Source organism: Kumtagia sp., assembly GCF_059502445.1.
Window position 1 is genome coordinate 1 of sequence record NZ_JCACER010000054.1, and the last position, 44,857, is coordinate 44,857.

The 44,857-nt window shown below is 63.5% G+C and carries 42 protein-coding genes and 2 tRNA genes; 14 read left to right on the top strand and 30 right to left on the bottom strand.

Translation table 11 applies throughout. The annotated features are described in order from the left end of the window. Positions 1–69: 69 nt before the first annotated feature. Both AC5JDC_RS16930 and AC5JDC_RS16935 read right to left on the bottom strand, forming a co-directional pair. Positions 70–1,089, bottom strand: a complete 1,020-nt coding sequence (locus AC5JDC_RS16930; RefSeq protein WP_495842955.1) for a quaternary amine ABC transporter ATP-binding protein — start codon at positions 1,087–1,089, stop codon at positions 70–72. A 242-nt stretch (positions 1,090–1,331) separates the two neighbouring features. Next, on the bottom strand, positions 1,332–2,306 hold the full coding sequence (locus tag AC5JDC_RS16935) for an ABC transporter substrate-binding protein (RefSeq protein ID WP_495842957.1): 975 nt from the start codon (positions 2,304–2,306) through the stop codon (positions 1,332–1,334). Positions 2,307–2,724: 418 nt separating this feature from the next. On the opposite strand from AC5JDC_RS16935, the gene AC5JDC_RS16940 reads away from it, so the two are divergent. Together AC5JDC_RS16940 and AC5JDC_RS16945 are read left to right on the top strand one after the other, a co-directional pair. Continuing rightward, the gene (locus tag AC5JDC_RS16940) at positions 2,725–5,598 is read left to right on the top strand and encodes a KpsE/RkpR family capsule polysaccharide export protein (RefSeq protein WP_495842958.1); all 2,874 of its coding nucleotides are present in this window, start codon (positions 2,725–2,727) and stop codon (positions 5,596–5,598) included. Positions 5,599–5,678: 80 nt separating this feature from the next. Beyond that, a complete protein-coding gene (locus AC5JDC_RS16945) occupies positions 5,679–6,338 on the top strand; it encodes an ABC transporter ATP-binding protein (RefSeq protein ID WP_106775346.1) in 660 nt (219 codons plus the stop codon). Positions 6,339–6,386: 48 nt separating this feature from the next. Here the strand turns inward: AC5JDC_RS16945 and AC5JDC_RS16950 are convergent, their stop codons facing one another. Beyond that, on the bottom strand, positions 6,387–8,537 hold the full coding sequence (locus tag AC5JDC_RS16950) for a capsule polysaccharide biogenesis protein (RefSeq protein ID WP_495842960.1): 2,151 nt from the start codon (positions 8,535–8,537) through the stop codon (positions 6,387–6,389). 18 nt (positions 8,538–8,555) lie between these two features. Next, a complete protein-coding gene (locus tag AC5JDC_RS16955) occupies positions 8,556–11,681 on the bottom strand; it encodes a hypothetical protein (RefSeq protein WP_495842962.1) in 3,126 nt (1,041 codons plus the stop codon). Between the two features lie 520 nt (positions 11,682–12,201). Here AC5JDC_RS16955 and AC5JDC_RS16960 point away from each other — a divergent pair. The 4 genes from AC5JDC_RS16960 to pseI all read left to right on the top strand — a co-directional run bounded on the left by AC5JDC_RS16960 (position 12,202) and on the right by pseI (position 16,502). Then, positions 12,202–13,254 carry a PseG/SpsG family protein gene (locus AC5JDC_RS16960; protein ID WP_495842963.1) on the top strand — a complete coding sequence of 351 codons (1,053 nt, stop codon included), beginning with the start codon at positions 12,202–12,204 and terminating at the stop codon, positions 13,252–13,254. Then, complete coding sequence (locus AC5JDC_RS16965; protein ID WP_495842965.1) at positions 13,251–14,375, top strand: ATP-grasp domain-containing protein; 1,125 nt, start codon at positions 13,251–13,253, stop codon at positions 14,373–14,375. The genes AC5JDC_RS16960 and AC5JDC_RS16965 overlap by 4 nt, the downstream gene beginning before the upstream one ends. Before the next feature lie 79 nt (positions 14,376–14,454). Beyond that, positions 14,455–15,357: an NAD-dependent epimerase/dehydratase family protein gene (locus AC5JDC_RS16970; RefSeq protein WP_495842968.1), complete on the top strand. Its 903-nt coding sequence runs from the start codon at positions 14,455–14,457 to the stop codon at positions 15,355–15,357. Between the two features lie 83 nt (positions 15,358–15,440). Further along, on the top strand, positions 15,441–16,502 hold the full coding sequence (gene pseI / locus AC5JDC_RS16975; RefSeq protein ID WP_495842969.1) for a pseudaminic acid synthase: 1,062 nt from the start codon (positions 15,441–15,443) through the stop codon (positions 16,500–16,502). 186 nt (positions 16,503–16,688) lie between these two features. Here pseI and pseB read toward each other — a convergent pair whose 3' ends face one another. Beyond that, positions 16,689–17,711, bottom strand: coding sequence for a UDP-N-acetylglucosamine 4,6-dehydratase (inverting) (gene pseB / locus AC5JDC_RS16980; protein WP_495842971.1), 1,023 nt, complete (start codon positions 17,709–17,711; stop codon positions 16,689–16,691). Between the two features lie 374 nt (positions 17,712–18,085). Here pseB and pseC point away from each other — a divergent pair, with 374 nt between their 5' ends. From pseC to AC5JDC_RS17000, 4 genes are all read left to right on the top strand, one after another. Continuing rightward, positions 18,086–19,279 carry a UDP-4-amino-4,6-dideoxy-N-acetyl-beta-L-altrosamine transaminase gene (gene pseC / locus AC5JDC_RS16985; RefSeq protein WP_495842973.1) on the top strand — a complete coding sequence of 398 codons (1,194 nt, stop codon included), beginning with the start codon at positions 18,086–18,088 and terminating at the stop codon, positions 19,277–19,279. A gap of 241 nt (positions 19,280–19,520) precedes the next feature. Further along, entirely contained in the window at positions 19,521–20,183 is a 663-nt protein-coding gene (locus tag AC5JDC_RS16990; protein ID WP_495842975.1) for a GntR family transcriptional regulator, read from the top strand. A 49-nt stretch (positions 20,184–20,232) separates the two neighbouring features. Then, the gene (locus AC5JDC_RS16995) at positions 20,233–21,129 is read left to right on the top strand and encodes an NAD-dependent epimerase/dehydratase family protein (RefSeq protein WP_495842977.1); all 897 of its coding nucleotides are present in this window, start codon (positions 20,233–20,235) and stop codon (positions 21,127–21,129) included. A gap of 77 nt (positions 21,130–21,206) precedes the next feature. Further along, on the top strand, positions 21,207–22,133 hold the full coding sequence (locus AC5JDC_RS17000; RefSeq protein WP_495842979.1) for an NAD(P)-dependent oxidoreductase: 927 nt from the start codon (positions 21,207–21,209) through the stop codon (positions 22,131–22,133). A 268-nt stretch (positions 22,134–22,401) separates the two neighbouring features. Here AC5JDC_RS17000 and AC5JDC_RS17005 read toward each other — a convergent pair whose 3' ends face one another. The 25 genes from AC5JDC_RS17005 to AC5JDC_RS17125 all read right to left on the bottom strand — a co-directional run bounded on the left by AC5JDC_RS17005 (position 22,402) and on the right by AC5JDC_RS17125 (position 42,103). Then, entirely contained in the window at positions 22,402–23,019 is a 618-nt protein-coding gene (locus AC5JDC_RS17005; RefSeq protein WP_106775335.1) for a pseudaminic acid biosynthesis-associated methylase, read from the bottom strand. A gap of 94 nt (positions 23,020–23,113) precedes the next feature. Beyond that, positions 23,114–23,869, bottom strand: coding sequence for a pseudaminic acid cytidylyltransferase (gene pseF / locus AC5JDC_RS17010; RefSeq protein WP_245428631.1), 756 nt, complete (start codon positions 23,867–23,869; stop codon positions 23,114–23,116). A 20-nt stretch (positions 23,870–23,889) separates the two neighbouring features. After that, positions 23,890–24,897: a hypothetical protein gene (locus AC5JDC_RS17015; protein ID WP_133170172.1), complete on the bottom strand. Its 1,008-nt coding sequence runs from the start codon at positions 24,895–24,897 to the stop codon at positions 23,890–23,892. Between the two features lie 62 nt (positions 24,898–24,959). Next, the gene (locus tag AC5JDC_RS17020) at positions 24,960–28,088 is read right to left on the bottom strand and encodes a hypothetical protein (RefSeq protein WP_495842983.1); all 3,129 of its coding nucleotides are present in this window, start codon (positions 28,086–28,088) and stop codon (positions 24,960–24,962) included. Between the two features lie 468 nt (positions 28,089–28,556). Then, positions 28,557–28,970 (bottom strand): hypothetical protein, encoded by a 414-nt coding sequence (locus AC5JDC_RS17025; protein ID WP_495842985.1) that lies wholly within the window; start codon positions 28,968–28,970, stop codon positions 28,557–28,559. A gap of 328 nt (positions 28,971–29,298) precedes the next feature. Beyond that, positions 29,299–29,374 (bottom strand) — tRNA-Phe (locus tag AC5JDC_RS17030). 223 nt (positions 29,375–29,597) lie between these two features. Next, positions 29,598–29,804 carry a DNA gyrase inhibitor YacG gene (gene yacG, locus AC5JDC_RS17035; protein WP_106775353.1) on the bottom strand — a complete coding sequence of 69 codons (207 nt, stop codon included), beginning with the start codon at positions 29,802–29,804 and terminating at the stop codon, positions 29,598–29,600. Positions 29,805–29,818: 14 nt separating this feature from the next. Beyond that, positions 29,819–30,445, bottom strand: a complete 627-nt coding sequence (locus AC5JDC_RS17040; protein ID WP_106775331.1) for a Maf-like protein — start codon at positions 30,443–30,445, stop codon at positions 29,819–29,821. Positions 30,446–30,472: 27 nt separating this feature from the next. Further along, entirely contained in the window at positions 30,473–30,691 is a 219-nt protein-coding gene (infA, locus tag AC5JDC_RS17045) for a translation initiation factor IF-1 (protein ID WP_006200926.1), read from the bottom strand. Between the two features lie 105 nt (positions 30,692–30,796). Further along, the gene (locus AC5JDC_RS17050) at positions 30,797–31,192 is read right to left on the bottom strand and encodes an arsenate-mycothiol transferase ArsC (protein ID WP_106775352.1); all 396 of its coding nucleotides are present in this window, start codon (positions 31,190–31,192) and stop codon (positions 30,797–30,799) included. Between the two features lie 37 nt (positions 31,193–31,229). Beyond that, positions 31,230–31,715, bottom strand: coding sequence for a UPF0262 family protein (locus AC5JDC_RS17055; RefSeq protein WP_106775351.1), 486 nt, complete (start codon positions 31,713–31,715; stop codon positions 31,230–31,232). A gap of 2 nt (positions 31,716–31,717) precedes the next feature. Further along, positions 31,718–33,013 carry a histidinol dehydrogenase gene (gene hisD / locus AC5JDC_RS17060; RefSeq protein WP_495842988.1) on the bottom strand — a complete coding sequence of 432 codons (1,296 nt, stop codon included), beginning with the start codon at positions 33,011–33,013 and terminating at the stop codon, positions 31,718–31,720. Between the two features lie 10 nt (positions 33,014–33,023). After that, complete coding sequence (locus tag AC5JDC_RS17065; protein ID WP_106775329.1) at positions 33,024–33,458, bottom strand: DUF2948 family protein; 435 nt, start codon at positions 33,456–33,458, stop codon at positions 33,024–33,026. 91 nt (positions 33,459–33,549) lie between these two features. Then, positions 33,550–34,839, bottom strand: a complete 1,290-nt coding sequence (gene murA / locus AC5JDC_RS17070) for a UDP-N-acetylglucosamine 1-carboxyvinyltransferase (protein WP_106775328.1) — start codon at positions 34,837–34,839, stop codon at positions 33,550–33,552. Positions 34,840–34,981: 142 nt separating this feature from the next. Then, positions 34,982–35,179, bottom strand: coding sequence for a hypothetical protein (locus AC5JDC_RS17075; protein WP_106775327.1), 198 nt, complete (start codon positions 35,177–35,179; stop codon positions 34,982–34,984). Between the two features lie 373 nt (positions 35,180–35,552). Beyond that, positions 35,553–35,627, bottom strand: a tRNA-Thr gene (locus AC5JDC_RS17080). A 74-nt stretch (positions 35,628–35,701) separates the two neighbouring features. Next, entirely contained in the window at positions 35,702–36,856 is a 1,155-nt protein-coding gene (locus AC5JDC_RS17085; protein ID WP_495842991.1) for a tyrosine-type recombinase/integrase, read from the bottom strand. Positions 36,857–37,031: 175 nt separating this feature from the next. Beyond that, positions 37,032–37,256, bottom strand: coding sequence for a hypothetical protein (locus AC5JDC_RS17090; RefSeq protein WP_495842992.1), 225 nt, complete (start codon positions 37,254–37,256; stop codon positions 37,032–37,034). Continuing rightward, positions 37,253–37,798, bottom strand: a complete 546-nt coding sequence (locus AC5JDC_RS17095) for a hypothetical protein (RefSeq protein ID WP_495842994.1) — start codon at positions 37,796–37,798, stop codon at positions 37,253–37,255. Before AC5JDC_RS17095 ends, AC5JDC_RS17090 begins: the two co-directional genes overlap by 4 nt. After that, entirely contained in the window at positions 37,791–38,207 is a 417-nt protein-coding gene (locus AC5JDC_RS17100; RefSeq protein WP_495842996.1) for a hypothetical protein, read from the bottom strand. The genes AC5JDC_RS17095 and AC5JDC_RS17100 overlap by 8 nt, the downstream gene beginning before the upstream one ends. Then, the gene (locus tag AC5JDC_RS17105; protein ID WP_495842998.1) at positions 38,194–38,898 is read right to left on the bottom strand and encodes a hypothetical protein; all 705 of its coding nucleotides are present in this window, start codon (positions 38,896–38,898) and stop codon (positions 38,194–38,196) included. The genes AC5JDC_RS17100 and AC5JDC_RS17105 overlap by 14 nt, the downstream gene beginning before the upstream one ends. After that, positions 38,898–39,161, bottom strand: a complete 264-nt coding sequence (locus tag AC5JDC_RS17110) for a hypothetical protein (RefSeq protein WP_495843000.1) — start codon at positions 39,159–39,161, stop codon at positions 38,898–38,900. Before AC5JDC_RS17110 ends, AC5JDC_RS17105 begins: the two co-directional genes overlap by 1 nt. After that, a complete protein-coding gene (locus tag AC5JDC_RS17115; RefSeq protein WP_495843002.1) occupies positions 39,158–40,402 on the bottom strand; it encodes an RNA ligase in 1,245 nt (414 codons plus the stop codon). Before AC5JDC_RS17115 ends, AC5JDC_RS17110 begins: the two co-directional genes overlap by 4 nt. A gap of 7 nt (positions 40,403–40,409) precedes the next feature. Beyond that, positions 40,410–41,348, bottom strand: coding sequence for a phosphatase domain-containing protein (locus AC5JDC_RS17120; protein WP_495843004.1), 939 nt, complete (start codon positions 41,346–41,348; stop codon positions 40,410–40,412). 86 nt (positions 41,349–41,434) lie between these two features. Then, positions 41,435–42,103, bottom strand: a complete 669-nt coding sequence (locus tag AC5JDC_RS17125; protein WP_495843006.1) for a LexA family protein — start codon at positions 42,101–42,103, stop codon at positions 41,435–41,437. Positions 42,104–42,575: 472 nt separating this feature from the next. Here AC5JDC_RS17125 and AC5JDC_RS17130 point away from each other — a divergent pair, with 472 nt between their 5' ends. The 4 genes from AC5JDC_RS17130 to AC5JDC_RS17145 form a co-directional block, all read left to right on the top strand. Beyond that, positions 42,576–42,749 carry a hypothetical protein gene (locus AC5JDC_RS17130; protein ID WP_495843008.1) on the top strand — a complete coding sequence of 58 codons (174 nt, stop codon included), beginning with the start codon at positions 42,576–42,578 and terminating at the stop codon, positions 42,747–42,749. Next, on the top strand, positions 42,746–43,057 hold the full coding sequence (locus AC5JDC_RS17135; protein WP_495843010.1) for a hypothetical protein: 312 nt from the start codon (positions 42,746–42,748) through the stop codon (positions 43,055–43,057). The genes AC5JDC_RS17130 and AC5JDC_RS17135 overlap by 4 nt, the downstream gene beginning before the upstream one ends. Continuing rightward, positions 43,057–44,193, top strand: a complete 1,137-nt coding sequence (locus AC5JDC_RS17140; protein ID WP_495843012.1) for a hypothetical protein — start codon at positions 43,057–43,059, stop codon at positions 44,191–44,193. The genes AC5JDC_RS17135 and AC5JDC_RS17140 overlap by 1 nt, the downstream gene beginning before the upstream one ends. 225 nt (positions 44,194–44,418) lie before the next feature. Next, a partial coding sequence (locus AC5JDC_RS17145; RefSeq protein WP_495843014.1) for a hypothetical protein occupies positions 44,419–44,857 on the top strand: 439 nt, incomplete at its 3' end.

Below are 44,857 nucleotides of genomic sequence, written 5' to 3' on the forward strand. Positions count from 1 at the left end.
TGCGGGGGAGATGTCCGGCCCATTCGACAAGCTCAGGACAGAGGGGGGTGCGAAGGAGCGAAAACATCCTCACCCCCGCATCATCAGCTCGACGACGTCGGCGCGGTGCAGCGCGCCGGCGGTGCGGCCCTCGCCGTCCTCGACGCGCAGCAGCTCGGCGCCGGCGGAAAAGCGCGGCGCGGCCTCGGCAACCGTCGCGCGGACCGGCACGGCGGCGCCGTTCAGGCCGGCCGGCGCCGGCTTCATGATCGAACCGACCTTGACCACCTTTGCCTTCGGCACGGCCCGGGTGAATTCGGCGACATAGGGCGTGGCAGGGTTGAGCACGAGGTCCTCCGGCGTGCCGGCCTGGACGATGGCGCCATCCTTCATGATGGCGATACGGTCGGCCAGCCGGATCGCCTCGTCGAAATCATGGGTGATGAAGACGATCGTCTTCTTGAGCACCGCCTGCAGCCGCAAGAACTCGTCCTGCATCTCGCGGCGGATCAGCGGGTCGAGCGCCGAGAACGGCTCGTCGAGGAACCACAGCTCTGGCTCCACCGCCAGCGAGCGGGCAATGCCGACGCGCTGCTGCTGGCCGCCGGAGAGCTCGCGCGGGAAGAAGCTTTCCTTGCCGGCGAGCCCGACCAACTCGATCATCTTCTTCGCCCGCGCCTCCCGGGCCGGTCGCTCGAGGCCCTGCACCTCCAGCGGGAAGGCGACGTTGGCAAGCACGCTGAGATGCGGCAGAAGGGCGAAATTCTGGAACACCATGCCCATCTGGTGGCGCCGGATCTCGATCATGCGCTTTTCGCCGGCGGCGAGCAGGTTCTCGCCGTTGAACAGGATTTCGCCCGCGGTCGGCTCGACCAGCCGCGACAGGCAGCGCACCAGCGTCGACTTGCCCGACCCGGACAGCCCCATGATGACGAAAATCTCGCCCTCGTTGACCGCGAGATCGACGGCGCGGACGGCGGCGATCAGCTTGGCCGCGGCGATCTCCTCAGGTGTCGCCGATGTCCTGCCGCCGGCAAAAAACTCCACGGCCCCGGAGCCGAACAGCTTCCAGACGTTGCGGCAGACGAGCTTGGGTTGATTCTTGCTCATTGGTAGGAGCGCCGGCGTTCCTTCGCACCCCCCTCTGGCCTTCCGGCCATCTCCCCCGCAAGGGGGGAGATTGGCAGTTGCATCCTAGGCGCTCCTTCTGCCTCCTCGGTGATTGGCAGGCACCAGGCGGCCGGCTGATCTCCCCCCTTGCGGGGGAGATGGCCGGAAGGCCAGAGGGGGGTGCGAAGGATCACGGCTTCTGCCACGCTAGCGACCGAACCTCGATCTGACGGACAACCACCCTACTTCTTGATCCACTCCGACCAGCGCGGCTCGTTCTTGCCCATCCACTCGGCCACGACGTGGCTCACCTTCTTGCCGTTGAGGTCGACCTCGGTGATCATGGCGCCCATCTCGTCATTGTCGATGGAGAAGGCCTTGATCACCTTGTAGGCGCCGGGCCATTTTTCCTTCACGCCGGCCCAGCCGACCTTCCAGATCTCGCCATGCGGCTTGCCGCAGTCATAGGCCATGTCGGGATTGGAGCCCCATTTGGGATCGCCGTAGCATTCCTTGGTGTATTCGGGGAACGCCACCCACTCGCCCTTGTATTTGGCCGGCGCCCAGTGCGGCGCGTAGATCCACAGAAGGATCGGCGCCTTGCGCTGATAGGCCGATTCCAGCTCGGCGAAGAGAGCGGCGTCGGTGCCGGCATGCACCACCTCGAAAGGCAGGTCCAGCGCCTCGACACGCTCGTCGTCGAAGCCGCCCCAGGTCACCGGTCCGCCGAGATAGCGGCCTTTCGGCGCGGTCTCGGCGGTGGAGAAGGCCTCGGCGCAAGCCTCGTCCTTCAGGGCCTCCCAATTCGGCAGCCCCGGGCATTTCTCCTTCATGTATTCGGGATACCACCACTCTTCCTTGGCTTTCATGCCGGTCGGGCCGAAAACCTCGGTCTTGCCGGTGGCGGTGGAGGCGTCCATGGCGTCGCGGCCCGTGGTCTCCCACATCTCCATCGCCACATGCAGGTCGCCCGTCTCGAGCCCGGCGAACTGGGCGAGATAGTCGGCCTGCACGTATTCGACGCTGTAGCCCGCCTTCTTCAGCACCTCGCCCATGATCTCGGTGGTGATGAGCTGGCCTGTCCAGTCGTGCAGCGCCAGCTTGATCGGATCGGTGGATTCCTGGCCGGCCGACGGTCCGGCGGAGGCGAGGAAGGCGGTCGCGCAAAGCGCAAGGGCGCTTGCCGCCCACCTGGTCATGCGTATGTCGTGAGGCATCTGAAGTCTCCTGCTCACCCTCTGGCTTGTTCTTTTTGATGCGGAGGCGCGAAATCGCGGCTTTCAGCGAGATGCCGGCGCCGTCCTGCGCAGCACTTTCCGTCACGGCATGTCGGATTGTCAATGAAGCGCTGTGGCTTTTTCTGCCGTTTTGCCCGGATTGCTCCGTGCATCATCGACAGGTGAGGAAAATACGGTCACGGCCTTCCAGGCTGGTTGTCTGTCCCACAGGAGTTGCAAATCGGCTCCGCCTGCGCTCCAATGAGCTGGGGAGGAAAATGCACGGCTGCGCGGCCGTAACGGTCGAGCGGGTGCCTCGGTGAGGCCGGTGCGAAAGGATAGGGGTGCATTGCGACCCGTTTCGCCCTATAAGATGGAACTGTGATTTGCGACGCTGCCGACGAGCGGCGACGGTGTCTTGTCGGGCTTGCGCTTGTACTGTCGAGATTTTGACAAACTCGACAGGCATTTGCGGCGGGTCGAAGGGGAGGTTCCCTGTGGTCAACAACCGGACGGCTCACACGTGAACGAAACCGACACCATAGACGCGATTGTCGAAGCCCTGCGCTCCGACCCCACCTTCGGCGATGCATTCGCCCAACCTAAGGCCGCAGCCGGCGATTCAGCCGGCCGGGCCGTCGGCACCGAACAGCCGGACGCCCGACCGGTGCCGCCAGCCCAAGCGGCAGCCGCGGCGCCGAGCGCGCTGGAGATGCTCCGATCGACCCTGTCCGAGCGCAGGCCGGCACCGCAGCCGGCGCCGCCGGTCGTGGCGGCGACGCCTCAACCGGCGCCGCCTGCCGACAGAACCGTTGCGGCGCCCGCCATCGCGACGGATGCGCGGTCGCTGCAATCGCTGCAGAAGCCGCTTTTCGGCCTGGCCACGCCCACGCTGCCGGAGCCGAGCCGGGGCACGGCGTCTCCCGCCGTTGCACCCGTGGCCGCAAATATCCGCCCCGCCGCGCCCGTGACGGCGGCGCTTTCGGCCTCAACCGCCGTCAGGCCGGTAACGCCCATGCCGGCAAAGCCGCTGCCGGGGCTTTCGCCCGTGCCGGCGGCAAGCCTGCCAGCCGCCCGTCCGGTCACGGCTCCCCCGCCATCTCCTCCCATCGCCGGCGGTCCCGCTCCTGCGCCCAGGCCCGTGACGCAGGCGCCGCCCATCCCGGCCGCTCCGCGCGCCGATGCGGCCGCGCCGAATGCCGGCACGGCTGGCAGTCCGGCGCCGTCCCCGCAGGCGGCCAGGCCGGCGATGCCGGTGGCCAAGCTGGAAGTGGTGGCCCGCAACGACAGTGCTCCGGCGCCGAGGCCGGTCGCTCCGAGCAGCCCGGCTCAACAGTCGGAGAAGCGCGAGGCCGCGCCGGCTCCGTCCACCGCCGTTCGTCCCTCGGGGGATGCGATTTCCAAGCCGGCCGAGGCGAAACCATCGCAGGCGCAAGACGGCGCGCCGGCGAAAGCCGCCGAGGCTGCCGGCCCCGTTCGGGCCGTCGCGCCGGACAGCGCGCCGGCGCAGAAGGTTGAACCCGCCAAGCCGCAGCAGGCGCCGGCCGCAGTCACGCCTGCCCCGCCGAGGCTGCAGGTGGTCAAGCCGGCTGACGCCGCCGCGCCGGCCGAAGTGAAGCCTACCCCGCCCGGCAACGATGGCAAGGCGGCAACGGCAGCGCCGGCTGTGGTGCCGGCCAAGGCGGCAGCCGCCGCACCGGCCGCCGAAGCCAAGCCTGCCGCCCCCGTAGCGCCGGAAAATCCGGTGGAGACGAAGTTCAAGGGTGCGGAAGCCGCATGGCGGCGGGCCGGAAACGATGCCGCCCGTGTGCTGTCGGCCAGGAGCGACGGGGACTCGGCAGACCCGACCGATCGTCTGGCGCAGGAGAACCTCGAAGCCGCTCTGATCAAAGCCGAAGAAGGCTGGAAAAAGGCCGAGATCCATCAGGCGGCCGCGGAAAGGGCGCTGGAGGCGGCTGGAGCCAAGCCGGCACCCCAGGCGCAGGCGCGAATGGTGGCCGCGCGAAAGAAGACGGAACTCGCCTTCAAGAAGGCCGGTATGGATATGATGCCGGCGCCGGTGGTTGCGAAAGCGCCGGCTGTCGGGAAAGCACCCGTCGCGCCCAAGCCCGTCACTCCGGCGGAGGCGCCGCCGCTTCAACCCGCGCTCGACAAGCTGTTGCCGGTCGCCGGGTCGAAGAAGGCCAGGCGCAGCCTGAGCCCCACCCGTCTGTCCTTCCTGCTCGCGGTGATCCTGCCTGTCTTCCTGGTCGGTCTCTACTATCTTTTCATGTCGTCCGATCAGTACCGTTCCGAGATGCGTTTCGCCGTGCGCGGCACCGAAACGTCGTCGCTCGAGAATCTGGGGCTCAACGCTCTGACCGGCTCCACCACGCAGGCGGCGGACGCCTATATCGTCATCGACTACATCCACTCCAAGCAGGTGCTGCTCGACATCCAGCAGAAGCTCGGAATCGATGTGCGAAAGTTCTTTGCCAGGCCGGAGATCGACTTCGCCTATCGCATCGATCCGAACATGCCTCTGGAGGAGTTCATAAAATACTGGCGGTGGATGGTCGATGCCAGCTACAACTCGACCACGGCCATCACCACGTTTCAGGTTACGGCTTTCAACGGCGACGACGCTGCCGAGATCGCCCAGGCCGTGCTCAAAGTGTCCGACGAGTTGGTCAATGAGCTGTCCACCAAGGCTCGCCTCAAGCTGATCTCGAATGCCCAGGCGGAGGTGACGCGGACTGAAGATCGTCTCGTCCTGGCGCGGCAGGCGGTCGCCGTGTTCCGCGATCGCGAGCAGACAGCGAACCCGACCATGATCGCGGAATCGGACCAGGCTATCCTGCAGGGCATCGAAAAGACGATCATCGAACTCAAGTCGCGGCGGGCATCGCTGCTGTCGTCGGTCGATTCGAACTCACCGTCGGTGCGCGTGCTCGACCGCCAAATCGCCTCCTACACGGCGGAACTGGAGGAGAAGCGCCGCGGCATCGGTTCCGGAGGGCAGGGGACCGGCGATCGCACGCTGACGACGCAGTTGACGGAATACAACGCGCTGTCCCTGGAACAGGAGTTCGCCGAGAAGGCCTACACCACCGCGCTCGCTTCCCTGGAGACCTCGCAGGCGGAAGCCCGCAAGCAGGATCGCTATTTCGCCATCGCGGTGGAGCCGAACGTCCCGGAGGTCGCACTGTATCCGTTGCGGCTGGTCAACACGTTCATCTGCCTCTGCATCCTGTCGATCGTCTGGCTGATCGGCTACCTGATCGTGCAGGCGGTCCGCGATCATACGGTGTAGACGAGAGCGACATCGATGCGGGCCGGCTGCGACGGCCCGCATCGCATCGCTGGAATATCGAGTACCGGCACGCTGAAGCCATGATCCATCTTGAAAACGTCTGCAAATCCTATCCGGCCCGGATGGGCCGCAAATCCGTCATCAACGATGTCTCCATCGATTTCGTGCCGGGTCGAAACACCGCGATCATGGGCGGCAACGGTGCGGGGAAATCGACCCTGATGCGGCTGATCTCCGGAGCGGAGGTCCCCGACAGCGGCAAGGTCGAGCGCAGGGCCTCGGTCTCCTGGCCGCTCGGCTTCAGGGGCGGCCTGCACGGCTCGCTGACGGGCCGTGAGAACCTGGCCTTCATCGCGCGCATCTACGGCCGCAACTATCCCGACCTGCTCGATTTCGTCGAGGATTTCGCCGAGATCGGGAACTACATGCAGCAGCCGGTGCGCACCTATTCCAGCGGCATGAAGGCACGCCTGTCCTTCGGCGTGTCGATGGCGATCCAGTTCGACTACTATCTGATCGACGAAGTGATCGCCGTCGGCGACGTCTCCTTCAAGCGCAAATGCAAGATCGTGCTGTCGGACAGGCTGAAGGACTCCACGGTCCTGCTGATATCCCACAGCACCTCCATCATGAAGGAATTCTGCCAGCACGGCGTCGTCATGGAGAATGGCAGGCTGCTGGAGTTCGGTTCGCTCAACAAGGCGATCAAATACTACGAGGCCTCACAGGGCGGCGCCTGAGCCGAAATTGCCCGCGTCGTCGACCGCCGCTCGCCGTCGTTGCCGGGCTTATCGACCTGCGCGCAGCCAGGCGAGCGGCGAAAGGAACAGCCGCTCGATGCGCGCGCCCAGCCGCAGCGCCTTGTGGGAGGGCGAGATGGCGCCATCGCCGCTCTCGCGCCACCTGACGAGGCTGTCCACCGCCTGCTCCGGCGTTATGAAGCGCCCGCTGGTCCGGCTGACATAGGTCGGATAGAGGATCAGGCAGCCGGCCACCAGTTCGTCGAGGCAAAGCCGCCGGGTGCGCCGCTCGACCGGCACGACATCGCTGGTCAGTCCCCACCCGGAATAGAAAGGCTGCCCGTAGCAGGTGACGCTCCTGCCGCGGATCAGCGCCTCGAATCCGGTCAGCGAGGTCAGAAGGTGCACCTCGTCGACATGGTCGAGCATCTGCACGACCGAGCCGTTCATGACGATTTCGTCGCATTCCTGCGCGGCGCGGGCCTCGTCCTCGCCCTCGGCGCGCAGTCCGGCGACGACGTCGGGATGCGGCTTGTAGACGATATGGGCCTCCGGCCGGTCCTTCCGGACGGCCCGCAGCAGGTCGATATTACGGCGGATTTCGGGCGCGCCGAAGCGGATCGAGGCGTCGCTCTCGACCTGCCCGGGTACCAGGATGACGGGCCCCCGCGTGTCGGGACGCTTCCAGGGCTGGGCATCGAGATTGTACTTGCTGAGCCGTTCGGCGACGAGCCGTTCGCGCAGCGCCCTTGCCCGGCTCAGCAGAGCGGGGTCGAAATCCGTCGACATCAGGATGTTCTCCAGCGCCGACGGCCTGCTGGAATCATAGTAGATGCCGACCGGGTCCAGGGCCAACGACAGCGATCGGCGCAACTCCGCCCCGAGGCCGACGGAGCGGAGAAAACCGTCCTCAACCCGGATCAGCGTCGCGTCGTCGGGAACAGAGGCATCAGGGACGTTCCCCCAGATTGCGACTGTGGCGCCACTCGGGATCTTGTGGCGGCGTTTCGGAAAATCGAGGCGGGTGCCCGCCATGAAGTCCCGAATCATCGGCCGCTTCCATGCCGAGAACCCTGCTGCATGGAGTGTTTCGGGAAAGCGCGAGCGCATTTTTCGCTGTTGCGCCAGGTGCTCGATGACGGCTTCGACTTCGCACCGCTTGCCGCTCTCTGGATCTATGTAGCGCGGATACGAGACCAGCGAGGCGTGTACAAGTTGCTCCAAGCTCGCCTTGCCGCGGCGGTCGGGCGACGGGATCGTGTCGACAGTAAGGCCCCAACCGGCGTAAAACGGCATTCCGAAGCAGCGGACCGGCTTTCCCCAGATCAAGGCTTCGAAGCCCACCTGCGACGTGACCGTGTAGACGGTTTCGGCCCTTTCGATCAGGCCCGCTGGATGGCAGTCGGCTGCGAGAACCTCAAGCCGAGGAAGCTGTTTGATCGACCTCAGGTTGAAATGCCCCCGCTTCGTGCCGGCCCAAACGTCGGGATGGGTTTTCACGAGTATCGTGCTGTCCGGATTTTCGCGGATTGCCGCCTCAAGCATGCGCTCAAAGCTGGAGGCGTCGGCCAGGCCGAACTGGATGGAATGGTCGTTAAAGGTCTGATCTATGACAAGAACGAAACGTTGCGGCAGGATGCCATCATAGTCGCGCGCCTTGTTGTATTTGGAAACGCGTCCATCGCGCCATGCGTTCATGATCCGCTTGGCCCGTTCGGTTTGGGCTGGGGACAGTGGCGTTGCGATCAGTCTTTCGAGCGTGGAGGGCGCGGTCGCGTCATAGTAGATACCGATCTCGTCGACTACGATGGACAGCGGCGAATCCTCGCTTCCAGACCCGACCGAGCGCAGGAATCCGTCCTCGAGTGCCACAAACGGCAGGCCAAACTTCCCGGCGATCTGCTGCGCCCTTTTCGACGTAGGCTTCTTCCCCCATCCAGCAAGCTGGTCGCAACTCCCGACGTCATCGCGCCAGAAGGAACTTATCCGGCGCTTGAGATAAACCGTGTCCGCGTCAAGAAATTCCGAGATTCGCTCGACTTTCGTCAGCCCACGAGAGGTCAGCCCGATTGTACGACGCGGGTGACCGCTGACCAATCCGGGCATAGCAGCGGCGGGCTCGTCCTGGACCTGTCCCGCGCGAGGGCTGGGGGCCGACTCACCCGCCGAATCCGGCAACATCGATACGCGCGAATGCATAAGCCGGCTCAATTTCTCCTACTGCGCGGCCTGCAGGTTGGGCGCGGCAGAACTGGCGTCAGTCGCAAGGATTTCCTCCGCCAGCAGTTCGATGTTGCGGTCCCCTTCCGCCAGATAACGCTCGATGTCCTCGCGAAACCACCAGGGCGGAAGCAACCTTTTGTTGGTGATCTGCCTAGCATGATAGCGATAGTCCCGTGCGACACCATCGCCGCTCATGAAGCTGAGCCACGCTGCCGCTCGTCCCTTCAAGTCCGGCGCGACGATTGCCTTCTCCTCAAAACGCAGCAGTCGCCTGAAATGGTCTCGGCTTTGCGGCACCGCATGGCCTATCGGATGGTCGATCGGTGCAAAGTGTCCACTTAGCACGCACGGTATGTCGAGCACGCCGAGTTCGACGGCGCTGGTCCCGTTGTAGACGACGCCGAGATCGATCAGGCCGACGAGATCGTGGACATCGAACCAGCGATGGCCGAGCAGGATGACATTGTCCGGAAGGTCGCAGTCTATGAGATCGGGAAAGTGCTCGGTCATGAACAGACCTATCTCATTGCGGATCTCATGGGGATGCGGCTTGATCAGAAGCAGCGTGTTGCTGTCGCGTACCGACTCGATCGCGTGGTTCAGCCAGTCCTTCATGTTTGCATGCGCCGGACCGCCGTCGAATGGAACGGAGGAATCGCAGACGACCTTGCCGAACAGGCAGGCGACCTTGCCTCCGCGCTGGCGCCACTCAAGGATTCGGTTGACGCATGCCGTGGCCTCCGGCAGTCGTTCCGACAATCCCGCCGTCGCGCGCCGCGCACGGATTATTTCCTGCACGGCCTGGAGCAGTTCGCCGCCACGTGCCTGGTTTTTCTGGTAGAACGCTTCGAATTCACCGGGTTCGGGAGCGCTGGCGGTGCGCAGGGTCTGATGACGGGTCATGTTGCGCAGTGCCATTCTCGTCGAAACGGGTTCGTTGAAGTTGGCAAAATAGTTCTGGTATCCATTGGTCGCGTGGATGCAGAAATAATCGTCCGGACTACCGAACTCCTCCAGGTAGAACCGCACCATCGCCTCAGGTAGCCGGGCCTGCTGCAGCACGAGGAAACCGCAACGTGCGCCGTCGGAGACGAGAGTGTCCCTGATCTCTGACAGCAGGATGGCATGGATCTTGGTCCAGTGGACAAGCCGGTCCAGGAAAGGTTTGAGTGCAGGGCAGGTGAAGACGGCGTGATAGCGCCTTCGGTTGATTGCCGCTTCCTCCCACAATATGTGATCCAGGCTGATCGCATTCCAACGTAGGCGACCCTGTTCGACGTCCGCCTCGAATCCCGAAATGTCGGGGAACGTCTCGGCGACGCGGGGATCGAAGCGTCCGTCTGCCGTAAGACATCCTAGAAAGCGGTCGATCTTGGCGTTGCCGGTCGGCTCCAGCGGCAGCACCCCCTTGGTCAGCGGGACGATCGCCCATCCGTGTCGTTTCATCTCCATGAGCACGACCAGCGGATACTGTCGCATCTGTGAAACGTTGCGCGGCGCGAGAAAGATCACGCCGCGTGGTTCGGATGGCTGGGGAAAGGCGGCAAAATATTCGGCGGTTTCGGCGGCGAACTGCAGCTCTCCGGCGCGGCGGATCTGCGACCAGCTGAAATTGGGATCGATCGATCCTGGGTGCCGCAACGCCTCTTCATGGATGGCGCGCACCAGTTCGGCCGCACGTGCGAACTGTCCCTCTTGTTGGAGGACATGCGCATATTGCAAGCTCGCTTTGCTGAGCTTGAGCCGCTCCGGCAGACGGTCGAAGAGGGCATGGGCCAGATCGTAGCGCCGGACATGCCGCGTCCAGATGAAATATTCCCGTATGTCCGATACGGCCTGAGGGGCTCGGCGCGCCTTCGCGACAAGCGCGATCGTTGTCCCGATATAAGCATCGGTCTTGTCGTCCACGAGCGCATTGCAGGCGGACCACAGCGCAGTTACGGCGGCAGGTTTCCCGGCAAGATAAAGCAAGGAGCGTTCCAGCCGTTCAACATCCGCTTCCAACTGCAATTGCCTGGCGATCCGCAACGCCTCGGCAAGCTGACGTGCGTTTGCGCGCATTGCGCTCGAACCTGCCCGGCTATCGATATAGGAGAATTCGGCCAATCGCTCCCATCGCGGCCTGAGTTCTTCGAAAGAGGCTCGCGCGGCATCATAGGCGGCGCGATAGCTGACGATGGGACGCCGGGCTTCGCGCATCATGTCCCGCACGACCTTGAACTTGGCGAATATCCCGTCCGCATCGTCGAAATCGCGTTTGCAGGCTTCCAGGTAGCGCTCGTGCTGGCGGCCCTGAATCAATTGCTCGGAAAAAACGAGCATCTGCTCGGGATCGGGAGACTGTCCGTCGGGATAAGCATCGCTCGTGGAAGCTCTGTTGTGCGCCGCCGCGAATGGAGCGAGACCGTCATACCTCACCCATTCGGGCGTGCCGATGCTGCCGTCGGACCAAGTCGCCTCGTCACGCGATATCCAATCAACGACACGCCAGGCACTCTCAAGCCTCTTGTAGCGGCGGTCGATCCGTTCAGTGAGGATGCCTGACGCCGTCGCTTCCTGACATCGCCGGATCGCCGCCGTGACCAGATCATGGGCGTTGGAGAGATCGCCGCCTTTCGCCAGCGAGGCGCTCCGCAGATAGATCAGAAACGGGCTATCGGGATGTTTGTCGAGCGCTTTTCCCGCGGCCAGGGCGAGTTCGTTCCTGCCTTCGTCCGTAGACAGCAGCTCACGAACTCTGCGTGCTGCGGAAAGGGGTGCGGCGCGGCTGAAGCGCTCGAACTCGGCCATCGCCTCCAGCAATTGCGGCAAAGCGTCGTGGTGAGCGCCCTGACGGCTACGCAGCGTCATCAGGCCGGCCTGGTAGAGCTTTTGGGTTCTCCGTAGCCCGAGCGCCTTCAGGCCAAAACCGACGGTCGCTTCGGTTTTCGGGCGCGCATTGGCAAACTCAGCCAAGCTCTGCACGATGCGCTCGTGCGAGGCGGTCCAGGCGCCATAGAGTTCCAAGGCGTAGTGCTCGATGCCGAGTTCGGTCAATAGCCGATCGCGGCCGGCGACAAAACGGTAGCGCCAATCATGCCGAAGCCTGCCACGTTTCGGCTTCGCATTAACAACCGTCATGAAACGCTCCACTCCCGCGACCGAATTTCGTGGGTAGCACGATATTTTTCGGCTAGCCGGCCACTTTCGCAGGGCGGACAAGCGATAGCAATCGGGTCACGATCAACGCCTTCATTCATTTACCGCAACCTCGCCCGGACCGTTCCGGTCATGCCACTCTGCCGATCCTGCGCTCCAGCGAGAGTGCTTAGTCATATCCCTCCGAAAGTCAAACGATGCAATCATCTGCGTTCACCAGCCGGACATGAAGTGACATGGTCATCCTGGACACGGTTTCACCCATATTTGCATGCTACGTGGACCTTGACTGCCCGATTATACGCAGACTATGACAGCCACGCTGCCGCTCGACGACTTCCGAGGGCTGCGCCGCCAACTTTCGATGACCTCTGGCGTTCGCCTGCAGGCAGGAGATAGTGTTCCCGGTGAGAATTGCTGTCACTCGAGCATCCGGTCGCGGCGGCTGGCGAATCGCGCGGACAAGGACGATCGTCTCGCCCGCTTGGTGGACGGTGCCTGCGTGAGCGGCGAGCCGTCGGTCATCTTCCGCTGCGACGTGAGCCCGAAGATCGGCATCGGGCATCTCATGCGCTCGCGTACCTTCGCCGCGGAACTCCGGCGCGCCGGCCAGCGCTGCGTCATGGTCGGCCCGTCCGTCGATTATCGCTCCGACGTCGACGCCGCGCTGTTCGATGCCTGGATCCCGGTGCCTGAATGGGAATCCGGGGAGAGCGACGCGGAGACTTTCGTCTCCCTGGCGCGTGCCCATGGCGCGCGGCGCGCGGTGATCGACGACTACCGCGCCGACGAGACCTTCCAGGAGGTGCTGCGGGACGCGGGCCTCGTCTGGATGCAGCATTTCGATTCCAGCAAGCCGTACCGCTTCTGGGCCGACATGATCGTGCACGGCAGCCCCTCCGAGACGGCCGAGCGCTGGCGCCCCTGTCTGCTCAACCCCGAGACCGAGATGCTGTTCGGTCCGGCCTATGCGGTGCTCAGGTCGGAGTTTCCGCCGCCGCATCTGCGGCCGAACGGGCGCGCAGTCGACAGGGTCCTGGTGTCGTTCGGCGGCGGCAACGATCAGGGCGCGGTCCTGCTGACGCTCGAGGCGCTGCTGGGGCGGACCGCCGACACGGTTCGCCTTGCCGTCATGTCGGGGTCACGAAACCCCAACAATCAGGCGATACAGGCATGGATCGACCGGAATGCCGGGAATCGCGTGACGCTGCATGTCGAGCCGAAGGACATTGCGGGGCTGTTCGCAAGCTGCGATCTTGCGGTGCTGGGCGGCGGCATCAGCATCTATGAGGCGGCTTCCTGCGGCCTGCCGATGCTGGTGATGGCGCTCGCCGACAACCAGCTTCGCCAATGCGACGCCTGGGAAAAGCTGGGCGCCGCGGTGTTTCTGGGACCGCGTGCCGAAGTCACCACCGGCCTGCTGGCGGATCGGGCGCTCGAACTCATCGCCGACCGCGAGCGTCGCGCTTCCATGTCGGCGGCCGGCCGTGATGCGGTGGACGGCCGCGGTGCGAGCCGGCTTGCCGAGCATTTGCTGAGGGAAAGACGGAAATGAAGAACGGCACTGCCATCGTGCTCGGCGCCAATGCGGGCCAGGCCGACCTGATCCGCTATCTCAAGGAGCGCGACTGGACCGTCACGGCGGTGTCCGGGCGGCAGGTCGGCGACCCCGGCGAGACGCTCGCCGACGATTTCGAGAAGCTCGACATCCGCGACATCGACGCCGTCTGCGGGCTGGCGCGCGCGCGCCAGGCGGAAATAATCTACTCGATCTCCTCCGACGTGGCGATCACCGCCGCGACCGAGGCGTCCGAAAAGCTCGGCCTGCCGCATTTCTTCGACAGCGGCCTGGTCGACGTCTTCAACAAGAAGCCGCTGCTGCGCGAGTTCCTGAACAGCCGCGGCCTCAGCCCCGTGGCCTTCGCGGAAGTGGCTTCAGCCGACGAGGCGCGCGGCTGGAACGTGTTTCCCTGCGTGGTCAAGCCGACCGACGCGCAAGGCCAGCGCGGCGTCACCAAGGTCCTGGAGAAAGGCGATCTCGCCGCGGCGGTGGACGAGGCGATCGCCGCCTGCAAGGAACCGCGCCGCGCCATACTGGAAGCCTTCCTCGAAGGTGTCGAGATTTCCTGCAACGTGCTGGTCAGCGACGGCGAGCTCGTGGTCTCCGAGCTGTCGGAGCGCCTGGTCCACACCGGTCCGAATTTCGGCATCCCGGTCGGCCACCTGATCCCGATCGTCAACGTCCCGGAACACCATGTGAAGGCCGCGGCCAAGCTGGTCGAGGAGGTCACGCGCGCGCTTCGAATCGAGAACGGCACGCTCTACTATCAGATGATCGTCACGCCGGACGGTCCGCGCATCGTCGAGATCGCGCCGCGTCTGGACGGCTGCCATGTGTGGCGGCTGATCAAGGCGGCGCGCGGTATCGACTTCCTCGACGGAGCGGTGCGGCGGCTTCTCGGAGAATCCGTACCGAGGCAGCAGGGACGCGAGGAGCCCGGCGCCGTCTACGAGCTGATGTTCCAGCAGATGCCGCCCGGGCAGGCGTTCGACAAAAGCCGGTTCCCGGTGCCGGCGGACGCGCTCTACCATGAATACCGCTACGCGGACGGACAGCAGGTGGTGCCGGTCAACGGCCGGCTCGAAGTGGTTGGATATTACGTGCGGAAGCGCTGAAGAGGCTGCTTCGGCCAGCTGAAGCATGTCGATCCCGCGGTTCTCGGATCGCGACATCGCGCGAATTGAGGAGGCGACCATGAAAATTGTGGTGACGGGCGCATCCGGCTTCATCGGCCGCTATCTGGTGGAGACGCTGCTGCAAGCCGGCCATGACGTTGTCGCGCTCGGGCGCGGGGGACCGTCTCGCGCCGCAGAAGACAGCCGGCTCACGATTCGCGCGACTGACTATTCCGAGGAGGACCTGAAGGCCCGGCTCGACGGCGCGGCGGCAGTGGTGCACCTCGCCGGCCGGCGCATGACCCGGGAGGACGATCCGAACCTGCTGGCGCCGTTCGTAGAGCCGAACGTGCTCGCGGTGGAGCGGCTGATGCGCGCCGCCAGGGCGGCCGCGGTTCCGAGCGTCATGCTTGCGTCGACCATCGCCGTCTATTCGGCGGGCAACGAGGTGCCTTTCCGCGAGACCGAGGTGCCGCAGCCGCTCAACGCCTACGGCCTGTCGAAGCTGATGGGCGAGCAGGTCGCCAATCTCCATGCGCGCGACGGCAAGCCGCGGCTTACCAGCCTGCGCTTCGCCGCCGTATACGGTCATGGCGAGAAGGGCACGCCGGCGCTGATGCGCTTCGTCAACGAGGCGCGCGACAAGCGCACGCTGACGCTGCAGGGCAACCGGCTGGTGAGCGTCGACCAGCTCTATGTGCGCGACGCCGTCGGCGCGATCCTAGCGGCGCTCGACGAGCGCAACCCCGGCGGCACCTTCAACATAGGCTGTGGCGAGGCTTACACGGTCGCCGAAATGGCCGAGACCGTGAATGCGGTGTTCGGCAATGCCGGCAACCTCGACCTCGGCACCTCGCACGAGGCACCGGCGCGCAAGCTGCGCGTGGACATTGCGCATGCTGGCGCGGTCCTTGGCTGGCGGCCGCGCTACAACCTTGCCCAGGGATTGGCCGATTTCCTTGCCACATGGGATAAAGCCTGAAATGGGTGACGCCGATCCGGAACGGGCGGCCGGTCGGCGCCAGCACCTTGGAAAGACTCCACAGCCCCCGAGAGACAAAGCTCATGGTCCGTCTGAAACAGATCCTTTTCGCTGGCACCGAGCGGGCCAACGACCCGTCGCCCTTCATCATCGCGGAGATGTCCGGTAATCATAACGCCTCGCTCGACAAGGCGCTGGCAATCGTCGATGCCGCCGCGGCATCCGGCGCCGATGCGTTGAAGCTGCAGACCTACACGCCCGACACGATGACGCTCGACGTCAAGGAGGGCGAGTTCGTCATCACCAATCCGTCCTCGCTGTGGGCCGGCCGCGACCTCTACAATCTCTACAAGGAGGCGCATACGCCCTGGGAATGGCACAAGCCGATCTTCGACCGCGCCAAAAGCCACGGCATGCTGGCCTTCAGCTCGGCCTTCGACGATACCTCGGTCGACTTCCTCGAGACGCTCGACGTGCCGGCCTACAAGGTGGCCTCGTTCGAGTGCGTCGACATTCCGCTGATCCGCAAGGTCGCCTCGACCGGCAAGCCGATGATCATCTCGACCGGCATGGCCACCATCGCCGAGATCGACGACGCGGTGACGGCGGCGCGCGAGGCCGGCTGCAAGCACCTCGTCCTGCTCAAATGCACCAGCTCCTATCCGGCCTCGCCGGAGAACTCGAACCTGCTGACCATCCCGCATCTGGCGAAGCTGTTCGACTGCGAGGCGGGCCTCTCCGACCACACCCTCGGCATCGGCGCGGCGGTCGCCGCGACGGCGCTGGGCGCCGGCGTGATCGAGAAGCACTTCATCATGGCGCGCTCCGAAGGCGGCGTCGATTCGGCCTTCTCGCTCGAGCCGCACGAGTTCAAGAGCCTGGTCGACGAGGTGAAGACGGCGCAGGCGGCGCTGGGCTCGATCTTCTACGGGGCGACGGAGTCCGAGCAGAAGGGACGCACCCGCAGGCGCTCCCTCTATGTGACCAGGGACATAGAGGCGGGCGGCGAGATGACGGCCGACAACATCCGCAGCATCAGGCCGGGCCTCGGCCTGCCGCCGAAATTCTATGATGCGCTGATCGGCCGGCGTGTCAGCAAGGCGGTCAAGAAGGGCACGCCGGTGAGCTGGGATCTTCTGGGGTAAGCGCCCCGCTCCAGGTCGATGAGCGGCGGGTCACTGCCGCTCATTAGCCGGCTGCCTGTGGTCGGGCGGACTCCGCCGTCGTCTCGGTTGACGACCGCGCATCCACCAGGCCCCCCGAGCGGAGACGCAAAAAAAAGGGCCGCCCGTCGACCGGGCGGCCTTTCTTTATTTCGACGGCGTGTGGAATCAGAAGCCGGCTTCGGCCAGCAGTCGGCGCAGGCCGTCGGCGTCGAGCACGTCGTGGTTGGTGTCGCTGGAATAGGAGAAGCGGTCCGGCACCCGGGTCGCGCCTATCGTCTCGGTGAGCGATTTGCGGGCAAAGTCGTCGAAGGCCGGCTCGATCGCGTAGCGGCTGCCCAGATCGACGGTGATGTAGGCGTCGTCGACCGAGATCATCACCTCGTGCAGCTTTTCGCCAGGGCGGATGCCGACGTTGTAGGTCTTGCAGTTCGGAGCGAGCACCTGCGCGAGCAGCATGATGTTCACGCTCGGGATCTTGGGCACGAAGACCTCGCCGCCCTGCATGATCGGGAAGCTGGACAGCACGAAATCGACGCCCTGCTCGAGCGTGATCCAGAAGCGGGTCATGCGCTCGTCGGTGATCGGAATGTCGGCGTTCTGCTTGGCGAGCGCGGCGAAGAACGGCACCACGGATCCGCGCGAGCCGATGACGTTGCCGTAGCGGACCACCGAAAAACGGGTCCTGCGGTTGCGGCCGACGAGATTGTTGGCGGCCACGAACGACTTGTCCGACGCGAGCTTGGTCGCGCCGTAGAGATTGATCGGATTGCAGGCCTTGTCGGTGGAGAGGGCGACGACTTTTTCCACATCATTGTCGAGCGCGGCGGCGATCACGTTCTCGGCGCCCATGATGTTGGTCTTGATGCATTCCATCGGGTTGTATTCGGCCGCCGGAACCTGCTTCAGGGCGGCCGCGTGAACGACGAAATCCATGCCGCGCATGGCCATGCGCAGGCGGTCCTGGTCGCGCACGTCGCCGATGAAGAAACGCAGCGCGTGCAGCTTCTCCTTCGGGAACTTCTGCCGCAGGGCCTGCTGCATCTCGTATTGCTTGAGCTCGTCACGAGAGTAGACGACGATCCGGTCTGGCGTGCTGGTCGTCAGCACCCGTTCGATGAAGGCTTTGCCGAACGAGCCGGTGCCGCCGGTGACGAGAATGTTCCGGTTGTTCAGGTCGATAAGCTGCATTATCTTTCCCATCTTTTTGGCAGCCTCTGCACTCAGAAGCATCGACTGCCCGGGTTATGGACATGGGTCGCGGGTGCCCCAACCCCGACGTGATCAACGGGGGACGTTCAACAGCGGCTCGCTGCCAAAGTCAATATGCGGCATAGCCGAAGATAAAGATTTGTATCGACAATCCGGTTTTCGTTCAGTTGCGTCGTTAGGGCACGAGAAACCCTTGACCTTCCGAAATGCTGTGGCAATAGTCCGGCCGGTTTTCTTGCGTTGTGTCATATTTCTGACGAAACGCGTGGTTCAAAAGCGAATCGCATTGGCGCTGCACCCGGCGTTGCCAGATCATCGTAGAGTTTGTCCCAAACAAGGCGGAGCCCGACGGAATGATACCCTATGGCCGGCAATCGATCAGCGAAGACGACATCAAAGCGGTCGTCGACGTCCTGCGCGGCGACTATCTGACCACCGGACCGGCAGTAGGGGCCTTCGAGGCGGCACTTGCTGAAAGTGTAGGCGCAAGACACGCCATTGCCTGTTCCAACGGCACGGCGGCGCTGCATCTGGCCAGTCTGGCCATCGGGCTCGAGCCCGGCGATCAGGTGATCGTCCCGTCGATATCCTTCGTGGCGACCGCCAACGGGCCGCGGCTCGTCGGTGCCGAAATCGTCTTTGCCGACGTCGACCCGGATAGCGCGCTGCTGACCCCCGCGGCGCTCGAGGACGCCATCTCCCGGGCCGATCCGCAGCGGCTGAAAGCCGTCTTTGTCGTCCACATGGGCGGCAACCCGGCCCCCATGGCGGAAATTTCCGCGATTGCGCGGGCCCGCGGGCTGAAGGTGATCGAGGACGCCTGCCATGCGCTCGGCACCGAGGCGGAGGACGGGCGCCCCTGGCGCGTCGGCGACTGCGCCTTCTCCGACTGCGCGGTGTTCTCGTTCCATCCGGTCAAGACGATCACCACCGGGGAGGGCGGTGCGATCACCACGAACGACGACGGACTGGCGCGCCGCATGCGGCTCGAGCGCAACCACGGACTGGAGCGCGAGCGCGAGGGTTTCGGCAACGAAGCGCTGGCTTTCGACACCGACGGCGCCACAAACCCGTGGTACTACGAACTGACGAGGCTCGGGCTGAACTATCGCCTCACCGATTTCCAGGCGGCGCTCGGGACGACGCAATTGTCGCGGCTGCCGGACTTCCTGCGGCGCCGGCGCGCGCTGACGGCGCGCTACCGCGAGGCGTTCGCCCGGCTGAACGACGATTCGCTGAGCCTGGTGCCGGCCCCGGCCAGCAGCGATCCGGCACTGCACCTGATGGTGGCGCTGGTGGATTTCGAAAGGCTGGGGATCAGCCGGGCGAAGTTCATGAACCGGCTGCGCGACAAGGGCGTGGGCACGCAGGTGCACTACATCCCCATCCACCGGCAGCCCTATTATGTGAAGGCGTCGCCTTCGCCCGACCTGCCCGGCGCCGACCGCTATTATTCGCGCTGCCTGTCCCTGCCGCTTTACCCGGACATGACCGAGGCGGACGTGGACAAGGTAGTGGAAGCGGTGCGGGCCGTGGCGCAGGGCTGACGGCCGCGCCCTTCCAGGGGCTGCGCGACGTTCGTGAGTTGCCGCCGGCGCGCCGGCGGCAATTTCGAAGCTGCCGCGCAGCCGATTGTCGAGAATCCTGTCCTGATTCCTGGTTTTCTCCGGCGTTTCCACGGAGATAGAGCGCATTCCTGCTCTCATTATCGATGAGTCTTGCAGGTACCGGATTGCAGTCCGCCCGCCAAGGCGTCTAGAGTGCGGTTCGGGACAAGGAGCGGCCTGCGTGCTGAACAGGGCGGAGCTTGGCAAGGAAGCCGACGTCGTGCGGGCGCTCGAGGAGGACATCATCTTCGGGCGGCTGGCGCCGGGCACCCGTCTGGTGGAGGACGTGCTGCTGGCGCGCTTCCCGGTTTCTCGCCACGCCATCCGCCAGGCGCTCTACCAGCTTGAGCGGCTGGGCATCGTCACGCGCGAGCGCAACAAGGGTGCGACGGTGCGGCGGCTTGCACCCGACGAGGTGCTCCAGATCTATGCCGTGCGCGAGATGCTGCAGCGCCAGGCGGCCCTGATGATCCCGCTGCCGGCGCCGGTCTCGCTGATCGACGAGCTGACGGAGCTGGACCGGGTTCACGGCGAACATGTCGAAAACGGCAGCCTGCGCGGCATCCACGAGGCCAACGACCGCTTCCACCTCGCTTTGTTCTCCGCCTGCGGCAACAAGTACCTGGTCGAATCGATCGAGCACTACATGGAGCTCAGCCTTCCGGTTCGGGCCAAGTCCCTCGCCGACCGGGAGCAGCTGGAAATATCGCGCCGGCATCACCGCATGATGATCGAGGCGCTGGCGGGCAGGGACAGCTGGGTGCTGGCGCAACTCTGCGTCGACCACCTGCAGCCGAGCAAGCAGCTCTATCTGGAAGGCATCGGCAGGGCCGGCGAGACGTAGCCGGCATTCGGGATCGATGGCCGGCGGTCTGCAATCAAGGGAGACAGGAATGGGCAAGCGGATCATGTTCACGGGCGGCAGCGGCAAGGCCGGCCGGCATGTGGTGAACTATCTGGTCGAGCGCGGCCACCAGGTGCTTAATCTCGATGCGAAGCCGCTGGACCATCCGGATGTGCGGACCCTGATCACCGACATCACCGACAGCGGCCAGGTCTTCAACGCGCTGTCGAGCTATATGGGCAGGCACGAGTTCGATCCGTCGCTGCGACCGCAGCCGGTCGATGCCCTCGTCCATTTCGCCGCCATCCCGCGCATCATGATCACGCCCGACAACGAGGTTTTCCGCATCAACGCGCTCGGCACCTACAACGTCGTCGAGGCGGCGGTGAAGCTCGGCATCCGCAAGATCGTCATCGCCTCCAGCGAGACGACCTACGGCCTGGTCTTCGCCAACGAGCCGCGCGATCCCGGCTATTTTCCGCTCGACGAGGATTACGACGTCGATCCCATGGACAGCTACGCGCTCTCCAAGATCGTCAACGAGCAGACGGCGCGGGCGTTCGCGGCGCGCAGCGGCTTCGACATCTATGCGCTGCGCATCGGCAACGTCATCGAGCCGCACGAATACAAGTTGTTCCCGAAGTGGTTCGCCGACCCGGGTTTCCGCAAGCGCATCGCCTGGAGCTACATCGACGCGCGTGATCTCGGCCAGATCGTCGACCTGGCGGTGGCGAAGGACGGCCTCGGCTACCAGGTGTTCAATGCCGCCAATGACGACTGCTCGTCCGACCTGCCGACCAGGGAACTGCTCGCCCGCTTCTATCCCGGCGTGCCGCTGAAGCGCGAGCTGGGTGAATACGAGACGCTGCTGTCGAACCGCAAGGCCAGGGAGGTGCTCGGCTTCCGCGAGGCGCACAACTGGCGCAAATATGTCCGGCCGGCCTGACCCGGCCTGCCATCGAGCGAGACAGCGCATAACGGCGGGACGCCACGGAGGCGGCGCCGATTTCAGGAGGAAACGACATGAGCAGCGACACCGGCGAACGGATCGGCTTCATCGGCATCGGCCTGATGGGCCACGGCATCGCCAGGAACATCGTCGACAAGGGCTATCCGGTGACCTTTCTCGGCCGCAGCAAGCGCGCGCCGGCCGACGACCTCGTGTCGCGCGGCGCAGTCGAGGTCCGCTCGGTGGAAGAGGTGGCGGCGGCCTCCACCGTCGTCTTCCTGTGCGTGACCGGCTCGCGCGAGGTCGAGGCGATCGTGCGCGGCCCGGGCGGCCTGAAGGGCGCTTTGAAGCCGGGCTCGGTCATCGTCGACTGCTCCACTTCCGATCCGACCTCGACGGCCGCGCTGGCGGCGGAACTGGCTCCGCTCGGCATCGAGCTTGCCGACGCGCCGCTCGGCGGCACGCCCAAGGAGGCCGCGGAAGGCAAGCTCAGCGCCATGGTCGGCGCCGGCGACGCGGTGTTCGCCAGGCTGCGTCCGGTGATCGAGACCTGGGCGGCCAAGGTGGTGCATATCGGCGTCACCGGCGACGGCCACCGCATGAAGCTGCTCAACAACTTCCTGTCGCTCGGCTATGCGGCAATCTATTCGGAGGCGCTGGCGCTGGCGCAGAAGGTGGGCATCTCGCCGGCGCGCTTCGACGCGGTGATCCGCGGCGGCCGCATGGATTGCGGCTTCTACCAGACCTTCATGCGCTGGACCCTCGAAGGCGACCGCGACGCGCACAAATTCACCATCGCCAACGCCTTCAAGGATCTGAAATATCTGGAATCGATGGCGGACGCCGCCGGGCTGATCAACCCGCTCGGCAACGCTGCGAAGAACGCCTTTGCCGTGGCCGTCGCCGCAGGCGCCGCCGACGAGTTCGTGCCGATGCTGCCGACCCATGTCGGCCGCCTCAACGGCGTCGACCTGGCACCGCCTTCCAGCGAAGGCCCATAAGCCGATCGATCCCGGGCGGGCTGCTTGGGATCGTCATCGAGTGCGGGCGCGGGTTTCGCCGCCTGCATCGTCAGTCGTTCAGGCGGCGCCCCGGTGACTTCATCACCGGAGGCGCCTTTGCTTGGTCGCGAGTAGCCTTGGACGACGGTCCACCGGCCACAGCCAACTGCCGCCGGAGAGCATCGCGCGCCTGACGCTCCCCCTTGTCGAGGGAGTGCCGGGCTCGGGGAGGGGAGGAAACGACGGCCGGGGACGGCCGCCGATCGGGTTACTTCCGTTCCATCAGGAACCAGGTCGCGTCGTCGCGCGGGAAGACCGGATCCCGCCGGTAAACGAAGCCGTAGTCCGCCAGGCGGAAGTTGGGGTGCCTGTCCATGAATTCGCCGGCGAAATCGCGCTTGAACAGGCGCTGGTCGTGCCCGCGATAGTCGATCGTGACCGGCACCGGGTTATAGTATTCCGAGATCAGCACATATTTCCTGCCGATCGCCGCCATCTTGTCGTAGACTTCCGGAAGCCGCTCAGGGTTGATGTGGATCAGCACGCCCTTGGTGAAGACCAGGTCGACATCGCCGACGCTCGCCGGATCGATCTCGAGAATGGACCCGTTGATGACGCCGGGAAAATCCTTCACGGCGTTGGCATGGGCGGTCTTGTTGATTTCCACGCCGCTGATCGTGCTTCCCGGCTTCAGCAGTTTGAGCGCGCGAAGATTCTGGCCGATATTGCATCCGAGCTCGAATATCGATGAAACATCGTATGCCTTTGACAGGATACGCGAGAACATCGCCAGTGTCGCGCTGATGTCGTAGCGGTTACGGTTGACATACTCGTCACCGAACTCGCCGGCCCAAAACTGTTCCTGTTCCGTCGCGAATTGTGTCACTGGGAAATCCTCAAGCGTTGATGATAGGACTTTTTTGCGTCAGCAAGGGTATCTATCGCTAACGGGCGACGCCCGGCAGCCACATAACCCAAGATCAGAGGTTTGTCATCCTCAAGTTCGGCGTAGACGAGATTTCCTCGTTGTTGGCCGAGAGGCGATGAAAGTTCAATAACAGCTCGGCTTCTGCCCAATCCTCCAGAGTATCGATGTCACGAGCCCTGTTCTGCGGAATCATAATCGGCACGGAGCGATGCCCATACATCAATCCGTCATCCATGAAGGGCGCGCGAGCACCCCAATAAAACTGGCCAACGTCATAGAAGCATTCTTCGAGGTCCTGTGATCGTGTAAACCGATGCTCGGGATTGAGCATTTCCACTCCGCCCGCGGCGCTGCGGCGGAGCGCACGCTGGATGGGCGATGGAAAGTGCGTGGCGGCGAAGGCGAAATCCGTTTCCGGCCGCGACAGCGCGTCGAAACCGGCCCGTAAATCGTCGACGGCCAGGAAGGCGGCCGTCGCGAGAATACAACAAGCGAAAGCGACCGGTCTGTCATAATGCTCTTCCGCGGCGGCGATCGCATGCTTGATCACGGGACGCAGCGGTGTGTGATCATCGCTCAGACTGGCCGGCCGCACGAACGGTCGGAGCGCTCCGGCTTCTGCCGCAACGGCTGCGATCTCGTCGTCGTCCGTCGATACGACGACGTGGTCGAACAGGCCGCTCTTCAACGCTGCGGCTACCGGCCAATGGATCATTGGCCGGCCGCCGAAAGGCCGAATGTTCTTGCGCGGAATCCGCTTGCTGCCGCCGCGCGCGGGAATGATGGCCAGTATCTGTCCTTGTGGCACGCGACGGCTCGTCCCTGCTGTCAACGCACGAAGTCGTAATGGATAAGCGACGAGGGATTGAGCACGTTGGCCTGGCCGTTGAAATCGTACTCCATTCGCCTGACGCGGATCGAGCCCTCCTTCTCAAGGCCCTTTACGATGCGAAGCAGATTCGTGTTGTAGTTGAGCCGCCAGGACCACCAGGCGGCATTTTCGGCGACCGACTCGATGTTGCCGGCCAGCGCCTTCTCGCCGATGCTCTCGAAGAACGCATCGTCATGATTTTCGCGCTTGTTCAGCAGCTCCGGCTCGCGCTGCCAGCCAACGGGCTCGAAATGCACCACGGTGACCTCGTTGGCGATTTCCTTTAGTTGGCTGAACAGAATCGGATTGATGGCGTCGACCTGCTCGATCGAGTGGGACGTGAACAGCAGGATATGGCCCTTCTGCCGCTTCAGGAAGGTCACGTCCGGGTCGCGGAAATCGAAGTTGAACGCGCGATAGGCCATGTTGGGTTCGGTGCCCGCGATGTACCGTGCGCAGATCTGGCCTTCCCGCGTGTATTCGCCGCCGTAGTAGATCAGCTTTTTCGATCTGGTGGCGCCATGCGCGATGAACAGCTGGAAGAGGTTCGACGACCAGCCGCTGCCAAGCTCCATGATACCGGTCGTGTCGCGCCGTATCAGCTGGGAGAGATAACGGATCTGGCTGATGTGACCCAGCGCATATTTTCCATTGCGGACGTCCGGATAATAGAAGCCGTCGCCCAGGTCCTTGCCCTCGTTGCCGAGAATTTCGCCGCCGATGTTTTTGACGATGTCCTTGACGACGTAGTAGCGACCCGGATCCTTTCGCGAGATATTCAGCTCCCGCAGCTCCACGAGCAGGGATGACAGGTGGTCGTTGGGACGGTCCTTCAAGAAGCGCTTGGCGACCGTGAGTACGCTCTTCCAGCCCTTCTCCTGGCTTGCCTTGCTCCGGGCAGTGCCTTTTGTTGCGACTTTTTCCGCGAGGGCGTCTTCTTTTTCAACCACGGATGCTTGCGACATCATATGCTCCTGACAGACAGATCATGAATTGCGGATGCCGGCAGTGCGCCGGTTGGCGAAGATCAAATTCGGGGTTCGTCGAGGATGCCGATCGCGCGCTTGGCCAGGATCGACGCCTGCGCATCGCCATGCTTCACATACGACTGCATATCCTCGTCTATCCAATAGGGTGGATAGACGACTTTGTTCGTCATCGGCCGGGCATGATAGCGGTAGTCGAGAATGAATCCCGACGTGCTCATATAGTGCAGCCAGATCGCCGCCCGCGCCCGCATGTCGGGCGCGGCTTTCGCGCGTGACTTGAACCGGAGCATGTTTTCGTATTGCCGGCGGCCTGTCGGAACCAGATGGCCGAGCGGATAGTCGATCGGTCCGAAATGGCCGCAAAGGACGGTCGGTATCTCCAGCAGCGCCATTTCTACCGCAGCCGTTCCATTGTAGAGCAGCCCGAGGTCGACAAACCGCTTGAGCGACTGGATGTCGAACCATCTGTGGCCCAGGATGATGACATTATCCGGGATGTCGACCTTGATGAGGTCGACGAAATACTCGTTGAGGTAGGTGCCGATCGACTCGTTCAGTTCGTGCGGGTGCGGCTTGATCAGAAGCAGGGTGTCGGTGTCGCGCACCGCCTCGATGCTGTGATTGAGCCAGTCCGAGAGGTCTTTGTGGGCGGGACCGCCGTCGAAGGGCACGGCCGAATCGCACACCACCCGGCCCAACAGGCAAACGACCTTGCCGCCCTTGGCCCGCCATTCCATGATCCGTTTCTCGCAAGCCTCGACGGCCGGATCCGGATTCGATTGACCGGCCGTCGTCCGGCGGATGCTCGCCACGGCTTCAATCCGGGTAAGGACATCGGCGATGTTCTTCTTGTGGAGCTGGTAATAGCTTTCGAAGAACTCCGGTATGGGCATGCTCGATGCCCGCACATGCCGGTGTTTCGTCACGTTGCGGATAACGCAGCGCGTCGAGATCGATGTCTGGAAGTTCTTGAAGTAGTTCTCGTAGCCGTTCGCGGTATGCAGGCAGAAGAAGGTGTCCGGATCGCCGAATTCGTCGCAGTACGAACGAAACAGCGACTCCGGCAGCCGTGAATTGAAGAGCGTCATGAAGCCGCAGCGCAGGCCCATGGTCGAAAAATGCGCCCGCGCATAGGCCGCGGCCTTGGCGTAGCGTTGGGTCCACAGGCACAGGCCGTCCAGATAAGTCGAGAGTGACGGGCAGGTCAGGTCGACATTGAAGGCCCGGCGGCCAATTCGGGCATCCTCCATCATGGAGTGCGACAGGTCGATGTTGCCCCAGCGCAGGATACCCTTCTGGGGTTCGGCCTTGAAACCCTCGAGAGCGGGAAGCTGCCACTCGGCCTCGGGCCTGAAACTGTTCTCCAGGGTAATGCAGCCGTGCAGCACGTCGATGCGCGGATTGCCGGTGAGCTCTCGCGGCAGCAGTCCCTCGACCAGCGGAATGACGGCCCAGCCCCGCCGCTTCAGCATCATCAGCACGACCAGCGGGTATTTCCGCAACTGGTCGATGTTGCGGGCGGCAAGCAGCATCACCCCGACAGGATTTTTGGGCTGCTTTTCCTTCAGGTAGAAATTCGACGTCTTGCGCAGGAAGTCGAGCTCGCCGTAACGGCGCACCAGGTTCCAATGGTTGAACGGGGTCAAGCTCGACGGTTTCGCCAGCATGTAGGCATGGACGCGCTTGATCAGGTGGAGCGCATCGGTAAAGCGGCTTTGCCGTTGCAGGATATTGACGAAATAGAGGGCTGCCGGCGACCCCTGCAGGGCCGGCTTGAGCTTCCGGAAGACCTTTTCGGCGTCCTCGAACTCGCGACACAGCATCGCCCATCGCAGGAATGCCTTGAGCTCGCCCTCGCTGGAAGGCAGGCCCTTGATCTCGCGGCGCAGCTTCAGCGTAACCGGCTTCCACACGTCGAGATTTTCCGACACCAGGGTAGGCAACGCCTGCCACCGGAACGGTTCGAAGCTCTGCCACCTTACGATCTCGAGCAGTTTCGTCTTCAGCTTCTCCGTTTCCGGCGCGCGTCGAAGCTTGATGCATAGCTCGAGGGCGAGGTTCAGCGTCTGGATGGCGAGTTTTCTGTGCTTGTCCTCGGGATAGTCCGCTTCTGCCGACGCAAGGACGCGATCGATCCCCTCCTGGACCTCATCATAGCAGCGATGGGCGACCCCGTAGGCGTGATGGTAGGACAGCTGGCGCCGCGTGGCGTGGCGCAGCATCTCCTTGATCGTCTTCAGCTTGACGACGAGCGCCGGGCTGGCATTGAAATCGGCAAGGCAGGAATTCAGGTACCGCTCTTCGTCGCGGGCCTGGAGAAGCGGTTCCTTGAAGTTCAACGAAGCGCTCTGGTTGTCCGTGCCTTCCCGCGCGAAACTGTCTTCAAGCGCGAGCGTCGCGTAGCTCGAGCCGCGCTCGTTATCCAGCCAGAGCATCTCCTCGCGGGCGATCAGGTCGACTACCCGCCAGGTGCCGCTCAGCGTGTCGAACTGGCGCTTGACGGCCTTGCTCTCCGCCGCCGAACGCGTGGGCTGCGCCGAAAGCGCCCGCAGCTTGTCGCTCAGCATGGCGCTGGCTGACGCGGGGTCGCCTGCCTTTGCCGTTGTCACGGCGTTCAGGTAGAGCAGGAACGTGCTGTTCGGCATCTTCTTGAGCGCGGCCACCGAAGCGTCGCGCAGGCGAACCCGCCCGGCGTCGCTGACCAATTGCCGAGCAAGGAGGTCGCCTACGGTGACAGGCATGTTCTTGCCGATCACCTCATACCTGGCCGCCAGATAGAGCAACCGCGGGTAGTTCCGTTTCCTCAGCGGCAGTTCGATCAGATTGTTCAGGTGGGCAAGGCGCAAATCGGTGATGCGCTTGTCGCTTTCCGTTCCTTTCCAGGCACGCGAGACGAGCGAAAGCAGGCGGCGGTCGGCCTGCCTCTGTGCTGTAATCCAGGTGAGCAGTTGGCGCGCTTCCGCGTTGCGGCTGACCTTCAGCAGCAGTTCGACGCTCCATAGCAGAGCGGAATAGCCGAAGGTCGATTTGCTGGCCGCCACCGGCGGTTTGCCGGAAGCTGGAACCTGTGACGCGATATTGGACGATGAGATCGACACGTCGACAAGGGTCCCTTGAAGGTTGATGCCAGCGCGATGCGGATAGCGTGGACTGAGAAGCCTGTCCACCCTCCAGGACGGAATTTCATCAAAACATCATGTTGCTGGTGATAATTCTTCGCTCCGGTGCAAGGTGGGCATCCGGAAAAAAGAGATGATCGGCCCGCGCAGCCCGTCTCCGGCGGCCGATTCTTGTCTTGCGGGTATCCCTCTTTTGGGCGACATCATGGCGAGAGCTGCCTGCTACTTTGCAAAACGGTCCACTGCGGCCGTTTGTGTTGATATAGGTCGTGTTGCAAGTCGCGCCGCCCGGCCGCATCGCGGCACGGTGCAAGCCGTTGCGGCGCGGCCGCTGCGGCGCGCCGAATGCAAATGGCAACATGGTCGCCGAATTTTGGCGCAAACAGGGCGGTTGTTTTGCGCATGCCCGAAGCGGCACCGCGGCTCGACACTAGCCCGGTCTGGCGGAGCGAGGGCAAGACAAAGGCCGTCGCGCTCGGCCCGTCTGGCCTTGTCGGTTGCGGGGATTTCTTCAGATCAGAATTTGCATCGTTCGTAGGTGAAGGAGGCATCCGGAAAGAGCGTCTCGAAGCGCTCGAAATGATCGGCGTCGGTCATCCGGAACGAGGCGGAGATGCTGCTGAACATCACCGCGTCCGAGCAGCCGAGCAGCACGCTGATGTGGTCCTTTTCCTGCCTGATCTTCTCGACCGTGCAGGACTGCTCGGGCGTGGTTATGGTTTTTCCGGAAACGATGAGGCCAGTATCGATGGAGGAGTCGCGGTCGACGAACTCGACCTTGCCGCCGCTTTTCTTGAAGGCCTCGGAGCAGCTGGCGCCTTCCATCACCCAGGCGCCCTGCATCTGCTCCAGCGATGCCGCCGCGACCGTCGCCGAGAAGAAGAGGGCCGCGCCGGCGGCGGTCAATCCGCGAGCAACATGACGGTTCATGAAACACCTCACCCTGATACGAGCGTGCGTACTATTGCCGCTGCCGTGGGCAAAGTCACTCCCCGGAATTTCCGCGTGGGCTTCGTGTTTCCGCTTCCGCCAGTCGGGGCACGCGACTGCGGCACTGGAGTTCGTGCTGCTCGCACCGATGTTCCTGCTGCTGCAGCTCGGCAGGATCGCCCCCGGCGTCCACTTCGGTGCCAGTCACGCGCTGCAGCAGATATCCGCCCGCCGCCAGCATGGCGTTTATCGGCATCGACAAGACGGAGCAAGGCCCTCGCCTGCGGCCGACCGCTCTGGAATTCTGCGCACTTCAGGAAAAGGAAAATGGTGCCCAGGGGCGGATTCGAACCACCGACACGCGGATTTTCAGTCCGCTGCTCTACCAACTGAGCTACCTGGGCTTTTCCCTTGAACGGCGGGCGCCGATCCGCGGGAGCGCCGGTGCGATCCGGCGAAAGCGGCTGGGTTATAGCATGGGATTTTCGGCTGTCCAGCACCGGCGGGAAGGAAAATGGACGTTCGTCGCGTCGCGGGCGGAGGCCGCTGTTCCGGCACCTCCCGAACCGGCGGACACCAGGCGTTGGCAGTCGCGGCGGCGGTTCGCGCCGGCGGGGAGGACCGGCCTCAGCCCGGCTCGCCTCGCTGCGGGTCGTCCTCCTCTTCCTCCTCCTTCACCGGGATGGCGTAGGCGCCCGACAGCCAGCGGTTGAGGTCGATCGCCTTGCAGCGCGGCGAGCAGAACGGGTAGGTCTCGCGCGCCGAGGCCCGGCCGCATTCCGGGCATGGCCGCTTCGGCCTCAGGGGCTCGATTTTCGCGCTTTCGTTTTTCATCATACCCTGGCTGATCAGGCTCGAGCCGCTGGCCAGTTCACATAGGGCTTGTAGCCGTCGGCTGCCAGCAGCCCGAGCGTCTCGTAGAGCGGCAGGCCGACGACGTTGGTGTAGGAGCCGACCAGCTTGACGACGAAGCTGCCGGCCAGGCCCTGCACGGCGTAGGCGCCGGCCTTGCCGCGCCATTCGCCGGAAGCAAGGTAGCCTTCCAGCTCCTCGCGCGAGAAACGCTTGAAGCGCACCCTCGTTTCCACCAGCCGCTGCCGGACCTTGCCGGCCGGCGTGATCAGGCAGACGCCGGAATAGACGCGGTGCGCCCGCCCCGACAGCAGCTTCAGGCAGTTGGCGGCTTCCTCGGTCAGTTCGGCCTTGGGCAGGATGCGGCGCCCAACCGCAACCACCGTGTCGGCGGCGAGCACGAAGGCGTCGGCGAGATCGGCATCGCCCTTGAGCGCCTCCCATGCCCTTTCCGCCTTGGCGCGCGACAGCCGCTTGGCCAGCGAGCGGGGATGCTCGGCACGCTGCGGCGTCTCGTCGACATCGGCCGGAAACACGCGGTCGGGCTCTATGCCCGCCTGCTGCAGGAGCTCGATCCTGCGGGGCGAAGCGGATGCTAGAACAAGCTTCGGTAGGGTGCTCATGGGAAAAGCCGGAGCCGACCGGCGAAATTATTTGAAGCGGTAGGTGATGCGGCCCTTGGTGAGGTCGTAGGGGGTCATTTCGACCAAAACCTTGTCGCCGGTGAGAACGCGGATGCGGTTCTTGCGCATGCGGCCGGCGGTGTGGGCGATGATCTCGTGCTCGTTTTCGAGTTTCACCCGGAACATGGCATTCGGGAGCAGTTCCGTGACCACGCCCGGAAACTCGAGGACTTCTTCCTTCGGCATTCGTTACCTTTTTCTTGGATGGTGCTTCCGGAGGACTGGTCCGGAAAAATTGCGCGGAACCTATATGATTATCGGGCCTTTGTGAACACGCATATTCTTCGCCTTTCAGGCGCCGAACCGGGCGGCGATGCGGGCCTTCAGGCGGTCGCGCACGTCCCGGTAGGCGGACAGAATCTGGTCGCGCGTGCCGGTGGCGGTGGTCGGATCCGGTGTCGGCCAGTATTCGACCTCGACCGCGAGCGAGCGCGTCAGCTCGAGCGCGGCGTGGTGCGCCTCCGGCGCCAGCGTGACGATCAGGTCGAAATAGTCGTCCTCGAGGTCGTCCAGCGTCTGGGCGCGTCGCTGCGGCGCTGCCAGCCCGTCTTCGCGAAGGACGGCGTCGACGAAGGGATCGGGCTCGCCGCGGCGCACGCCCGCCGATGCGACGTAGATGGTTTTGGGCAGCAGCCTGCGGGCGACCGCCTCGGCGATCGGCGAGCGCACCACGTTCATGCGGCACATGAACAGGATCGAGCGGGGCAGGGCGCTCACGTCGGGGCTAGCCGCGCCAGTGCAGAACGCAGATCAGCGTGAACAGCCGCCGCGCCGTATCGAAATCCACGTCGATCTTGCCGGACAGCCGGTCGCGCAGCGTCTGCGAGCCCTCGTTGTGCAGGCCGCGCCGGCCCATGTCGATCGCCTCGATCTGGCTGGGCGTGGCCGAGCGGATGGCCTCGTAATAGCTTTCGCAGATCAGGTAGTAGTCCTTGACGATGCGGCGGAACGGCGTGAGCGACAGGATGTGGGTGATGACCTCGGCGCCGTCCTGGCGGGCGACGGCGAGCACCAGCCGCGAATCGACCAGCGACAGCCTCAGCCGGTAGGGGCCGCAGCCGTCGTCGCTGACCGGCTGGAAGCTGTTCTCCTCGATCAGGTCGAAGATCGCGACGGCGCGCTCGTGCTCGATGTCGGGGGTCGAGCGGCCGATCGATTCGTCGAGCTCGACGTCGACCAGCCTGGAGGTCCTTGCGTCGCGCCCGCGCATGGTCATCCGTCGTTCAGGCGGATGGCGACGGAGCGTGCATGCGCGTCGAGCCCCTCGGCCTTGGCGAGCGCGATCGCGGCCGGCGCCAGCGCCCGGAGCTGCTCGGGACCGACCTTCAGCATCGAAGTCCGCTTCATGAAGTCGAGCACCGAGAGGCCCGACGAGAAGCGCGCCGAACGCGCCGTCGGCAGCACATGGTTGGAGCCGCCGACATAGTCGCCGATCACCTCGGGCGTATGGCGGCCGAGGAACACCGCGCCGGCATTGGTGAGCCGCTGCAGGAACGTCTCGGCCCCGTCGAAGGCAAGCTCGACATGCTCGGCGGCGATGCGGTCGGCAAGCGGCAGCGCCTCGTCCAGGGTCCCGACCAGGATGATCGCGCCGAAATCGCGCCAGCTCGCCGCCGCCGTCTCGGCGCGCGGCAGAAGCCGGATCTGGCGCTCCACCGCCGCCTCGACCGCGTCGGCGAAGGCGGCATCGTCGGTGATCAGGATGGCCTGTGCGCCGCTGTCGTGCTCGGCCTGGGCGAGCAGGTCGGCGGCGATCCAGTCCGGATCATTGGCGCCGTCGGCGATCACCAGCACTTCCGAGGGGCCGGCGATCATGTCGATGCCGACGGTGCCGAACACCTGCCGCTTGGCCGCCGCCACATAGGCGTTGCCGGGGCCGACGATCTTCGCCACCGGGCGGATCGTCTCGGTGCCGTAGGCAAGTGCCGCGACCGCCTGCGCGCCGCCGACGCGGTAGATCTCGTGCACGCCGGCAAGGTCGGCGGCCACCAGCACCAGCGGGTTGATCGTGCCGCCCGACGGCGGCACCACCATGACCAGCCTCGGCACGCCGGCGACGATCGCCGGCATCGCGTTCATCAGCACGGAACTCGGATAGGCGGCGGTGCCGCCGGGCACGTAGAGGCCGACCGCCTCGATCGCCGTCCAGCGCGAACCGAGCTCGACACCCAGCGCGTCGGTGTAGCGGTCGTCGGCCGGCCGCTGACGCTTGTGGTGGGCGAGAATGCGGTCGCGCGCGAAGGTCAGCGCCTCGACGGTAGCGGCATCGGCCTCCTGGTAGGCGCGCTCGATGTCGGCCCGCGTGACGGCCAGACCCGTCTTGGCGAGGTCGGCCCGGTCGAATTTTTGCGTGTAGTCGAGCAGCGCGGCGTCACCGCGTTCCCGTACCGCTACGATGATGTCGCGCACGATGGCGTCGACATCCGGCGAGACCTCGCGCTTGGTGGTCAGGAAGCGGGCGAAGCGCTCCTCGAAATCGGCTTCGGAAGTGCGAAGGGTCGTGGCCACGGCGAGGCTCTCATATCCGGTGTTTCGGTCGCGAGGACGCTTCCCACGCGCCGCCGAGATCGGCAAGCCGCGCCTCGATGCACTCGACCTCGAGGCGGATCGCGCCGCCGCCCGAGAACACCAGCTCGATGGTTCCGCCGGGCGCTTCGGCCGGATGGAAGCGCAGCGCCAGCAGCGCCAGCACGTCCTCCGGCTTGCCGCGCGCCACGCCGGACGCCTTGACCGCGCCGACCCGCTCGAAATGCAGCACGCTGCTGCGCCGCTGCGGCCGGTCGGGGAACAGCCCCGCCTGCGTCTCCCAGGCGAAGCGGTGGATCGGCACCACGAAACGCCGGTCGCGCTGGTGGAACTTCAGGTCGCCGACCTTGGTCACCGCGTCCTGGACGTGCGCGGAGATGACGTTCAGGTCCTCTTCGTCGAGGGCGGCAAGCTTGAGCTGATCCATGTCCGGCGCCCGGATTGCGAGTAAGCGTCGGCCTAACTATGCACTCTTGCCGACCCGCGCAACCATTGTGGCGGGGATCGCGGTGCGCTGCCTAGGACGACAGCCGCTCGATCACCGCGCCGCAGCCCGACAGCTTCTCCTCGAGCCGCTCGAAGCCGCGGTCGAGATGATAGACGCGGTTGACGATTGTCTCGCCTTCGGCGGCGAGGCCGGCGATCACCAGCGACACCGAGGCGCGCAGATCGGTCGCCATCACCGGCGCGCCCTTCAGCGTGTCGACGCCCTCGACGGTGGCGGTCTGGCCAGAGAGCGAGATTTTGGCGCCGAGGCGGGCCAGCTCCTGCACATGCATGAAGCGGTTCTCGAAGATGGTCTCGGTGATGCGCGACTTGCCCTTGGCCATGGTCATCAGCCCCATGAACTGCGCCTGCAGGTCGGTCGGGAAGCCCGGGAAGGGTTCGGTGGTGATGTCGACCGGCTGGATGCCGTGGCCGTTGCGCTTGACGCGGATGCCGGAATTGGTCGGCACGATCTCGGCGCCGGTCTCGGCGATGATGTCGAGCGCGCCCTGCAAGAGGTCGGGCCGGGCGTTTTCCAAAAGCACGTCGCCACCGGCCATCGCCACCGCCATCGCATAGGTGCCGGTCTCGATGCGGTCGGGGATCACCTTCTGGCGGGCGCCCGACAGCATCTCGACGCCGTCGATATGGATCGTCGAGGTGCCGGCGCCGGTGATCTTCGCGCCCATGGCGTTGAGGCAGTCGGCGAGGTTGACGACCTCCGGCTCGCGCGCGGCGTTCTCCAGCACCGTCTCGCCGCGGGCGAGCGTGGCCGCCATCATCAGCACATGCGTGGCGCCGACGGACACCTTCGGGAACACGTAGCGATTGCCTTTCAGCCGGTTCTTGGCCTTGGCGAGGACATAGCCGTTCTCGACCTCGATCTTGGCGCCGAGCGCCGCGAGGCCTTCGAGGAACAGGTCGACCGGCCGCGTGCCGATGGCGCAGCCGCCGGGCAGCGACACCTTCGCCTCGCCCATGCGCGCCACCAGCGGGCCGACCACCCAGAAGCTCGCCCGCATCTTCGACACCAGCTCGTAGGGCGCCGTGGTGTCGACGATGTTGCGGGCGGTGAAGTTGATGGTGCGCGAATAGCCTTCCTGCTGCTTCTCGCGGCGTCCGTTGACGGAATAGTCGACGCCGTGGTTGCCGAGGATGCGGATCAGCTGCTCGACATCGGCCAGATGGGGCACGTTCTCCAGCGTCAGCGTGTCGTCGGTGAGCAGCGAAGCGATCATCAGCGGCAGGGCCGCGTTCTTGGCGCCGGAGATCGGGATGCGCCCGTTGAGCTCGTTGCCCCCGACCAGTCTGATGCGGTCCATGAAAATCACTTTCCCGGCGAATCGGCCGGCATTTGGCGAGAATTGTACAAAGCGCAGGCTCTAGACGATAGAGCCGCACGGTTCAAGAAACGGCATGCCTGCCCCTGCGTCCGCCCGGCGCAGCATGATGCCGCCAGCCGATTTACGAATCCTTATCCCTCTTCGCCGGCGCGCCGGACGCCTCTCCCTTGCCGGCGTCGGCCGCGGACGACGTGTCGCCGGCGCGCCGCGAGCGCGCCTGCGCCTTGCGCTTGGCCAGATTGGCGCGCAGTTCCTCGGCCAGGCGCGCCGCCCGGTCCGGCTTGGCGGGAATGCTCCCGCTATTTCTGCTTGTCCCCATTTCCGTGCTCGCGATCAGCCCGTCCCGGCTGTAGCATGTCCGACGGCAGAAGGACCTGAAAAATGCGGCCCGGACATGACGTCGCCCGGGCGACAACATGGCATCGCAAGATGCCTTGCGCTTGCCGTTCCCATGTGGCAGAAGGCCCCGCATTCAACGGGCTGCCGTAGCTCAGTGGTAGAGCACTCCCTTGGTAAGGGAACGCTTGACTGTTGCCGATTGCCGTTTCCCTTGATTTTATCCCTATATAATCAATGTCTTAGCAGATGAGCGGTTTACGCCATGCCGCGCAATGTTGCGTCAAATGCACGGAACAAACGGCGAATTGCACAAGGAAGCGCGCAAAATCCGTGCAGGCTTTTGGGTGTTGGAATGGTGCCCACGAGTAGGATCGAACTACCGGCCTCCGCTTTACCAAAGCGGTGCTCTACCACTGAGCTACGTGGGCGACGGGCGGCATATGGCACAAGCGAGTGGCTGGTGCAAGCGTCATGCGGGCGTCGTAGGATTTTGGCGCTGCGTTCAACTAGCGTTCTTTTTCTCCAAATCCGTCCGTCTTCCGGTCCCTTCCGCCAACTTACCCGACCACGCCAGCGGATCCTGCCACCAAGGCAGTGCCCGCCAGACAGCCGGCACCGGCAGTTTGTTGATCGCCTCGATGAGTGGCGCCTGCGGCACGTTGGTGTAGTGGCGGGACATGTCGTCCGCGGCGTGACCGAGGATCTGATCCTTGATGTGAGGGTGAACACCGGCAATCACCAGGCCCGTCGAGGCCGTGTGGCGGCCGGTGTAGGGCGCCACGTCCTTAATTCCACTTCTGCGGCGAGCGCCCTGTATGGCTGTCTTCAGCCCGCCGCCGCCGCCCTCGACGGGCGGATACGGCTCGCCGCGTGGTGCCCGGAACAATCGACCGTCCTCAGCAAGCGCATTGCGCTTTAGCAGCGACTCGAACAGCGGCACAAGAAATTCATGCATCGGTATGCCGCGCGGCTCGCCGGTCTTGGACTTCTCGAGCGTAATCCATCGTCCCTTGACATTCACTTCGTCGGCCAGGAGCGCAAATAGTTCGATTGGCCGCATGCCTGTGTAGAACAGCGCAGTCATGATCATGGCCGGCGCGGGCGACATCGCGGCAACGAACTTTGCGGCGTGCTCATACTCGACAGGGAACGTGCCTGCGCGGCGTTTCGTCAGGCGTACGACATTCGTGCCCTTCGGCTTGCGCGGACGCTTCCACTTGCGCGCCATGTTAGGCTCGTCGGCAAAGGCGTGGTTCCACACGGCGATGAAGGGAGTATAAACCTGCCGGTTGAGGGTTTCGGGCTGCGCCGCAGGATGCAAATCGCGCGCTGCCTTGTCCAATTCGACTTGGCCGATCGTCGACAGCAGCGTCTCATTGAAGTGCGGCACCAATCCGCCCTCCGAACCATCCGCCTTGACGTCCAGAAGGAAACGCAAAGAGCCGCCAGCTGCGGCATAATCCTCGACGGCCTGGCGGAACGTGACAACCGACGCTTTACCGTAGACGCTCTCGTCTAGGAGGCGTTTTTCAGTTTTGATACGGATGGCTTCCGCGAGCGACTTATCGCGAGTTCCCGTAGTTTGGAAGACGCTGTTGCCGCGTACCGTGCCGCGGATGTACCAGGTCTTGCCGCGCTTGAGGAGTTTGAGTCCCATACCAATGCCTCACGTAGTTGCGCCAGTTGGCCGGCAGTAAATAGAATCTTGCGGCCGGAAACCATACACAGGCCGTGTCGCTTGCCCTCCTTGGCAATTCCGCGCGGCGTCATACGCATCGCCTCGGCCGCCTCGTCGAGCGTGTAGACGCGCTCGAGGTTATCATTATCCGCCTTCATCCCGCCTCCTTCCCAGCCTTGAGGACTGCGCGGCCGGCGGGGGTGAACTGTTTGGGCCAGTCTCTTAACGAGACGAGAAACGGCGCGCATCCTGTGCGTCGGGCAACCACGTAGTTTTCCACGACACCCATGACGCGAATCGTGGCGTCAGCAGAGAAGCCGGTCGGGCTGACCTTGTGCCACTTGCTGCCGATTGCGGGCGCCTCCGTCAGCCTGCTCATCCCGCACCCCCTTTAAGGGCGCGAGCGACACCTTCCGCCAACGCTAGCCACTTCTTCTTCGTTGCCTTCGGCGTGATGTCCCACGGCGTAAGGTTCTTGCTGGATTGTAGGGTCTCGCGCAGATATCGACCCGCTGCGTCGATGTTCCGGGGATCAGCCTCCAGCGCTTCGTCTCGCACGCTTACCCCAACCGGTGAGGTGAGGGCGGCGCGGGCTTTTTCTCCCAAAAGATGCAAGTCGCCATAGGTGAGGCTGCCCGCCGTGATAGTCCACCCTTTGGGGAGATTTGCGTACCAATCCAGCGCCGACCGCATCCGCGCGACCTCGGCCTCTGCACGGGCTAGATGCCCCTGCGCATATCCGTAGTTCAGATCAACTGCCTCGCTCGCTATTTCAAGATCACGCTGCACCCGCGCCAACTGCTCGCGGAGGGAGGCGGCATCCCGCAGCAGTTTCAAATCTGCCACGGACTGATCATAGTCGCGGTAGAAATCGCCACATTCTATTGTCGTCACGACATCGGCTAACGTGCGCTCAGCCATTGCTGTTGCCCTCCTTGGGTGAGGCGGCAAGCATAGCGCGGTAGGCGTCAGCGGCCTCGTTCCCTGTGACGATTAGAGAGGCGGTGTCGGGCAGGATGGCTAGACCGCCTGCTCGTTTCATTGCCTCTGTCGGCTCTTCCGGCACGAGCCGCCACCCCTGCTGTACGGGGTGGGTGAAGAGAGGCACATACCCGTCCTGCTCATCACGGAACAGGAGTGTGTTGTAGGCATTGCGCCGTGTCAGATATTCGAGGTCTTTCGGGTCGACCCAAGCGACCGCCTCCCGTGGTGCTGCGGCGAGGGCTGCGGAGATGAAGGGCAACAGTGCTTCGGCAAGCGCGCCGGCCGCAAGCGAATGAGAGCCGTCAACTCGACGGATTTCCTGCGCAAGAGCGTCAACGGTCAGCATCGGTCTTCTTCCTCCAATACTCGGCGGCAGCACGAGCAACATTGCCCTCCACAACACCGGAGCAGTTAACCGCAGGGCATCCGATGTGTTTGGCCACATCCCAATCTAGCGGTCGCTTGTCCTCCCACCACGCGGTTGCCGCATTAACCATCGTCATCGCTTCGGCAAGGTCTGCACGCAGCGAGGCGGCTTCTGCTTCGGCTTCGTTCCAGTGCTGCCGGAACAACTCGACTTCGTTGTTGAGACTTTGCGCGTCTCCCGCGTGCAACTGGATATGCTGCTCCAAACCTGCCACCTTTGCATGCAGCGAGGCGATTTCCGCCTGGTCTCGCTTCCGCGCTTCTTCGATCTCATAGCGCAGCCGCTTTGTGGTGTACCGGGGCTGTTCGCTGGAATCGATCTCACGGAGATGGGCCAGTTTGGTGCGCAGCGAGGCGATGGTGTCGAGAAGGGCGCGGATGTTCTCGGGAGAGCAGCGGGCTATGTGGGTGGCGTTTTTCTTATGCCTCGCCTTTGATCGGAAGCTGTCATCAAATCCGGACCAACTAACAACAGGCGCGCGCTCGCCGCATTGGATTTCGTTGATGACGTTCATGCCGTGGCGCAGGGGCGCGCAATAGTGGACCCAAGGCCCCGGTGTCACGCCCTCCAGCCCGGCCCGCAGTTCCCGCTCAAGCTCTTCGGTGCCCATCACGCCGCCTTCCTGTTCCGCGTCCGACCGCGATTGTCATTGGCCGCGCGCCAGCGCCTGCCGCCGACATCCATTCCGGTAATCCGCGCGATCTCGCGCCCAACTTCTCGAGCGCGGCGCGCAATGTCACGATGATAGTCGCTGTGCTCTCGCAACGCGATTGCTGCGTTGAACTTCGCGATTGAAAAGAACACAGCAGGCGTCGAGCCCTCCGCGATTGCTTCGCGGGCGGTGAGCATGGTTGGGCAGTTGGCGGCGGTCATGCGATCCTCCATGTTGCGCCGTGCAACGCACGGTTGGCGTCGACTTGTGATTGGCTGTTGGTATTGGCGGCTAACCGCTCACGAACCACCGCAAGCGCCGAATTGCCCTGACGGACCCGAAATGCGAGTGGCCTCAATTCGGCCGGAAGCCGCGGAACTGCTACCGTTGCAAACTCCTTCTGCGCAAGGTTGTCGTTAGCGACAACAAAAGCAGCGAGGTTTTGTGCTGTTTGGTGCAGGCCCATCTCAATGGCCGCAGCATACTCGCGCGCTGCCTTTGCGTCAGGCTCGTCCAACAACGAAAGAACATCATCCAGTTCGCCACTCAACACGAGCGCAAGAACGTTCTTCTCCTGCAAAATGGAATCCTTGGCGCGGCGCTTGAGAACGTAATCGTCACCCTTGGCCTTCACCCACAAGCCACTATCGAACCGTACCACGAAGCCCTCGGAGCCTTGAATTGAGCGCGCGTAAGCGAGGAAGTCAGCCGCGTTGGTGTGTCGCGGGACGTGGTGGGTGACGTAGCCAAGGTGCATATCCTTGGCCCAATCGGTGCACACTGATGGCGGATAGTAGAAACCGTCATCGTGCCGGCGAATGGCCAAAAGAGTCAGTGCCGATTCCTCGTATCGGACCACGATCCGATTGTCGGGAGCAGTCCACTCGAAGATAGGTGTAGCCGGGTGCGATGCCTCCAACAAAAGGCGGCACATATAAGCCAGCCGATCGGTCAAATGCCTCTCCGCCTTCCGCGCTACATCCGTACGACCCATGCGCGTCATGAACACGACTTCGCCATTGACGATCGCCGGATGAATCATACTGCCGTCCAACTTGTCCATGATGACGTGCGGCTGGCTGAAATCGATCTTGTCCGGCTGCGTGTCCGGTTTCTCGCCGGCATTGAAGAACTTGTGCAGCGGCCTGGCTAGCACCGAACCGTCCGGCGCAAACTTGATGCCTCGGCACTCGACGCGCGCCGGATGTTTGAACGTATCCTCGCCGGCAAAGACGTAGTCGATAACGCTGTAACCGTCCTTGTCGGCAACCACGAAGTCCTTGCGGCCCTCGATGTGCGGAAGGACGTCGTTAATGTGGGAGATATGGAAGTGGGTCATACGGCTCACCAAAAGAACTGTCGAGAACAGGGATTGCACCGGAATGCGATTGTCTTGCCGCCGGCACCGCGCAATCTCTGAACTCTGCGATGCGCTACGCGACACCACAAAAGTCGCCACCATGGATGGTTCACGCCGCCATCCTCGCTTCCGTCGTCCGCGCATCCACCACCGTAACCTGCGGCAGGCCATCTCCAGCCATTACGTCCTTAAGCACCGACTGCATGCGTTCGTGGTGAACCTCAACAAGCGTTTTGTCACCAATCTTGACTTCGTTACGCCACCCGCCGTCGCGCAACTTCTCCTCAAGCGGCCTGTCGATAACGACATACCGCATGCCCGCTCCCTGTGGAGCCAAAGCCACACAAGCCAGTCGATCGCGGCGGCGCAAATTAGTGGCGTCAATTGTTACCGGCAGGCCGCTATCCAGCCTTGCCTTGGCAATGCGGTGTAGCGCCGCGAATACGTCGTCGTTGCGTTCCTGTGAGCGGAAGTCGCCGCAGTACTCCGCACGCAACTCGTCGCTCGACACGACCTCGCCGGAGGCGTTGTTCTCAAGCCAAGCCGACTTCCCGGCTCCACTCGGCCCAACCATAATCGTCAGCAGAGGGTTACAAATCGGCGCTGTCGTCTTCGAGACCTCCCAATTCGCCGTCACCTGAAAGCACGGCACGCCTTCGGCCCGCCACATATCGACCACACGCTGGCGGTCATCGTAGACCAGATCGGGGCGCTCGTACTCTTGGTTCAGCCAATACCGCTTCAACTCTACGTCAGGCGTGTTGTCGCCCTCAGCGCGCATGTGCTGGAGGTGGAGTGGATCGATGTCGGCTTCGCACGCCAGCCACTGCTCAGTCTCGGCGCGCACTATATCGCTGCGGCCGCTCCAAATCCTGACGCGATGTCCAGCAGCAAGATGCGCCTTAAACGACGCGACAACATGCGGCACCGGCAGGTCGTCGACGCAGGTAGCAAAGAACGATTTCCAGTCGCGGCCGGCGCCGCGAACAAAGTGTGTGCGATGGCTTATATCGGCCAGCGTGCCGTCGAGATCGAACACCACAAACATGAAAGGAGTCACCCTGTTTTCGGATAACTCCATTGCTAGGCGTTTTCGCCTATAATGTCAAGGCGGTTCCGCCTACCCGTACCCCGCTACGAACGACGTCGCGGTGCCGTAAGATAGGCGCCCATAACGACGCCAGTAATGGTGACTTCTTCGGCGTTGCCATCGTCGACGACAAGCGGCTTCTGATGCTCCGGGTCGTAAGAGCGCGGCATGAGGTTGATCGTGCCGTCACGCTCGACGACGTATTCTTTCAGCGACGCCTCATACAGGCCATCCTTGTTCCGCCGGGTCACCAGCACGTACTGCCCGTCTTCGGGGTGCAGGCCATTGGAGATCGTCGAGGCGACGAAAACCACCGTGCCGTCCGGATAAATCCTGTTCATCGACGTGCCGCGGACGATGTAGCCCTGCAGGGGATAGTTCGGTGTGTCAGGATCCAGATAGACGGAAACCGGATATTGGGCATCATGATCCCATTCGACCGCCTCCCGCCAATAGCCGGCCTGTAGCTCGCCGACGATGACGACGGTTCGCGCCCTGGCATCCTCGGCCAGCGGCTCGACGCCAAGCCATTGGCCCAGCGTCATACCAGCCAACTCAGCAAGCTTCTGATTCGGCTCGGTCTTTGGTTCCTGTACGCCAAGCTCATATTTGGAAACCGTAGATTGATTCACGCCAATATGCTTTGCGAGTTGAGTCGTGCTCCAACCGAGGGAGGAACGCAACTCTTTAATCTTCTCGGCAATCGTTGGCATACAAATACTCCGCCGCTTCAATGCCGCCCGCATATATGCCAAAGCGCCTATGAAATCAAGGCGTTTTAGCCTAAATATTGATTTCTAAATGTTTCGGGCTAGGCGGTTTAGCATAACCCCGTTGACATGCTAGGCGAAAACGCCTAATGTGGGCGTGTAGTTAACGAATCGGGAATTTGAACCCGACCGGGCAACGCGAAAACAGCGTCCATCAGGAGATAAATCACACATGTCTGTGCAAGAGCGCGCCCGTGCCATGCGGGCCGATGGGGTCTCGTTTGCTGAAATAGCAAGCAGGTTAGGGGTTAGTCTCCAGTGGGCTTACAAGTGTGCCAGTGACGTTGTTGTTGCTGCCAAAGAGCGGAGTGACACCATCGTAAAGCACTTCACCAACAACGGCGGCTGCTCAACCCAAAGCAACCCGATCGCCATCCGGCTGCCGCGCATCCCTACGCTTCACGGAGCCGCATAAATGAAACGGCAGCCAATCGCGTTGGGGGAATGCGTGACAATACCAGGCATCATTGTCGGCGAAGCCAGCGCCAAGAACGGCTCGTATGTAGTGCAGTTCGAAGCCAAGGGCAAGGTGATGCATGAGGTTTTTAGCGCCGACGAGCTCAAGCGCGGCGCGGGAGCGGACCAATGAGCGACGGACGCAAGGACGGTGCGGGCGGCAACAAACCAGACAACGAAATTGACGACTGGTACTTCGGCTACGGCGACGTCGTCGAGCACCGCATGAACACCGACGTGTTCGGAGTGGTCATCGGGTTGGAGGGGTCGCTTGTGCATGTGCGGCTGTCACCCTCGCTGGCGGTTGCCAAGTACCACGACTGCGAGCTGCGGCCGATCGAAGACGACGAATACCGCGAGCCGGAAGGCGGCAACGTGGTGCGCGTGGACTTTACGAAGAGAGAGAAACTGGAAACCGCCAAGCCAAGAGGAGCGGCGTGATGGAAGCGGAGTTTAAGGTCGGGGATAGGGTGCGAGTTAAGAGATTCGACGACAACGAGAGCGTGCGGGGAGCCATTGGTGAAATCGTGGTCAATGATGGCGATACTTATCGCCCGTTGAAGATTCGACTCGATAACCAAAACCTGGAAGGCGGGTCCATTTGGCGCAATCCAAGCGATTTGGAAAGCGCCCACAAGTTCAAGGTTGGGGATAGGGTGCGGGTAACTGATCCCCGTCTCCTTTGTGTCGGCACTCCGGTTGGGGCACTTGCCACAGTAACCCGCGTGCACGACAGCGGCACCATCAACTTCGACCTGGAGCACCCATCTCACGGCGTTATCGATCAGATGCTGCTCAATCCGCATGAATATCTTGAGTTGGCTGCGCCGCTCCGCATCGAAGCTGGCAAGTTCTACAAGACCCGCGACGGCCGGAAGGTGGGGCCGATGGTGGCTGGTTGGGTCGGTTTTTATGACGCAAGACACCTGTACACCGGCTACGACTGGAACGAAGACGGCTCCTTCATCAAGGGTGATATCTGCAATCTCGACCTCATCGAGGAATGGACGACTGCGGACGTATTCTCCCCGCCGTCCGACTGCGCCGAGTATGGTGCGCCCAAGACCGGTGAAACCAAGCCAAAGTTCAAGGTTGGGGATCGTGTTAGGGTTGTGAAGGATGGTTACCGTGAAGGCGGCGGGTCTGGCCACACAACTGAAATCGGCGCGCAGGTTACGCTGACAAGGTGGTGCGACCGGTTCCGGTCAACGACCGGCCAAGATTTCTATGAGCACGAAATCGAACTCGTCGCCCCCTCCACCCCAGCCATCGTCTGCCTGATCGAACACGGCCAGCCGAAGCCAGCAACGCGCCCTTATGTTCACGCTGACCGCGCCAGTGCGGAACGCGAGGCCGCGCGGCTTGCCAAGATGAATACCGGACAGGAGTTCGGCGTGTACGAACTGGTGTCGACCGCCAAAGAGGCCAAGGTGCACGACCACGAATGGCAGCGGCTGGCGGTTGGTGGTGAGAAGATTTCCGCCATTAAGGAACTGCGCAGCGGCACCGGCTTGACGCTCAAGGGTGCGAAAGACGCCATTGAGCACTGGATGTCGTTCTACATGGAAGCCGCCTAGACCCCAAAACCATAGTCCGTGGGTAGCAGCCACGTAATCAGCGGAACGAGGCCCCACAGGTTGCCGCTGGGGAAAACCCATTCTTCGGAATGACCGACCATAGCCAAGGTCGCGAATTGACGCGGGAGTGGGGCGTAAAACTAGGCGCCGGCACGCGCCTATCGTCCGCAAGCCGGAGATTGCTACCGGCACCATTCTTTTACAACGGAAAACAGGATGACCTCCATGTCAAAGGAATTCGTGCCTGACGCGTACATGATACGTACTACCGACAAGGACGGTAAGGCGTATGGCGGCTTTCAGTGGCCAACAGAAGTTGGTGCTATTGTCGAAGCGCCCGACTGGAACGGCGCCGCCATTTGCGGATACGGTCTCCATGGGCTGTTGGACGGGAACGGCAATTGGGGTTTGCTGTCGCAAGACGGCGATGCACTGTGGTGGGTGATCGGCGTCCTGCGCTCCGAATGCGTCGAGATCGATAGCGAGAAACACAAGGCCCCGCGTTGTCGAGTGGAGTACGTCGGCAATATGGCCAATGCGATGACCATTATTTCTCGCCACCGCCAAGCGGAAATTTGGAAGAACGCTAAGGCTTCGGAGGACACACAAGCCACGACAGGAGACCGCGCGCCTGCCGCCACGACAGGAGACCGCGCGCCTGCCG

Bases quoted from the DNA above. Each gene is read 5' to 3' on its own strand.
- AC5JDC_RS16930 (WP_495842955.1), bottom strand. From the start codon at position 1,089: ATGAGCAAGAATCAACCCAAGCTCGTCTGCCGCAACGTCTGGAAGCTG.
- AC5JDC_RS16935 (WP_495842957.1), bottom strand. From the start codon at position 2,306: ATGCCTCACGACATACGCATGACCAGGTGGGCGGCAAGCGCCCTTGCG.
- AC5JDC_RS16945 (WP_106775346.1), top strand. From the start codon at position 5,679: ATGATCCATCTTGAAAACGTCTGCAAATCCTATCCGGCCCGGATGGGC.
- AC5JDC_RS16950 (WP_495842960.1), bottom strand. From the start codon at position 8,537: ATGCATTCGCGCGTATCGATGTTGCCGGATTCGGCGGGTGAGTCGGCC.
- AC5JDC_RS16955 (WP_495842962.1), bottom strand. From the start codon at position 11,681: ATGACGGTTGTTAATGCGAAGCCGAAACGTGGCAGGCTTCGGCATGAT.
- AC5JDC_RS16965 (WP_495842965.1), top strand. From the start codon at position 13,251: ATGAAGAACGGCACTGCCATCGTGCTCGGCGCCAATGCGGGCCAGGCC.
- AC5JDC_RS16970 (WP_495842968.1), top strand. From the start codon at position 14,455: ATGAAAATTGTGGTGACGGGCGCATCCGGCTTCATCGGCCGCTATCTG.
- pseI (WP_495842969.1), top strand. From the start codon at position 15,441: ATGGTCCGTCTGAAACAGATCCTTTTCGCTGGCACCGAGCGGGCCAAC.
- pseB (WP_495842971.1), bottom strand. From the start codon at position 17,711: ATGCAGCTTATCGACCTGAACAACCGGAACATTCTCGTCACCGGCGGC.
- pseC (WP_495842973.1), top strand. From the start codon at position 18,086: ATGATACCCTATGGCCGGCAATCGATCAGCGAAGACGACATCAAAGCG.
- AC5JDC_RS16995 (WP_495842977.1), top strand. From the start codon at position 20,233: ATGGGCAAGCGGATCATGTTCACGGGCGGCAGCGGCAAGGCCGGCCGG.
- AC5JDC_RS17000 (WP_495842979.1), top strand. From the start codon at position 21,207: ATGAGCAGCGACACCGGCGAACGGATCGGCTTCATCGGCATCGGCCTG.
- AC5JDC_RS17015 (WP_133170172.1), bottom strand. From the start codon at position 24,897: ATGTCGCAAGCATCCGTGGTTGAAAAAGAAGACGCCCTCGCGGAAAAA.
- AC5JDC_RS17025 (WP_495842985.1), bottom strand. From the start codon at position 28,970: ATGAACCGTCATGTTGCTCGCGGATTGACCGCCGCCGGCGCGGCCCTC.
- yacG (WP_106775353.1), bottom strand. From the start codon at position 29,804: ATGAAAAACGAAAGCGCGAAAATCGAGCCCCTGAGGCCGAAGCGGCCA.
- AC5JDC_RS17040 (WP_106775331.1), bottom strand. From the start codon at position 30,445: ATGAGCACCCTACCGAAGCTTGTTCTAGCATCCGCTTCGCCCCGCAGG.
- infA (WP_006200926.1), bottom strand. From the start codon at position 30,691: ATGCCGAAGGAAGAAGTCCTCGAGTTTCCGGGCGTGGTCACGGAACTG.
- AC5JDC_RS17050 (WP_106775352.1), bottom strand. From the start codon at position 31,192: ATGTGCCGCATGAACGTGGTGCGCTCGCCGATCGCCGAGGCGGTCGCC.
- AC5JDC_RS17055 (WP_106775351.1), bottom strand. From the start codon at position 31,715: ATGCGCGGGCGCGACGCAAGGACCTCCAGGCTGGTCGACGTCGAGCTC.
- AC5JDC_RS17065 (WP_106775329.1), bottom strand. From the start codon at position 33,458: ATGGATCAGCTCAAGCTTGCCGCCCTCGACGAAGAGGACCTGAACGTC.
- murA (WP_106775328.1), bottom strand. From the start codon at position 34,839: ATGGACCGCATCAGACTGGTCGGGGGCAACGAGCTCAACGGGCGCATC.
- AC5JDC_RS17075 (WP_106775327.1), bottom strand. From the start codon at position 35,179: ATGGGGACAAGCAGAAATAGCGGGAGCATTCCCGCCAAGCCGGACCGG.
- AC5JDC_RS17085 (WP_495842991.1), bottom strand. From the start codon at position 36,856: ATGGGACTCAAACTCCTCAAGCGCGGCAAGACCTGGTACATCCGCGGC.
- AC5JDC_RS17090 (WP_495842992.1), bottom strand. From the start codon at position 37,256: ATGAGCAGGCTGACGGAGGCGCCCGCAATCGGCAGCAAGTGGCACAAG.
- AC5JDC_RS17095 (WP_495842994.1), bottom strand. From the start codon at position 37,798: ATGGCTGAGCGCACGTTAGCCGATGTCGTGACGACAATAGAATGTGGC.
- AC5JDC_RS17100 (WP_495842996.1), bottom strand. From the start codon at position 38,207: ATGCTGACCGTTGACGCTCTTGCGCAGGAAATCCGTCGAGTTGACGGC.
- AC5JDC_RS17105 (WP_495842998.1), bottom strand. From the start codon at position 38,898: ATGGGCACCGAAGAGCTTGAGCGGGAACTGCGGGCCGGGCTGGAGGGC.
- AC5JDC_RS17110 (WP_495843000.1), bottom strand. From the start codon at position 39,161: ATGACCGCCGCCAACTGCCCAACCATGCTCACCGCCCGCGAAGCAATC.
- AC5JDC_RS17115 (WP_495843002.1), bottom strand. From the start codon at position 40,402: ATGGTGGCGACTTTTGTGGTGTCGCGTAGCGCATCGCAGAGTTCAGAG.
- AC5JDC_RS17120 (WP_495843004.1), bottom strand. From the start codon at position 41,348: ATGTTTGTGGTGTTCGATCTCGACGGCACGCTGGCCGATATAAGCCAT.
- AC5JDC_RS17125 (WP_495843006.1), bottom strand. From the start codon at position 42,103: ATGCCAACGATTGCCGAGAAGATTAAAGAGTTGCGTTCCTCCCTCGGT.
- AC5JDC_RS17130 (WP_495843008.1), top strand. From the start codon at position 42,576: ATGAAACGGCAGCCAATCGCGTTGGGGGAATGCGTGACAATACCAGGC.
- AC5JDC_RS17135 (WP_495843010.1), top strand. From the start codon at position 42,746: ATGAGCGACGGACGCAAGGACGGTGCGGGCGGCAACAAACCAGACAAC.
- AC5JDC_RS17140 (WP_495843012.1), top strand. From the start codon at position 43,057: ATGGAAGCGGAGTTTAAGGTCGGGGATAGGGTGCGAGTTAAGAGATTC.